This window comes from Streptomyces sp. NPDC048590, assembly GCF_043199535.1.
GTDB lineage: Bacteria > Actinomycetota > Actinomycetes > Streptomycetales > Streptomycetaceae > Streptomyces.
In genome coordinates, this window is the sequence record NZ_JBICWC010000001.1 from 226,666 (window position 1) to 284,336 (window position 57,671).

49 protein-coding genes and 3 tRNA genes (2 of these 52 only partly in view) are annotated in these 57,671 nt (G+C 71.6%); 30 read left to right on the forward strand and 22 right to left on the reverse strand.

Going from position 1 to position 57,671, the window contains the following annotated elements:
• Positions 1–227, reverse strand: the 5' portion of a protein-coding gene (locus ACGFNN_RS00990; protein ID WP_393552876.1) for a LacI family DNA-binding transcriptional regulator. Its footprint begins 790 nt before the window's first position; only the first 227 of its 1,017 coding nucleotides appear in the window; the start codon lies at positions 225–227; its stop codon lies off the left edge, out of view.
• 93 nt (positions 228–320) lie between these two features.
• Between ACGFNN_RS00990 and ACGFNN_RS00995 the strand changes: the two genes are divergently transcribed.
• Positions 321–2,192 carry a glycoside hydrolase family 35 protein gene (locus ACGFNN_RS00995; RefSeq protein ID WP_393551662.1) on the forward strand — a complete coding sequence of 624 codons (1,872 nt, stop codon included), beginning with the start codon at positions 321–323 and terminating at the stop codon, positions 2,190–2,192.
• Between the two features lie 155 nt (positions 2,193–2,347).
• Here ACGFNN_RS00995 and ACGFNN_RS01000 read toward each other — a convergent pair whose 3' ends face one another.
• On the reverse strand, positions 2,348–2,827 hold the full coding sequence (locus ACGFNN_RS01000) for a heme-degrading domain-containing protein (RefSeq protein WP_393551664.1): 480 nt from the start codon (positions 2,825–2,827) through the stop codon (positions 2,348–2,350).
• Positions 2,824–3,930 carry a Gfo/Idh/MocA family oxidoreductase gene (locus ACGFNN_RS01005; protein WP_393551666.1) on the reverse strand — a complete coding sequence of 369 codons (1,107 nt, stop codon included), beginning with the start codon at positions 3,928–3,930 and terminating at the stop codon, positions 2,824–2,826. Before ACGFNN_RS01005 ends, ACGFNN_RS01000 begins: the two co-directional genes overlap by 4 nt.
• Before the next feature lie 56 nt (positions 3,931–3,986).
• On the opposite strand from ACGFNN_RS01005, the gene ACGFNN_RS01010 reads away from it, so the two are divergent.
• The 5 genes from ACGFNN_RS01010 to ACGFNN_RS01030 all read left to right on the forward strand — a co-directional run bounded on the left by ACGFNN_RS01010 (position 3,987) and on the right by ACGFNN_RS01030 (position 8,526).
• Positions 3,987–5,117: an ROK family protein gene (locus ACGFNN_RS01010; RefSeq protein WP_393551668.1), complete on the forward strand. Its 1,131-nt coding sequence runs from the start codon at positions 3,987–3,989 to the stop codon at positions 5,115–5,117.
• Between the two features lie 267 nt (positions 5,118–5,384).
• Positions 5,385–6,287, forward strand: coding sequence for a hypothetical protein (locus ACGFNN_RS01015; RefSeq protein ID WP_393551670.1), 903 nt, complete (start codon positions 5,385–5,387; stop codon positions 6,285–6,287).
• Positions 6,288–6,428: 141 nt separating this feature from the next.
• Positions 6,429–7,223, forward strand: coding sequence for an HAD-IIA family hydrolase (locus tag ACGFNN_RS01020; RefSeq protein ID WP_393551672.1), 795 nt, complete (start codon positions 6,429–6,431; stop codon positions 7,221–7,223).
• A 66-nt stretch (positions 7,224–7,289) separates the two neighbouring features.
• On the forward strand, positions 7,290–7,850 hold the full coding sequence (locus ACGFNN_RS01025; protein ID WP_393551674.1) for a hypothetical protein: 561 nt from the start codon (positions 7,290–7,292) through the stop codon (positions 7,848–7,850).
• 1 nt (position 7,851) lies between these two features.
• On the forward strand, positions 7,852–8,526 hold the full coding sequence (locus ACGFNN_RS01030; RefSeq protein WP_393551676.1) for a class F sortase: 675 nt from the start codon (positions 7,852–7,854) through the stop codon (positions 8,524–8,526).
• A 292-nt stretch (positions 8,527–8,818) separates the two neighbouring features.
• Here ACGFNN_RS01030 and ACGFNN_RS01035 read toward each other — a convergent pair.
• Positions 8,819–8,892 (reverse strand) — tRNA-Lys (locus ACGFNN_RS01035).
• 170 nt (positions 8,893–9,062) lie between these two features.
• Between ACGFNN_RS01035 and ACGFNN_RS01040 the strand changes: the two genes are divergently transcribed.
• From ACGFNN_RS01040 to ACGFNN_RS01050, 3 genes are all read left to right on the forward strand, one after another.
• Positions 9,063–10,349: a peptidoglycan-binding protein gene (locus tag ACGFNN_RS01040; protein WP_393551678.1), complete on the forward strand. Its 1,287-nt coding sequence runs from the start codon at positions 9,063–9,065 to the stop codon at positions 10,347–10,349.
• 91 nt (positions 10,350–10,440) lie between these two features.
• The gene (locus ACGFNN_RS01045) at positions 10,441–12,546 is read left to right on the forward strand and encodes an SPFH domain-containing protein (RefSeq protein ID WP_393551680.1); all 2,106 of its coding nucleotides are present in this window, start codon (positions 10,441–10,443) and stop codon (positions 12,544–12,546) included.
• A 164-nt stretch (positions 12,547–12,710) separates the two neighbouring features.
• Complete coding sequence (locus ACGFNN_RS01050) at positions 12,711–13,301, forward strand: lytic polysaccharide monooxygenase (RefSeq protein ID WP_362547131.1); 591 nt, start codon at positions 12,711–12,713, stop codon at positions 13,299–13,301.
• Between the two features lie 72 nt (positions 13,302–13,373).
• On the opposite strand, the gene ACGFNN_RS01055 is transcribed toward ACGFNN_RS01050, so the two are convergent.
• Positions 13,374–13,447, reverse strand: a tRNA-Lys gene (locus ACGFNN_RS01055).
• 267 nt (positions 13,448–13,714) lie between these two features.
• Here ACGFNN_RS01055 and ACGFNN_RS01060 point away from each other — a divergent pair.
• The 6 genes from ACGFNN_RS01060 to ACGFNN_RS01085 all read left to right on the forward strand — a co-directional run bounded on the left by ACGFNN_RS01060 (position 13,715) and on the right by ACGFNN_RS01085 (position 22,811).
• Positions 13,715–14,737 (forward strand): LacI family DNA-binding transcriptional regulator, encoded by a 1,023-nt coding sequence (locus ACGFNN_RS01060; protein WP_393551682.1) that lies wholly within the window; start codon positions 13,715–13,717, stop codon positions 14,735–14,737.
• A gap of 157 nt (positions 14,738–14,894) precedes the next feature.
• Positions 14,895–16,271, forward strand: a complete 1,377-nt coding sequence (locus ACGFNN_RS01065; RefSeq protein ID WP_393551684.1) for an extracellular solute-binding protein — start codon at positions 14,895–14,897, stop codon at positions 16,269–16,271.
• Position 16,272: 1 nt separating this feature from the next.
• Positions 16,273–17,244 carry a carbohydrate ABC transporter permease gene (locus ACGFNN_RS01070; RefSeq protein ID WP_393551686.1) on the forward strand — a complete coding sequence of 324 codons (972 nt, stop codon included), beginning with the start codon at positions 16,273–16,275 and terminating at the stop codon, positions 17,242–17,244.
• Positions 17,245–17,255: 11 nt separating this feature from the next.
• Entirely contained in the window at positions 17,256–18,143 is an 888-nt protein-coding gene (locus tag ACGFNN_RS01075) for a carbohydrate ABC transporter permease (RefSeq protein ID WP_393551688.1), read from the forward strand.
• A gap of 29 nt (positions 18,144–18,172) precedes the next feature.
• Positions 18,173–21,118 (forward strand): CBM35 domain-containing protein, encoded by a 2,946-nt coding sequence (locus ACGFNN_RS01080; protein ID WP_393551690.1) that lies wholly within the window; start codon positions 18,173–18,175, stop codon positions 21,116–21,118.
• Between the two features lie 73 nt (positions 21,119–21,191).
• Entirely contained in the window at positions 21,192–22,811 is a 1,620-nt protein-coding gene (locus ACGFNN_RS01085; RefSeq protein WP_393551692.1) for a glycoside hydrolase family 13 protein, read from the forward strand.
• A 60-nt stretch (positions 22,812–22,871) separates the two neighbouring features.
• Here the strand turns inward: ACGFNN_RS01085 and ACGFNN_RS01090 are convergent, their stop codons facing one another.
• The 6 genes from ACGFNN_RS01090 to ACGFNN_RS01115 form a co-directional block, all read right to left on the reverse strand.
• Complete coding sequence (locus tag ACGFNN_RS01090; protein WP_362547134.1) at positions 22,872–23,630, reverse strand: IclR family transcriptional regulator C-terminal domain-containing protein; 759 nt, start codon at positions 23,628–23,630, stop codon at positions 22,872–22,874.
• 178 nt (positions 23,631–23,808) lie between these two features.
• A complete protein-coding gene (ehuA, locus tag ACGFNN_RS01095; RefSeq protein WP_393551694.1) occupies positions 23,809–24,657 on the reverse strand; it encodes an ectoine/hydroxyectoine ABC transporter ATP-binding protein EhuA in 849 nt (282 codons plus the stop codon).
• Positions 24,647–25,291: an ectoine/hydroxyectoine ABC transporter permease subunit EhuD gene (gene ehuD, locus ACGFNN_RS01100; RefSeq protein WP_393551696.1), complete on the reverse strand. Its 645-nt coding sequence runs from the start codon at positions 25,289–25,291 to the stop codon at positions 24,647–24,649. Before ehuD ends, ehuA begins: the two co-directional genes overlap by 11 nt.
• Entirely contained in the window at positions 25,288–26,022 is a 735-nt protein-coding gene (ehuC, locus tag ACGFNN_RS01105; protein WP_393551698.1) for an ectoine/hydroxyectoine ABC transporter permease subunit EhuC, read from the reverse strand. The genes ehuD and ehuC overlap by 4 nt, the downstream gene beginning before the upstream one ends.
• 19 nt (positions 26,023–26,041) lie before the next feature.
• Positions 26,042–26,944 (reverse strand): ectoine/hydroxyectoine ABC transporter substrate-binding protein EhuB, encoded by a 903-nt coding sequence (ehuB, locus tag ACGFNN_RS01110; RefSeq protein ID WP_393551700.1) that lies wholly within the window; start codon positions 26,942–26,944, stop codon positions 26,042–26,044.
• A gap of 216 nt (positions 26,945–27,160) precedes the next feature.
• Positions 27,161–28,120 (reverse strand): D-2-hydroxyacid dehydrogenase, encoded by a 960-nt coding sequence (locus tag ACGFNN_RS01115; RefSeq protein WP_393551702.1) that lies wholly within the window; start codon positions 28,118–28,120, stop codon positions 27,161–27,163.
• Positions 28,121–28,304: 184 nt separating this feature from the next.
• Here ACGFNN_RS01115 and ACGFNN_RS01120 point away from each other — a divergent pair, with 184 nt between their 5' ends.
• The gene (locus tag ACGFNN_RS01120; RefSeq protein WP_393551704.1) at positions 28,305–29,069 is read left to right on the forward strand and encodes a decarboxylase; all 765 of its coding nucleotides are present in this window, start codon (positions 28,305–28,307) and stop codon (positions 29,067–29,069) included.
• A 127-nt stretch (positions 29,070–29,196) separates the two neighbouring features.
• Positions 29,197–30,336, forward strand: a complete 1,140-nt coding sequence (locus ACGFNN_RS01125) for an LLM class flavin-dependent oxidoreductase (RefSeq protein ID WP_393551706.1) — start codon at positions 29,197–29,199, stop codon at positions 30,334–30,336.
• A 69-nt stretch (positions 30,337–30,405) separates the two neighbouring features.
• Here the strand turns inward: ACGFNN_RS01125 and ACGFNN_RS01130 are convergent, their stop codons facing one another.
• Positions 30,406–32,256, reverse strand: a complete 1,851-nt coding sequence (locus ACGFNN_RS01130) for a putative bifunctional diguanylate cyclase/phosphodiesterase (protein WP_393551708.1) — start codon at positions 32,254–32,256, stop codon at positions 30,406–30,408.
• A 423-nt stretch (positions 32,257–32,679) separates the two neighbouring features.
• On the opposite strand from ACGFNN_RS01130, the gene ACGFNN_RS01135 reads away from it, so the two are divergent.
• Entirely contained in the window at positions 32,680–33,921 is a 1,242-nt protein-coding gene (locus tag ACGFNN_RS01135; protein ID WP_393551710.1) for a M6 family metalloprotease domain-containing protein, read from the forward strand.
• Between the two features lie 58 nt (positions 33,922–33,979).
• On the opposite strand, the gene ACGFNN_RS01140 is transcribed toward ACGFNN_RS01135, so the two are convergent.
• The 7 genes from ACGFNN_RS01140 to ACGFNN_RS01170 form a co-directional block, all read right to left on the reverse strand.
• Positions 33,980–34,053: transfer RNA gene (locus ACGFNN_RS01140), tRNA-Lys, on the reverse strand.
• On the reverse strand, positions 34,044–34,742 hold the full coding sequence (locus tag ACGFNN_RS01145; protein WP_393551712.1) for a hypothetical protein: 699 nt from the start codon (positions 34,740–34,742) through the stop codon (positions 34,044–34,046). The genes ACGFNN_RS01140 and ACGFNN_RS01145 overlap by 10 nt, the downstream gene beginning before the upstream one ends.
• 227 nt (positions 34,743–34,969) lie before the next feature.
• Entirely contained in the window at positions 34,970–35,311 is a 342-nt protein-coding gene (locus tag ACGFNN_RS01150) for a hypothetical protein (RefSeq protein WP_362666030.1), read from the reverse strand.
• A 111-nt stretch (positions 35,312–35,422) separates the two neighbouring features.
• The gene (locus ACGFNN_RS01155; RefSeq protein ID WP_362666027.1) at positions 35,423–36,757 is read right to left on the reverse strand and encodes an AAA family ATPase; all 1,335 of its coding nucleotides are present in this window, start codon (positions 36,755–36,757) and stop codon (positions 35,423–35,425) included.
• Positions 36,754–38,418, reverse strand: coding sequence for a hypothetical protein (locus tag ACGFNN_RS01160; RefSeq protein ID WP_393551714.1), 1,665 nt, complete (start codon positions 38,416–38,418; stop codon positions 36,754–36,756). The genes ACGFNN_RS01155 and ACGFNN_RS01160 overlap by 4 nt, the downstream gene beginning before the upstream one ends.
• Entirely contained in the window at positions 38,409–39,590 is a 1,182-nt protein-coding gene (locus ACGFNN_RS01165; protein WP_393551716.1) for a hypothetical protein, read from the reverse strand. The genes ACGFNN_RS01160 and ACGFNN_RS01165 overlap by 10 nt, the downstream gene beginning before the upstream one ends.
• Entirely contained in the window at positions 39,490–40,434 is a 945-nt protein-coding gene (locus tag ACGFNN_RS01170) for a phosphatase PAP2 family protein (protein ID WP_393551718.1), read from the reverse strand. Before ACGFNN_RS01170 ends, ACGFNN_RS01165 begins: the two co-directional genes overlap by 101 nt.
• A 319-nt stretch (positions 40,435–40,753) precedes the next feature.
• Here ACGFNN_RS01170 and ACGFNN_RS01175 point away from each other — a divergent pair, with 319 nt between their 5' ends.
• The gene (locus ACGFNN_RS01175; RefSeq protein ID WP_393551720.1) at positions 40,754–41,350 is read left to right on the forward strand and encodes a histidine phosphatase family protein; all 597 of its coding nucleotides are present in this window, start codon (positions 40,754–40,756) and stop codon (positions 41,348–41,350) included.
• 119 nt (positions 41,351–41,469) lie between these two features.
• Here the strand turns inward: ACGFNN_RS01175 and ACGFNN_RS01180 are convergent, their stop codons facing one another.
• Positions 41,470–42,819: a tetratricopeptide repeat protein gene (locus ACGFNN_RS01180; protein WP_393551722.1), complete on the reverse strand. Its 1,350-nt coding sequence runs from the start codon at positions 42,817–42,819 to the stop codon at positions 41,470–41,472.
• 255 nt (positions 42,820–43,074) lie between these two features.
• On the opposite strand from ACGFNN_RS01180, the gene ACGFNN_RS01185 reads away from it, so the two are divergent.
• Together ACGFNN_RS01185 and ACGFNN_RS01190 are read left to right on the forward strand one after the other, a co-directional pair.
• Positions 43,075–43,437 (forward strand): hypothetical protein, encoded by a 363-nt coding sequence (locus ACGFNN_RS01185; RefSeq protein WP_362547185.1) that lies wholly within the window; start codon positions 43,075–43,077, stop codon positions 43,435–43,437.
• A gap of 83 nt (positions 43,438–43,520) precedes the next feature.
• Complete coding sequence (locus tag ACGFNN_RS01190; protein ID WP_393551724.1) at positions 43,521–44,408, forward strand: spermidine synthase; 888 nt, start codon at positions 43,521–43,523, stop codon at positions 44,406–44,408.
• 192 nt (positions 44,409–44,600) lie between these two features.
• Here the strand turns inward: ACGFNN_RS01190 and ACGFNN_RS01195 are convergent, their stop codons facing one another.
• Positions 44,601–45,149: a hypothetical protein gene (locus ACGFNN_RS01195; protein WP_393551726.1), complete on the reverse strand. Its 549-nt coding sequence runs from the start codon at positions 45,147–45,149 to the stop codon at positions 44,601–44,603.
• 78 nt (positions 45,150–45,227) lie between these two features.
• Between ACGFNN_RS01195 and ACGFNN_RS01200 the strand changes: the two genes are divergently transcribed.
• The 8 genes from ACGFNN_RS01200 to ACGFNN_RS01235 all read left to right on the forward strand — a co-directional run bounded on the left by ACGFNN_RS01200 (position 45,228) and on the right by ACGFNN_RS01235 (position 56,001).
• A complete protein-coding gene (locus tag ACGFNN_RS01200; RefSeq protein ID WP_362547194.1) occupies positions 45,228–45,938 on the forward strand; it encodes a response regulator transcription factor in 711 nt (236 codons plus the stop codon).
• A complete protein-coding gene (locus tag ACGFNN_RS01205) occupies positions 45,935–47,392 on the forward strand; it encodes a sensor histidine kinase (protein ID WP_393551728.1) in 1,458 nt (485 codons plus the stop codon). The genes ACGFNN_RS01200 and ACGFNN_RS01205 overlap by 4 nt, the downstream gene beginning before the upstream one ends.
• Positions 47,393–47,517: 125 nt before the next feature.
• The gene (locus tag ACGFNN_RS01210; protein WP_393551730.1) at positions 47,518–48,999 is read left to right on the forward strand and encodes a cellulose binding domain-containing protein; all 1,482 of its coding nucleotides are present in this window, start codon (positions 47,518–47,520) and stop codon (positions 48,997–48,999) included.
• Positions 49,000–49,663: 664 nt separating this feature from the next.
• On the forward strand, positions 49,664–50,986 hold the full coding sequence (locus tag ACGFNN_RS01215; protein ID WP_393551732.1) for an ABC transporter substrate-binding protein: 1,323 nt from the start codon (positions 49,664–49,666) through the stop codon (positions 50,984–50,986).
• Positions 50,987–51,152: 166 nt separating this feature from the next.
• Positions 51,153–52,151 (forward strand): sugar ABC transporter permease, encoded by a 999-nt coding sequence (locus ACGFNN_RS01220; RefSeq protein ID WP_362666001.1) that lies wholly within the window; start codon positions 51,153–51,155, stop codon positions 52,149–52,151.
• A gap of 15 nt (positions 52,152–52,166) precedes the next feature.
• Entirely contained in the window at positions 52,167–53,093 is a 927-nt protein-coding gene (locus tag ACGFNN_RS01225; protein ID WP_393551734.1) for a carbohydrate ABC transporter permease, read from the forward strand.
• 185 nt (positions 53,094–53,278) lie between these two features.
• Entirely contained in the window at positions 53,279–54,736 is a 1,458-nt protein-coding gene (locus tag ACGFNN_RS01230) for a GH1 family beta-glucosidase (RefSeq protein WP_393551736.1), read from the forward strand.
• 218 nt (positions 54,737–54,954) lie between these two features.
• Positions 54,955–56,001, forward strand: a complete 1,047-nt coding sequence (locus tag ACGFNN_RS01235; protein WP_362547215.1) for a LacI family DNA-binding transcriptional regulator — start codon at positions 54,955–54,957, stop codon at positions 55,999–56,001.
• 463 nt (positions 56,002–56,464) lie between these two features.
• Here the strand turns inward: ACGFNN_RS01235 and ACGFNN_RS01240 are convergent, their stop codons facing one another.
• Entirely contained in the window at positions 56,465–57,076 is a 612-nt protein-coding gene (locus ACGFNN_RS01240; protein ID WP_393551738.1) for a TetR/AcrR family transcriptional regulator, read from the reverse strand.
• A 162-nt stretch (positions 57,077–57,238) separates the two neighbouring features.
• Between ACGFNN_RS01240 and ACGFNN_RS01245 the strand changes: the two genes are divergently transcribed.
• Positions 57,239–57,671 carry the 5' portion of an SDR family oxidoreductase gene (locus ACGFNN_RS01245; protein ID WP_385028638.1) on the forward strand. 314 nt of this gene lie beyond the right edge of the window, so only the first 433 of its 747 coding nucleotides appear in the window; the start codon lies at positions 57,239–57,241; its stop codon lies off the right edge, out of view.

Sequence of the window (57,671 nt, forward strand, 5' to 3'; positions counted from 1 at the left end):
AGCAGGACGAGGCCGATGGTGTGACTGCGGCCCGAAGAGAGCGCCCTGGCCGCACTGTTGAAGCGGTAGCCGACCTGCTCCACCGCGGCGAGCACGCGCCGGCTGGTATCCGGGGTGACGTTCGGTGAACCACGCAGAGCGCGGGACACCGTCTGTGCCGACACTCCGGCGATCCGGGCCACGTCGGCCATGCTCGGCTGCTTCGGCTTCGCGATGTCCTCGTTCAAGTTGCCCTCGTTCAAGACGCTCCATCCGCCGGGATCGGCTGCTGGACTCTACCAAGCTTGTTATAAATGGCATCGATAACATACGCTCTCGCCGTGACAGAGTCGCCCACGACACACATCCCCTCGGCACGCACCACGGAAATTGCGACGGCGGGCCCCGCCACCGCAGCACTGTCCTGGCGCGATGGCCGCTTGTACCGCGACGGCGTTCCGCACCGCATTCTGTCGGGAGCGCTTCACTACTTCCGGGTTCATCCCGACCTCTGGCGGGACCGCATCCGCCGGATCGCCGATCTCGGGCTCAACACCGTCGACACGTACGTGGCGTGGAACTTCCACCAGCCCCGCGAGGACCGGGCGCCGTCGTTCGACGGCTGGCGCGACCTCGAACGGTTCATCCGTACGGTGGGAGAGGAGGGCCTCGACGCCATCGTCAGACCCGGTCCGTACATCTGCGCAGAATGGTCCAATGGCGGTCTGCCGGGCTGGATCACGGGACGCGACCTCGCCCTGCGCAGCTCGGACCCGGCGTTCACCTCTGCTCTCGGCACCTGGTTCGACGAGCTCATCCCCCGAATCGCTTCGCTCCAGGCGTCCCGGGGCGGTCCGGTCGTCGCGGTGCAGGTGGAGAACGAGTTCGGCAGCTACGGCGACGACCACGCCTACATGCGCTGGAGCCGTGACGCTCTGACCGGACGCGGCATCCAGGAGTTGCTGTTCACGGCGGACGGCCCCACCGAGCTGATGCTGGACGGCGGTTCGCTGCCGGGCACCCTGATGGCGGCCACTCTGGGTTCCAAGCCCGAGGCCGCACGCCGGCTCCTCGCCGCACGCCGTCCCGAAGAGCCTTTCCTGGTAGCCGAGTTCTGGAACGGCTGGTTCGACCACTGGGGCAAGAAACACCACGTACGCGGTGTGGAGAGCGCGGTGAACACCCTGCGCGGCATCGTCGCGGACAGTGGCAGCGTGAGCGTCTACATGGCGCACGGCGGCACCAACTTCGGTCTCTGGGCGGGTGCCAACGAGACGGACGGCCGGCTGGACCCTGTCGTGACCAGCTACGACTCCGACGCGCCGATCGCCGAGGACGGCACGCTCACCCCCAAGTTCTTCGCCATGCGCGAGGCGCTCGGCGCTGAGGGCCCCCTCCGGTCGCCCGAGAGAATGCCGGTCCTCCCGCCCGCCCGTGTCCCGCTCACCCGCCGCTCCGGACTTCTCGCCGGGCTGCGGGCCGTGGGGTCCACGACCACCCGCACCGCCCCGCGACCCGCCACCTTCGAGCAACTCGGTCTGGACGCGGGCATGGTCCTCTACACCGCGCGCCCGCGCATCCCGGCAGGTGACCATCGACTGACCCTCACCGACGTGCGCGACCGCGCCGTCGTCTTCATCGACGGCGCCTTCCTCGGCATCGCCGACGCCGACTCCCGCGCGTTCGAGGTGGAGGGTGCGGGTGAGGTCGTGACGGTGGAGATCCTGGTCGAGAACCTCGGCCGGATCAACTACGGACCGACCGTCGGCGGGCACAAGGGCCTGCTCGGTCCCGTCCTGGTCGACCGGCGCACGGTACAGGGCTGGGAGAGCGTGCCGGTGGCGCTCCAGGAGTGGTCCGAATCGGAGCTGTCCACAGCGCTCGCCGCGGACGCCGCCCCCTCGCCGGCACCCACCGGCGCCGCCGACGCGGCCAGCGGGTTCGCAGTCGCCCGGTTCCACGTCGGCACTCCGGCGGACACCTTCCTCGCGCTGCCCGGTTCGGTCCGCGGCTTCGTCTGGGTCAACGGGTTCCTGCTCGGCCGCCACTGGGAGATCGGGCCCCAGGTCACCCTGTACATCCCGGCACCGCTGCTGCGGTCCGGCGAGAACACCGTCACCGTGCTCGAACTGGAACGGCTCGGCGGAGACATCGAGTTGCGGGACCGCCCCGAACTCGGCCCGACGGAGGAGTACATCGAGGAGTTCGACTGACCGGACCCCTCGCGGACGACGCCGGGACCTGCGAGGGGCCGTGGACCGCCGTACTCCGCCGGCCCCTCGTACGGCCCCGGCGCCCGCGCGGTACGGCGCGCCGCCCCGTGGTGTCCGAGCCGTGGCTGCTGGGCCGACATGGGAGGCCGCGGCCGTCAGTCCTGGGGCCGCGCGGTGAACTGCTCCAGGGCCTCGACCACCAGTGCGTGGTCCTCCGCCTGCGGCAGGCCCGAGACGGTGACCGAGCCGATCACGCCCGCGCCCTCCACCGCGATCGGGAACGAACCCCCGTGCGCGGCGTACACATCCGGGTCCAGCCGGGAGGCCTCGTCGAAGGTCGTGCCCTTCGCCCGGAACCGCGTCCCCACCAGGTACGAACTCTCGCCGTACCGCTCCACGACCCGGCGCTTGCGGTCGATCCAGGCGTCGTTGTCCGCGCTGGAGCCGGGCAGGGCCGCGTGGAACAGCTGCTGGCCGCCGCGGCGGATGTCGACAGCGACCGGGGCGTGCCGCTCACGGGCCAGCGAGACCAGCAGGTTCCCCAGCGCGTACGCGTCGTCGTAGCCGAAGCGCGGCAGCGTCAGCCGGCGCTCCTGGGCGATCAGCTCGGAGATGGTCGGAGCACTCGGGTTCACGCGTGCCGCTCCTCGTCGTGGTGGGGGACGAGCGTCACGGACACGCCCTCGCGGGCCGAGCGCCGTGCCGCCTCCAGTACGTCCAGCGAGGCGGCGGCCTGGAGGGCCGTCACCGGGTTCTCGCCCTCGCCGCGCAGGGCCGCGACGACACCGGCGTAGTACGCGGGATAGTCGCCGGGCAGCGTGCGGACCGGGTCGCCGCCGCCGGTCAGCGGGGACTCGCCCGAACCGACCCGGCCCCACAGGGACACCGGCTCCTCGCCCCACGGCTCACCGGACCCCGGACGGGCACCCTCGCGCAGGGCCGCCTCCTGCGGGTCGAGGCCGTACTTCACATAGCCGGCCTTCGAGCCGAGCACCCGGAAGCGGGGGCCCAGCTGCGCCGTCGTGGCGCTCACGTACAGGTGCGAGCGGACGCCACCGGTGTGGGTGATCGCGATGAACGTGTCGTCGTCCGCCGCCGCGCCGGGACGGCGTACGTCGGACTCCGCGTACACCTGCACCGCCGGGCCGAAGAGGGTGAGCGCCTGGTCGACGACATGGCTGCCCAGGTCGTAGAGCAGCCCTCCGATCTCCTCCGGGTCACCCGACTCGCGCCAGCCGCCCTTCAGCTGCGGGCGCCACCGCTCGAAACGGGACTCGAAGCGCTGCACCTCGCCGAGCTCGCCGTCCTCGATCAGGCGGGCCAGCGTCAGGAAGTCGTTGTCCCAGCGGCGGTTCTGGAAGACCGACAGCAGCAGCCCGCGCTCCGCCGCCAGCGCGGCCAGCTCACGGGCCTCGGCCGCCGTGCCCGCGACGGGCTTGTCCACGACCACCGGAAGCCCCGCCTCCAGCGCCGCCCTGGCGAGCGGGACATGGGTCTTGTTCGGCGAGGCGATCACCAGCAGGTCGAGCTCGCCGGCGAGCGGCCACAGCTCCTCGGGCGTGGCCACGATCCGCACGCCGGGGAACTCGGCGAGGGCCTGTGAGCGCCGCTCCTCGTTCGAGGTGACGACCGTGTCGAGGACGAGGCCCTCGGTCGCGGAGACCAGCGGGGCGTGGAAGACGGAACCCGCCAGGCCGTAGCCGACGAGCCCGACGCGAAGTGGAGCGTTGGCTGTCATACCGACCACTTAAGCAACGCTGTTGCCAAAGTGCAAGCGATGGAGACAATGGTGGGGTGAACAGGAGCAACAGCAGGAGCGGCGGAGTCAACCTCCCGGCCCTTCGCCACCACAACGCCTCGCTCGTCCTCGACCTGCTGCGGGTGGCCGGCGAACAGGGCATCAGCCGGCTGGAGCTCGCCGAGCGGACCGGCCTCACCCCGCAGGCGGTCAGCAAGATCACCGCCAGGCTCCGCACGGAGGGCCTTGCCGCGGAGGCCGGCCGGCTCGCCTCCACCGGCGGGAAACCGCGCACCGTGCTCCGCCTCGTACCGGACGCCGGATACGCCGTCGGCCTCCACCTGGACCGCGACGAACTGACCGCCGTCCTGGCCGACCTGGCAGGTACCACGGTCGCGACCCGCACCTTCCCGCTCGATCTCGGCGCCCCGGCCGACGACGTCCTCGCCACGGCCGCCCACGCCGTGCAGACGGTACGGGCCGACGGACCCCGGACCCAGGACCGGCAGGTCTTCGGCGTGGGGGCGGCACTGCCCGGCCCGCTGGACCACCGCGGCGGGGTGCTGCACCGGGTCACCGGCTTCCCCCGGTGGGACGGCTACCCGCTGCGGGACGCCCTCGCCGAGAGCACCGGCCTCCCCGTCGTCCTCGACAAGGACACCAACGCCGCGGCCCTCGGCCTCGCCCTGCGTGAACGCGCCGACGCCGACTTCGCCTACCTCCACCTGGGCACCGGCCTCGGCGCGGGTCTCGTCCTGGGCGGCGCCCTGCACCGGGGGGTGCGCACCGGCGCCGGCGAGTTCGGGCACCAGACACTCCAGCTGGACGGCCCTCCCTGCTCCTGCGGCGGCCGGGGCTGCATCGAGGCGCTCTGCCTCGCCGCCGTCTCACGCGGCGACGTCGCCGAGGCGGCCAGGGTGCTCGGGGCGGGCGCCGCCAACCTCGTGGGCCTGCTCGACATCGACCGCGTCGTCCTCGGCGGCCGTACCGTCGCCGCCGACGAGGACGCCTACGTCGAAGGCGTCCGCGCCGTCGTCGAGGAACGGGCCCGGCGGGAGGGCGTCACCCCGGCCGTACCGGTCGCCGTGGCCGGCGGAGGCGACCGTCCCGTCGCCGAGGGAGCGGCCCAGCTGGTCCTCGCCCCGCTCTTCGGCCGCGCCGGCGAGGACGGCGGCACCCGCGCCTGAGACGCCGCTGTCCTACCCCGGCCGGGGGCCGAGGGGGGTAGGACAACAGCTTGTGAGCGCGCGGACCCGGCCGACCGGGTGGACTTCGGCGCCCGAACGGGCGGTGTACGCCACTGTCAGGTGGCAGCCTCACGCGCGCGCGTGGCAGCGTCGCACCCGGAAACGTACTGCCCAGGCCATATGTCCGGCCGTGCGTGGCCGCGTCGGCGCTCCAGCCCCCGATGGCCCACCGCCCCGGCCGTTCGCGAGCAGCGAAGGGTGACCCCCATGCCCAGCAGACCTCCCGCGCGCCTGCGCGACGGCAGCGCCCTGACCCGCCTCGGACTGGCCGCGGGGCTGGTCGTACCCGCCGGCCTCCTCGGTGTCCCGGCCGCCATCGCCATCCCCGTCACCGCACCCGCCGTGTCCGGTGCGCCGGTCTCCGCGCCAGGCCCGGAGGCCGTCGCCGAGCAGGCGGCGTGCGGCGACCGGCAGGCCGAGGACTTCCCGATCGAGACGCGGATCCACGGCGGTCCCGACACCTACGCCTCGGGCGGCGGCTACGGGACCTGGTACCTGGACCTGAGGAACACCACCTCCACCCCCTGCTACGCCATCCACCCCGTGCTCGTCCTCACCGACGAGGAGCGGACGCTCACCGCCGAGCAGATCCAGCTGGAGTTCACCGAGCGGGCCCACCCCGACGAGGAACACCGGGTGAGCTGGGAGTCCACGGACCGGGACGAGCAGATCGGTGTCTTCGGCAGCGGTGAGCAGGGCGACGACTTCCCCGGCTTCACGGTCCCCGCGAAGAGGACTGTCACCGTCGAGGTGCGGATGGCGTTCACCTCCGACACGCTCCCCGGCACGGTCACGGCCCGCGCCGCGATCGTGCAGCGGCACACCGCCCGGGACGCCGGAGCAAGTGACGACGAGGAGCGGAGCGGCAAGGCCGCCGACGGTGAGTGGGTGGGGGAGTCCCAGGCGTACGAGTTCACCATCGTCGACAGCGGCATCGAGGCCCCCGAGGTGCCGGGGCGCACCGCGGACACCGAGGGCGATCCCGTGCCCGAACTCGCCCGCACCGGCCGGGAGCGCACGCTCGTGGCAGGTCTCGCCTCCGGGGCGCTCGTCCTCGTGGGGGCCGCCGCCATGATCGTGGCGAGGCGGCTGGGGGCCCGCGGGCGCTGACCGTGGCCGGAGGATCCTCCTGATCAGCAGGTTCCGCCGGGAGGAGCCCGCGGCCTAAGATCGGGGCGTCGGCGCTGCACAGCGCGGTGCCGCCGGCGTCCAGCACCCCGGTGCACAGCGCGTACGGCAGGAGCCCGTCACATGGCAGACCGCAAGCCGATCGAATCCTGGCTGACCGACATGGACGGCGTCCTCATCCACGAGGGCACGCCCATCCCCGGCGCCGACGCCTTCATCAAGCGGCTGCGGGACTCCGGTCTGCCCTTCCTGGTCCTCACCAACAACTCCATCTACACCGCCCGCGACCTGCACGCGCGCCTCAAGCGCATGGGTCTGGACGTGCCCGTGGAGAACATCTGGACCTCGGCCCTGGCCACCGCCCAGTTCCTGGACGACCAGCGCCCGCGCGGCACCGCGTACGTCATCGGCGAGGCCGGACTCACCACCGCGCTGCACGACATCGGCTACGTCCTCACCGACCACGAGCCGGACTACGTCGTCCTCGGCGAGACCAGGACCTACAGTTTCGAGGCGCTGACCAAGGCGATCCGGCTGATCAACGGCGGTGCCCGCTTCATCTGCACCAACCCGGACGAGACCGGCCCCTCCGCCGAGGGCCCGCTGCCCGCGACCGGTTCGGTGGCGGCGCTGATCACCAAGGCCACGGGCAAGTCGCCGTACTTCGCGGGCAAGCCCAACCCGCTGATGATGCGCACCGGCCTCAACGCCATCGGCGCCCACTCGGAGACCTCCGCCATGATCGGCGACCGGATGGACACCGATGTGCTCGCCGGCCTCGAAGCGGGGATGCAGACCTTCCTCGTCCTCACCGGTCTCACCGCCGAGGCCGACATGGACCGCTACCCCTTCCGGCCGTCGACCGTCGTCGACTCCATCGCGGACCTCGTCGACCTGGTGGACCTGCCGGCGAAGTAACCCGACCGGGCTACAGCGGATGCGGGGTGCCGCCCGGCGCGTGAACCTTCCTTCAGGAGGTTTACGATGCGTTCACTGCCCCTCACGTTCTGTGCCGCCATAGCGGCCGGGACGATAGCCCTTCCCACGTCCGCCGCCCTGGCCGATTCGAAGGCCGATGACTCCAGGGACGAGAAGCGTTCGGGAACAGTCTCGGTCAGCCCGTCCCGCGTCTCCCCCGGCAAGGAGGTGGAGCTCCGGACCGATGCCTGCGGCAAGGGCAGGTCGGCCCGGGGCAACTCCGAGGCGTTCGACACGGAGGCTCGCTTCGAGTACGACGGCGGCAAGGAGCTCGTCGCCGTGGCCCGGATCAGCGACGACACCGCGCCCGACGAGTACGAAGTCTGGGTGACCTGCAAGGACGGCCACGGCAAGGCCACCGGCAGGTTCACCGTGGTCCACCACAGCCGCCCCTCGCCCGTCGCCCCAGTCCGGGCCGGCGGCGGAGGCACGGCGGTGCTCGCCGAGGGTGCCGCGGACGAAGGCCCCGGCACCCCGCACACCGTGATCGGCCTCGGGCTCGGCGCGGTCGCCGCCGTGGCCGTCGGCTTCCGTACCGCACGCCGCCGCCGTCCGGCGCGGCACTGAGATGAGCGCCGCGGACCGCCCCGCCGGTACGGGGCGCCTGCTGACCGGCGTCACCTGGGCCGTGCTCCTGCTGGGACTGTGGCTCTGGGGCCGCGCGGCCACCGCGGGGAACTCGGCCCCCACGACCGGTGACGTCGCCGCGGTCGGACGCCCCCTGGGCGTGCCGCTGCCACCGGCCCACGAACCGCTCGACGGGGCCGCCCCGCAGCGCGTCGAGATCCCCTCCATCGGGATCGAGGCAACCGTCGTCCGGCGCGGTCTGGACGCGGAAGGGGCCATCGAGCCCCCGCCGTTCGCGACACCGAAAGCCGTCGGCTGGTACGCCGACGGCACGGAGCCGGGCGCCGAGGGCGCCGCGCTCTTCGTCGGCCACGTCGACACCGAGAGCGAGCCCGCGGTCTTCTACGGGCTCAGCGCCGCCAGGCCCGGCGAGAAGGTCCGGGTGAGCCGCGCGGACGGGAAGATCGCCGAATTCACCATCGACGACGTCCAGGTCTTCACCCGGGAACGCTTCGACGCGCAGAAGGCCTACGGGCAGCGTCACGACGGGCGGGCCGAGCTCCGCCTGATCACCTGCGGTGGCACCTACGACCGTGCGTCCCACGCGTACACGGCCAACGTCGTGGTGTCCGCCTATCTGACCGCCGAGATCGACGGCGCGAAGAGCCGCGTCTGAGGACGCCTCCGTGGAGGCGCCGAAGACCGACCTGGCCCGGCCGGTGTCCGCTCCCCCTCGGAGCTGCCGGCCGGGCCGGTCCTCGACCGCGCCGTCCGGGCGCGGGAGGCTGCCCAGGTACGGCGCGGGAGACCGGGCCACTGTAGGACGGGCGCCGGGCACGGCCCAGTGGATTTCCGGCAGGCTGTCCTGATCCGACAGGTGCGGACGGCGCCCGGGATCCGTGTCCCGAGGCGAAAGCGGGCGAAAGCGAAGAGGCCCCCTCACTGAGTGAGGGGGCCTCTTCGTTGCGTGCGCCGTCAGGGACTCGAACCCCGGACCCGCTGATTAAGAGTCAGCTGCTCTAACCAACTGAGCTAACGGCGCCTGCTGACCTGGAGAACATTACCCGATGCGCGGGGGTGCTCCTGACCAATTCCTCTCCGCCCCGGCCTGTCGGATGGTCGTTTTTTCCCTTTAGTACCTCAACATGAGATATGCCGAAAAGGTGAGATGTAAGGGATCCCGACGACTGCCGAGAGGAAGAGGGGTCGCGCATGACTGTGCCGGTCTTCGAGGAGTACGAACCCGAAGCCGACTGCGGCTGCAGGGGCTGTGCCCAGCAGCGCCGCACGGCGGCCACCCTGCCCGCGCGCCACGGCGGGCACCCGGCCGCACACGGTGCGCGCCGCGCACTGGTGCTCGCCACCGCCACCGGCGTGGTCCTCTCCTGTGGGGCAGGTCAGGCCGCTCCGCACGAGGCCGACCGGGACGGCCCGCCCACCCGCACGATCGCCGACCCCCAGCCGGGCAGCCCGCAGGGTTCCGTGGGTCCGCTGAACAACGACGGGGCTCCGGGGGCGCCCGCTCCGGGCACGGCCCAGCGCACGACGACCCGCACCGCGATCATCGACCGGGCCAAGAAGTGGGTCACCGCGAAGGTCCCGTACGACATGACGGCGTACTGGTCGGACGGCTACCGGCAGGACTGCTCCGGCTATGTGTCGATGGCCTGGAACCTCGGTACGAACGAGTGGACCGGCAGCCTCGCCGGCTTCGGCACGAAGATCGCCAGAGCGGATCTTCAGCCCGGCGACATCCTCCTCTTCCACAATCCGGCCGACCCGGCCGTGGGGTCGCACGTCACGATCTTCGGCGGGTGGGCCGACGGCACGCACACCCACTACCTCGCCTACGAGCTGACCGACCCGAAGGCCCGCAAGGCGACGACGCCGATGGCGTACTGGAGCAACTCCTCCAAGTACGTGGCCTACCGCTACAAGGGCATCGTCAGCGGGTCGAGCGACAGCGGCTCGGCCACCGCCTTCCCGGGGGCCGCGAAGTTCGGTGCCGGCGCGAACAACGCGCATGTGACCAGGCTGGGGAAGATGCTCATCGCCCAGGGCGGCGGCCGTTTCTACGTCCAGGGCGCCGGTCCCCGCTGGGGAGACGCCGACAGACGGGCGACCCAGGCCTTCCAGCTCGCACAGGGCTGGACGGGCAAGCAGGCCGACGGCATCCCCGGCCCGCACACCTGGAAGCTCCTCGTCCAGGGCACCGGGCGCAAGATCCCCGCCACCGGGACGGGCACCTCCCCGGGCGGGAGCGTGGCCTACCCGGGACGGAGCCACTTCCAGCCGGGGAAGGCCGGCAGCCACGTCCAGCGGCTCGGGGAGCAGCTGGTGCGCAAGGGGTACGGCGCGCACTACACCTCCGGTCCCGGTCCCCGCTGGACGGAGGCCGACCGCCGCAACGTGGAGGCCTTCCAGCGGGCCCAGGGGTGGAGCGGTGCGGCGGCCGACGGATACCCGGGGCCGGAGACCTGGCGCCGGCTCTTCGCGTGACGGCCCCTGCCCGCGCGACGGCGCCACGGGCGACCGGTCTGACGGCTTGACGGCTTGACGGTGTGAAGCAACGCAACGCGACGGAACGGACATGACGGAGGCGGAAATGCGGTCCACCGAGAACGTACGGGGCGAGTGGGACGAGCTGGGCGAGCGGGAGCAGCGGGTGGTGGTTCCCGGACCGCCCGGCGTCCGGGACGAGTGGGAAGAGGCGCCGACGGCTCCCGAGTCCCAGGTCACGGGGGTGCCGGGGCCGGGAGCGGAGCCGGCGGGGCAGCCGGAGCGGAGGCGGTGGCCGGTGGTCGAGCGGCCCGCCTGGCCGGTGGTGAGCGCACCGGCGGCGAGCCCGGCGGTGGGTCCGACGGTCCCGGAGGTGCGTACGGCGCAGGCGCGGGTGGAGGCGGAAGCGGCCGGAGGGCGGGAGGTCCTCGTCGCGGTGGAGGCACCCTCGGAGGAGTCGCTGCCGGTGGACCCGCTTCCGGCTGACGATGCGGTGCCGGTTGCCCCGCTTTCCGTGGACGGCGCACGGGCGCTGGACCGGCTTCCCGTGGTGGGCCCGACACCGGCGACGGATCCGGGGCCGGCGGTGGATGACGCACCGGCGGTGGATGGGACGCCGACGGTGGGCAGCGGTCCGGCGGCAGATCCGGGGCCGGCGATCGGCCTGGGGGCGGCCGTCGACCTGGGACCGGCGGATCCGGGTCCTGCGGTTGAGTCGCGGCAGGTGGAGGCCGAGGCACGACCGGTGACGCCGAGTCAGGCGGAGATCGGGGCAGTGGACGTCGGCGCTGATACGGAAGCGGAGGAGGAGATCGCGGCGGATCTCGGCCGGGCTCTGGACGCGGTCGCCGAGGCCGGCCGAGCGGCCCCCGCCGACAGTGCCGTCCCCCTGGACCTGGATCTCGGCCCGGAACCGGGGCCGGAGACGGAGATCCTGCCCCTCGCCGTGCCGGCTGCCGGCACCCGCGAGGAGCCGGCGGACGCGGGCCGGGAGCGGGGAGCGGCACCTGACCTGAGGAAGACGGACCTCGCCGTGTCCGGCACCCGCGAGGAGTCCGGCCGGGCCGCCGTGACGATGACCGTCGGCGCCGCGGACCCCGCCTCCTGGCGGGCGGCGGGACGCAGGCAGCCCGTCATCTCCACCGAGACCACCGCGCCCATCCCCGTCCACCTCCTCTTCCGCGACGACGCGAAGCCGGGCACGGCGAGCGGCGCGCGGCAGCCCGGCAACCACCGGCCGCCCCTCGCGCGTACCCCGCAGACGGGCGGGTCCGTCCGGCCCGCCCCCCTCGCCGACCCCCGCCTGACCGAGCGGCCCGGCCCCGCGCTGCCGGGCTGGGCCGCGATGCTCGCCGCCACCGCCGGGACGGCCGCCGGGCTTGCCGCGCTGTGGTGGCAGGGCGCGCTCCCCACCGCGCTCACCGACAAGGTCGGTCTCGGTACGCGCACGTACGAGGGCCTCGGCATCGGGACCTGGGCGCTGCTCTCGCTGCTGGGGGCCGTGGTGCTCTTCGCGCTCTGCGGCCTGGGCCGCGGCCGGGCGGGCTACGCCTCGGTGCTGACCCTCTTCGGTGACTACCGGGGCAGCGTCCGGAGGACCGGACTCCTCTGGATCTCCCCCCTCCTGCTGCGCCGCCGCACCGACGTACGGCTGCGGCACTGGCGCAGCGAGCCGCTGCGCGCCGTCGACGCGAGCGGTACGGCCCTGCGCGCCGTCGTCCTCGTCGTGTGGCGGGTGAAGGACACCGCGCGGGCGGTGCTCGGAGTCGCCGATCACGAGAGCTACCTGCGCGACCAGGTGGAGGCCGCGCTCGCCCGGGTGCTCTCGCAGCTTCCCGCTGACGCCTTCCAGGAGGACACCCGCACCCTGCGCGACGCCGAAGCGGTGGGGGACTCGCTGACCCGGATGCTTCAGGCGGACTGCGCTCCGGTGGGCATCGAGGTGTACTCGGCCCAGCCCACCGGGATCGAGTACGCGCCCGAGGTCGCGGCGGCGATGCAGCGGTGCCGGGTGGCCGCCATCGACGCGAAGCACCGCGACGGCGTGCTGACCTCGGTGGTCGACGCCGTGGACGACACGGTCGGCCGGCTGACCGCGCGGGGCCTCGTGGAGCTCGACGCCTACGAACACAAGGCGCTGGTCAGGGATCTGACGGTCGCCTTCTACACGGGCCGCGGCGGGGGAGAGGGTGCCTGAGCGCTTCCGGTTGCAGGGGGAGTCGCGCTGAAACCGGACGCACATTGGTCTGGACATGTTCATGGCTTGTCAATAATCTGGACTTGGTCTAGACCGCAGGAACGCGCGCAGCGGAGCCACGTAATCCCCAGAACCTCCCCCACGTTCTCGAGGAGCGACGAAGCATGCGGAAAAGAGCAGGCGCGGCCGTCATAGGCCTGGCCATCGCGGGTGTCTCGATGTTCGCGACCAGCAGCGCCAGCAGTCACGGGTACACGGACACACCCATCAGCCGGCAGAAGCTGTGCGCCAACGGCACGGTGACCGGGTGCGGCAACATCCAGTGGGAGCCGCAGAGCGTCGAGGGCCCCAAGGGCTTCCCGGCGGCAGGACCGGCGGACGGCAAGATCTGTTCCGGCGGGAACGGCCAGTTCGCGCAGCTCGACGACCCGCGCGGCGGCAACTGGCCCGCCACCCAGGTCACCGCCGGGCAGGGCTACAGCTTCCGCTGGCAGTTCACGGCCCGGCACTCCACGAGCGACTTCCGCTACTACATCACCAAGAACGGCTGGGACCCCACCAAGCCGCTCACCAGGGCCGCACTGGAGTCGCAGCCCTTCATGACGGTGCCGTACGGGAACCAGCAGCCCCCGGCGACGCTGACGCACCAGGGCTCGATGCCCACCCAGAAGACCGGGAAGCACATCATCCTGGCCGTCTGGAACGTCGCGGACACGGCGAACGCCTTCTACGCCTGCTCCGACGTGAAGTTCTGACGCGAACGCCTGACATGGCGCAACGCACAGTGGGCGGTCTCCCTGGAAGGAGACCGCCCACTGTGGTGTCTGTGCGCCGTCAGGGACTCGAACCCCGGACCCGCTGATTAAGAGTCAGCTGCTCTAACCAACTGAGCTAACGGCGCCTGCTGACTCGAAAATAATACCTGGTGTTCAGGGGTGCCGATGACACGCGCCCGCCCTCTCGGGGCGTGGCCCTCGCCACAGCCGGTACGTGCCCGTGTCGCCGTGGCCCGCCGCCCCCGTGTTCTCGTGCCTGCCCGCGCCCCCAGCCCGGTCGGCACCCGCGTCGCCCCTTCCTCCCGCCCGCGCGGGCGTTCGGCTCCTCGCGCCTCCACAGAAGAAAGTCATTTTCTTTCGTAAGTGATCTCTATTTTTGCGTAGCTCTTTGTATGGTGAGCTCCGTGACGAAACGACGACTCTCCCAGGTGGCCGAGTACGCGGGTGTCAGCGAGGCGACGGTCAGCCGCGTCCTCAACGGCAGCCCCGATGTGGCGCGCGCGACCCGCGACGCGGTGCTGAGCGCCCTGGACGTGTGCGGGATCGAGCGGCCGAGCCGCTACCGGGCCGAGCGGGCCGCGCTGATCGGACTGGTCGTGCCCGACCTGCAGAACCCGATCTTCTCCGCCTTCGCCGAGGCCCTGTGCGGCCTCCTCAACAAGCGCGGTCTCATACCCGTCCTCTGCACCCGGACCGCCGACGGTGTCTCCGAGGCGCACTACATCGAGATGCTGCTGAAGCAGAACATCGGAGGCATCGTCTTCATCGGCGCCAGCTATGCCGACGCCGGGCCCGAACACGGCCGTGCGCTGCGAGAACGCCGGATCCCCATGGTGCTGCTCAACGCCGCCGACGAGAACGTCGGAGTCCCCCAGGTCAGGGTGGACGACTCCCTCTCCGCCGACCAGGCGCTCACCCATCTGGAGGCGCTGGGGCACGAGCGGATCGGGGTGGTCCTCGGCCCGGTCGGCCATGTGCCCTCCGCGCGGAAGCTCGCCGGGTTCGCCGCCTTCTGCGCGCGCCGGGGAATCGCCCCGGACGACTGGCGCCGGCTGGTGGCGCACGCGCTGTTCACCATGGAGGGCGGCGCCACCGCACTTCCGCGACTGCTGGCCGAAGGGGTCACCGGGATCGTTTGCGCCAGTGACGCGCTGGCTCTCGGGGTGGTCCGTGGCGCCCGTCGGCAAGGAGTGTCGGTGCCGAGGGACCTCTCGGTGGTCGGCTTCGACGATTCCCCGTTCATGGTGGCCACCGACCCGCCGCTGACCACTGCCCGGCAGCCGATCCAGGCGATGGCCTCGGCCGTCGTGGCCTCCCTGGTGGCGCAGATCGACGGCCATGCGACTGCGAACGAACTGATGATGTTCGATACCGAGCTGATCGTCAGGGGGTCCACCGCCGCGGCACCGGCCTGAGTGGCGCGAGGACGGTCCGTGTTTCTTGCACAAGCCGCCGAGATTACTTTCTTGCGTAGATGCATTGACTTCTTGCGTAACGAGCTTCTACCTTCGGCGCAGCTCAGTGCTCGGGGTCCGACAGCCCCGCAGCGGACCTCCAGGAAGGCACATCGCCATGGTTGGCATGCCCGGCATCAGCAGGCGTCAGGTTCTCGGCTCGGCGACCGCCGTCGCCCTCTCGCTCGCCCTCACGGCCTGCGGCGGCGGCTCCGGTTCCGAGTCCTCCGGAGTGGACAAGAACGGCGTGGTCACGATCAGCGTGAACGGCATGCCCGCCAAGACGCAGGCCGTCGACCGCAAGAACTTCCTGGAGGACGTGAAGGCCTTCGAGAAGAGCCACCCGAAGATCCGGATCGACGCCCGCGAGGGCCAGATGGACCCCAAGACCTTCTCGGCCAAGCTCGCCGGGGGCCAGCTGGAGGACGTCTACTACGTCTACTTCACCGACCCCGCCGGCCTCATCCAGCGCCGCCAGGCCGCCGACATCAGCGAGTACGTCGGTGACGTCCCCTACTTCGAGGACATCGACCCGGCACTGATGAAGGTCTTCAAGGACGCCGACGGCAAGACCTACGGACTGCCCACCGGGAACTACTCGCTCGGTCTGCTCTACAACCGCACCCTGTTCAGCAAGGCCGGACTCGACCCGGACCAGCCGCCCACCACCTGGGAGGAGGTCCGCACCGCCGCGAAGAAGATCAGCGCGCTCGGCGACGGCACCGTCGGCTACGCCGACTACAGCAAGAACAACCAGGGCGGCTGGCACCTCACCTCGTGGATCTACTCCATGGGCGGCGAGGTCGCCACCCGGCAGGACGGCAGGTGGAAGGCCGCCTTCGACAGCGAGGCGGGACACAAGGCACTCCAGGCCCTGCACGACATGCGGTGGACGGACAGGAGCATGGGCACCCGGCAGCTCCTGGAGATAGCCGACGTCCAGAAGATGATGGGCTCCGGCAAGCTCGGGATGTACATGGCCGGACCCGACAACATCCCCACCATCGTCAAGCAGTTCGAGCGGAAGTACGACGAGTACGGGCTGGCGGCGCTGCCCGGCACGGCGACCCTCGGCGGCGGCGACGGCTTCATGTTCAACCCGAAGGCGTCCCCGGAGAAGATCAAGGCCGGGCTGGCCTGGGTCCAGTGGAAGTACCTGCGCAGCCCCGAGCGCGAGGCGGTCGACAGCAAGCGCTCCAAGGAGACGGGCGTACCGATCGGGCTGCCGCAGCCCAGGCTGTTCGCGGGTGAGGCGCAGGCGAGGATCGACAAGATCCACGAGCAGTACGCCAACACCCCGGTCGGGAACTACCAGCCGTTCATCGAGCGCAACGCCCAGGTGGAGACCAAGGTCGAGCCGCCCAACGCCCAGCAGCTCTACACGATCCTCGACGGCGTCATGCAGGCCGTGCTGACCAAGGAGGACGCCGACATCGACGCCCTCCTCGCCGAGGCGTCCAAGAAGGCCGACACCGTCCTCGCCTCGGTGAAGTGACGTGACGACGACCGCACGGCCGCTCTCCGCGGCCGCGGAGAAGACCCCCGGGGAGAACGGCTCCGCGCCGGAACCACGGAAGGGGGCCGGAGCCGGTAACCCCCGGCTCCGGCGGGCGGTCCGGGAGAACCTGGTCGCCTACCTCTTCCTCGCGGCCGGAGTGCTCTGCTTCGCCCTGTTCTCCTGGTATCCGATCGTCCGCGGAGTGCTGCTCGGCTTCCAGCAGGTCACCTTCGCCGAACCCGCCCGATGGGTGGGCCTGGACAACTTCCGGCGCCTGTTCGACGACCCGCTGTTCCTCACCGCCTGGCAGAACACCGGCTACTTCACGCTGCTCGCCCTCGTGTTCGGCTTCGCGGCGCCGTTCGCCACCGCCGTCGTGCTGAACGAACTGCGCCACGGGCGCGCCTACCTGCGGATGACCGTCTACCTGCCGGTCATGCTCCCGCCGATCGTCACCATGCTGCTCTGGCGGCAGTTCTACGACCCCGGCCCCGGCCTCTTCAACCACGTGCTGGAGGTGTTCCGGCTGCCGGCCCAGCAGTGGCTCGAGTCGGAGAACCTCGCCATGGTCTCCCTGGTCCTCGTCTCCACCTGGGCCAACATGGGCACCACCACCCTGATCTACCTGGCGGCGCTCGGCGGCATCCCCGGCGAGCTCTACGAGGCGGCCGAGCTCGACGGCGCCTCGATCCGGCAGCGGCTGTGGCACGTCACCATCCCGCAGATGCGGTTCATCCTGATGATCACGCTGCTGCTCCAGGTCATCGGCACCATGCAGGTCTTCGTCGAGCCGTTCGTCCTCACCGGGGGCGGGCCCGACGACGCGACCGTCACCGTGCTCCTGCTCCTCTACCGCTACGCCTTCGTCTACAACGACTTCGGCCTGGCCAGCGCCCTGAGCACGCTGCTCTTCGTGGTCCTCGGCCTCTTCTCCGTCGTCTATCTGCGCCTGACCCGGAGCAAGGGCTGAGAGGAACCACCATGGCCGCCGAAACCCCCGTACGCACCCTGATCGCACCCGCCGAGATGAACCGGCGCACCGGCCGGTTCCTGCACCGCTTCGTGCTCGTCGCCACCCTGACCGGCTTCACCATAGCCTTCGTCCTCCCGCTCTACTGGATGGCGACCGGAGCACTGAAGTCGTCGTCGGAGCTCGCGGGCCAGGAACTCGACCTGATCCCCGACAGCTGGCACCCCGAGAGCTACGCCGACGCGTGGACGAACGTCGGCCTCGGCCAGTTCTTCCTCAACACCCTCGTGCTGGCGCTCGGTGCCTGGCTGACCCAGCTGATCATCGACGTCTCCGCCGCCTACGCCCTGTCCAAGCTCCGGCCGTTGCTCGGCAACGTCGTCCTCGGCATGATGCTGGCGACCCTGATGCTGCCGGTGTCGGCGCTGCTGGTGCCGACCTATCTGACCGTGGTCGACGTGCCGCTCCTCCACGTCAACCTGATCAACACTCCGTTCGCCGTCTGGCTGCCCGCCGCTGCCAACGCCTTCAACATCTTCATCCTCAAGCGGTTCTTCGACCAGATCCCCGCCGAACTCCTGGACTCCGCACGGATCGACGGGGCCGGCACGCTGCGGGTCCTGGTCTCCGTGGTCCTGCCGCTGTCGCGCCCCGTGCTGGCCGTCGTCTCGATCTTCGCGGTCGTCGGGGTCTGGAAGGACTTCCTGTGGCCCATGCTCGTGCTCCCCGACGAGGCGAAGCAGCCCATCACCGTGGCGCTCAACCGGCTCTCGGAGTTCATGCCGGCCAACCAGCTGCTCGCCGGGATGGTCATGGCGAGCATCCCCCTGCTCGTCCTCTTCCTGATCTTCCAGCGCCACATCATCGCGGGTCTCACCGCAGGCAGCCTCAAGGGCTGACCTCCACCCCAAGGGAAGGGCACACCGCTGTGTCTCCTGCACCAGGAAAGAGCTTCCGGGCCGCCGTACGGCTCACCTACCCCGTTCTCCTCTCCCTGCTCGGCACGGTCCTGTACGGAACGGCGACCGCGCGTGCGGCCACCGTCACCCTGGAGGCCGAGTCCGCCCGACTGACGGGCGGTGCCGCGGTCTCCACCGACCACACGGGCTTCACCGGCACCGGCTTCGTCGGCGGCTTCACCGACGCCAACAAGGGGTCCGCCTCGGTCTCCTTCCCGGTCGACTCGGCCGACGCCGGGACCGGTTCGGTGTCGCTGAGGTACGCGAACGGCACCGGCGCCACGATGACGCTGAGCCTGTACGTCAACGGTTCCAAGGTCCGCCAGGTCAGCCTGCCGCCCACCGCGAACTGGGACACCTGGGCCACCCGGCGGGAGACGGTGCCCTACGCCAAGGGCGCCAACACCGTCGCCTGGACCTTCACCACGGCCGACAGCGGCAACGTCAACATCGACAGCAGCACCGCCGACACCTCCACCGGGTCCGTCACCCCGACCCCCTCCGGGGCGCTGGAGGCCGAGTCGGCGCAGCTGTCGGGCGGTGCCGCGGTCTCCACCGAGCACACGGGCTTCACCGGGAGCGGCTTCGCCGGGGGCCTCACCGACGCCAACAAGGGTTCGGCGTCCGTCTCCTTCGGTGTCAGCTCCGCGGAAGCGGGGGCCGGTTCGGTGTCGCTGAGGTACGCGAACGGCACCGGGGCGACGATGACGCTGAGCCTGTACGTCAACGGTTCCAAGGTCCGCCAGGTCAGCCTGCCGGCCACCGCGAACTGGGACACCTGGGCGACGCACGAGGAGCCCGTGACGTACACCAAGGGCGCCAACACCGTCGCCTGGACGTTCACCACTGCCGACAGCGGCAACGTCAACATCGACAGCATCACCCCGGCCACCCCCACCACCCCCACCGACCCGGGCGGGCCCACCACCCTGACCCACCAGGCCGAGGACGCCTTCGTCTCCGGGGGTCCGGCCAAGGCCACCGCCGTCACCGGCTACGAGGGCGGCGGCTACCTCTCCGGCTTCACCGCCACCGGGGCCCGCGCGGTCTTCCAGGTGAACGCCCCCTCGGCGGGCACCTACCCGCTGACCGTCCGCTACCGCACCCCGGACGCCAACGCCTCGACCGTGACCCTCGTCGCCGACGGGAACACCGTGCGCCGGCTGACCCTGCCCGGCACCGGGGGAGCCTGGAAGAGCGCCGCCACCGACGTCCCGCTGCGGGCCGCCCTCAACCACGTCACCCTGCGGACCGCCCCGGGAGACAACGGCACGCTCCAGCTCGACGGCATCGGCGTCACCGGATCGGCGGCCAACAGCACCAGGGGAGCCACGCTCCCGTACACCACGTACGAGGCGGAGAGCGGAAGCACCAACGCCACCACCACGGGCCCCGACCGCACCTACCTGACCGTCCCCTCCGAGGCGTCCGGCCGCAAGGCCGTCGTCCTCGACTCCACCGGCGAATACGTGCAGTTCACCCTGACCAAGCCCGCCAACGCACTGACCCTGCGCTACTCCGTCCCGGACAACGCCGCCGGCACCGGCATCGACACCACCCTCAGCGTCTACGCCGACGGCACCCAGTTCCGCGACCTGCCGCTGACCTCGAAGTACAGCTGGGTCTACGGCGGATACCCGTACGGCAACGACCCCTCCCAGGGCTCCGGGCACCACTTCTTCGACGAGACCCGCACCCTGCTCACCGGGACGCTCCCGGCCGGCACGGTGCTGAAGTTCCAGAAGGACTCAGGGGACACCGCCGCGTCCTACACCCTGGACCTCGTCGAGACCGAGACCGCGCCCTCCGCGCCGGCCATGCCGTCCACCGGTTTCGTCTCCGCGACCACGCTCGGGGTCACCCCGAACGACTCCGGCGACGACACGAACGCGCTCAATTCCGCCCTCACCACCGCCACCTCGCAGGGCAAGGGGCTCTGGCTGCCCGCCGGTACCTACGACATCTCCGGTCACGTCAACCTCACCGGAGCCGATCTGCGCGGTGCCGGACAGTGGCACACCGTGCTGCGCGGCAAGAACGGCAAGGGCGGGCTCTTCGGACGCGGCGGGACCATCAACGTCCAGGACCTGATGATCGCGGGGGACGTCTCCTACCGCGACGACGCGAACTTCGACGCGGCGATCGAGGGGGACTTCGGGAACAACTCCACCCTCACCGGCATCTGGATGCAGCACACCAAGGTCGGCCTCTGGATCGACGCCCCGACGAACGGCCTGTACGCCTCCGGGCTCCGGATCCGGGACACCTTCGCCGACGGCGTCAACCTCCACAAGGGCACGAAGGCAAGCGAGGTCTCCCAGAGCAGCGTCCGCAACACAGGTGACGACGGACTCGCGATGTTCTCCGAGGCCCAGGCCGTCACCGACAGCGCGTTCCGTTTCAACACGGTCCAGCTGCCCATGCTCGCCAACACCGTCGGGATCTACGGCGGCCACGGCAACCGGGTCGAGGACAACCTGCTCTCCGACACCGTCACCGGTTCCTCCGGCATCGCGATCAGCAGCCGCTTCGCCCCCGTCCCCTTCAGCGGGACGACCACCGTGCGGCGCAACACCCTCACCCGGACCGGAGGCTACGAACCGAACTGGGGCAGCGAACTCGGCGCCCTGTGGATCTACGCCGACTCCTCCGACATCACCGCACCCGTCCTCGTCGAGGACAACCAGATCCTCGACAGCACCTACAGCGCACTGCTGCTGTCCTGGCAGAAGAACATCAGCGCCCTCACCGTGAACGGCCTCAAGATCGACAAGGCCGGTTCGTACGGCATCGAGATCAACTCCGCGGGCTCCGGAACCTTCTCCGGTGTCACCGTCACCGGAGCAGCCAAGGGCGGTCTCTCCAGCGCGGGCGGCTTCACGGTCACCCGGGGGACCGGCAACACCGGCTGGTAGCCCGAAACCGGTGCGGGCCCGCCCCTGACCTGCGGGCCCGCACCACCCCATATATACCGAGCAAGGAGTCTCAGTGACCACCCAGTGGTGGCGGCACGCCGCGATCTACCAGATCTACGTCCGCAGCTTCGCCGACGGCGACGGGAACGGCACCGGCGACCTCGCCGGGGTCCGCAGCCGCCTTCCCTACCTGCGGGACCTCGGCGTCGACGCCCTGTGGTTCAACCCCTGGTACACCTCGCCGATGGCCGACGGCGGATACGACGTGGCTGACTACCGCGACATCGACCCGCTCTTCGGCACCCTCGCCGAAGCCGAACGGCTGATCGCCGAGGCCCACGAACACGGGCTGCGGGTCCTCGTCGATCTCGTGCCCAACCACTGCTCCGACCAGCACCTCTGGTTCCGTGACGCGCTCGCCGCGGGGCCGGGATCGCCGGAACGCGAACGCTTCTGGTTCGTCCCCGGCAAGGGCGCCGACGGAGAGCTGCCGCCCAACGACTGGACCTCGTACTTCGGCGGCAGCGCATGGACCCGGATCACCGAGGCGGACGGCTCGGCCGGCCCCTGGTACCTGCACATGTTCGCGCCCGAACAGCCCGACCTCAACTGGGAGCACCCCGAGGTACGGGCCGAGTTCGAGGACATCCTGCGCTTCTGGCTCGACCGGGGCGTGGACGGCTTCCGCGTCGACGTCGCCCACGGCCTGGCGAAGAAGCCGGGCCTGCCGGACGTCGGACCGGACCCCGACATCACCGACCTCCCCTACCAGGACTGCGACGCGGTGCACGACGTCTACCGCTCCTGGCGCAAGATCCTCGACGGCTACGACGGCGAACGCACCTTCGTCGGGGAGGTCTGGCTGCCGACCCCCGAGCAGTCCGCACGCTATCTGCGCCCCGACGAACTCCACTCCGCCTTCAACTTCGACTTCCTGTGCTGTCCCTGGGACGCCGACGCGCTGCGCGGGGTCGTCGAGGACACCTTCGCCGGGCACGCGCCCGTCGGGGCGCCGCCCACCTGGGTGCTCTCCAACCACGACACGATCCGCCACGTCACCCGGTACGGACGCGAGGACACCTCGTTCGACATGGGCGACAAGCGGCTCCTCGACCCGAGCGACCCCGTCCTCGGCCGCCGGCGCGCCAGGGCGGCGGCACTGCTCACGCTGGCGCTGCCGGGCGGCGTCTACATCTACCAGGGCGACGAACTCGGCCTGCCCGAGGTCCAGGACCTCCCGGACGAACTGCTCCAGGACCCCACCTTCGTACGGTCGGGCGGAACCGACCGGGGCAGGGACGGCTGCCGGGTGCCCCTGCCCTGGAGCCGTACGGGGACCTCGCTCGGCTTCTCGCCCGAGGGATCCACCGCCGCCCCCTGGCTCCCGCAGCCGGAGGCCTGGACCGGGCTGAGCGTGCAGGCGCAGGAGGACGACCCGGACTCCTTCCTCACCCTTTACCGCGCGGCGCTCGCTCTGCGAAGGGAACGGCTCGTCCCCCTCGCGGAGTCGCTGACCTGGGTCGACGCAGGACCGGGGACGGTGTGCTTCGACCGCGACGGAGGCTTCCGCTTCCTGCTGAACGCCTCGGGATCCGCCGTGCCGCTGCCCGAGGGCGCCGCCGTCCTGCTCGCCGGCGGGCCGCTCACGGACGGGGCGCTGCCGACGGACACCGCCGTCTGGCTCTCCCTCTAGGACGGAGCGCGGTGTCCCTGGCAGTGGCCGCCGGGGACACCGCGCTCCGTGGAGCGGGACTCAGAGGGACAGGGACAGCAGCACCGGCGCCGCGCGCCGGTTCAGCGTCGCCGCCGCGGCGCGGAGCCGGTGGGCGTGCTCGATGGGCAGGGAGAGCGCCAGGCATCCCGCCGACGAGCCCGCGGTCAGCGGAACGGCCGCGCACACCGTGCCCACGGCGTACTCCTGCAGGTCCAGAACGGGCACCGTCGCGGGCTGGCTGTCCAGCTTCGAGAAGAGGACCTTCTCGTTGGTGATCGTGCGGGACGTCAGACGGGCGATCCGGTGCCGTGACAGGTGGTCGCGCCGGGCGTTCTGGTCGAGCTGCGTCAGCAGGCACTTGCCGATCGCGCTGGCGTGCGCCGCCGAGCGGAAGTCCACCCACTCGTTCACGGCCGGGGTACGCGGCCCGTCCGCCACCTGCGTGACGCGGATCTCCCCGTCGACGTAGCGGCTGACGTACACGGCCGCGCCGACCGAGTCCCGCAGCTGCGCCAGCGTCTGCTGGAGCCTGCCCTCCAGTGCCTTTCTGCGGGCGGCTCCGGAGCCGAGCTCCAGGAGGGAGGAGCCGATGATGTAGGCGCCGTCGGTGACCTGCTCGACGTATCCCTCGCGGCGCAGCGTCAGCAGAAGAGGGGCGAGGTGGCCGGGCGGCAGTCCGGTCTCCCTGGAGATCCGGGCCTCGGTCACGCCGTTTCCGTGCGTGGACACGGACTCGAGCACGCGCAGGGCGTACTGCACCGAATGGAACGGCGCCTTCGGCTCGGGCTTCAACGCCACGGTTCCCCCCTCCAGGGCCTCTACGAGGTTGTGACCACAAGCTCGGAACCCACGATAGTCGCCGGATGGCTCATATGGAGGGGTGTGTCCGGGAGTTGAGGGTGCGCCCCCGTCCTGTCAACTGGGGCGCACCCTCCTGGCATATGCCAAGGTCACGGGCTTCATGCCAAAGGCAAGGTCACAGCACCGCGTTGAGGAACTCGCGCGTACGTTCGTGTTCGGGCGCGGAGAATATTTTTTCCGGGGATCCCGACTCCACGACCCGTCCCGCGTCGAACATGAGGACCTTCTCCGACACGTCGCGGGCGAAGTTCATCTCATGGGTCACGCACAGCATGGTGATGTCGGTGGTCCTGGCGATGTCGGTCAGCAGATCCAGCACCCCGGCCACGAGTTCGGGGTCCAGGGCCGACGTGACCTCGTCGAGCAGCAGGATCTCCGGACGCATCGCCAGGGCGCGGGCGATGGCCACCCGCTGCTGCTGGCCGCCGGACAGCTGGGACGGGTGGGCGTCGACCTTCCCCGAGAGTCCTACGAGGTCGAGGAGTTCCCTCGCCCTGGCCTCCGCCTCGTCCTTGTCCATGCCGAGGACGTTGACGGGTGCCTCCGTGATGTTCTGGAGGACCTTCATGTTGGGGAAGAGGTTGAACTGCTGGAAGACCATCCCGATCTTCTTCCGGGACTCCCGCAGTTCCTTCTCTCCCGCCGGCTTCAGCGCTCCGGACGCCGTCCGCACGTGCGAGAGCGGGGAGCCGTCCACCCAGATCACCCCGTCGCTGACCCTCTCCAGGGTCATCAGCAGACGCAGGATCGTCGTCTTCCCCGAGCCGCTCGGCCCGATGAGCGTCACGTGCTCACCGCGCCGCACGGTGAAGTCCAGTTCGTCCAGGACCACATGGTCGCCGTAACGCTTGACGACCTTGTCGAAGCGGACCAGCGGTTCGACGCCGGCGGCCGGGAGGTCCACCGCCGCGTCCGTGACTTTCCCGAGGGGGGCGGGTCCCTTGGGGGCGGGTTCAGTGGCCAAGGCGCTTCTCCAGCTTTCTCATCAGCAGCGAGGTCGGGTAGCTCGCGACCAGGAAGACCAGGCCCGCGAGCGTCCACGCCTCCGTGTACGCGAAGTGGTCGGCCCCGTACTTCCGGGCCTCGAAGACCATTTCCTGCACCGTGATCACGGCGAGGAACGGAGTCTCCTTGAACATCGATACGGCGTAGTTGCCCAGCGCCGGCAGCACGTTGCGCACCGCCTGGGGCAGGATCACCGCCTGCCAGGTCCGGCGTGGCGACATCGACAGCGCCCGGCAGGCCTCCCACTGCCCCTTGGGCACACCGTCGATGCCCGCCCGGTACACCTCGGAGGTGTACGCGGCATAGTGGATCCCCAGCACCACGGTGCCGACGGTCAGCGGCTCCACCGAGGTGAAGACGGCCGCCGCACCGACCAGTTGAACCAGCAGCGGGGTGGAGCGGACGAACTCCGTCACGGCCTTCACCGGTACCGTGACGAGGCGGGAGGGGGCGCGTCCGGCCACGGCGACCGCCAGGCCGAGCACCGCCGCCAGGAGCGTGCCGAGCAGCGTCGCCAGCAGGGTGACCCGGAAACCTTCGAGCAGCAGGGGGAGCGCCTCACCGGCGGCGTCCCAGTCGAACGTCTGGTTCACCGGGCACCTCCGGCCGTCGGGACGGGTTCGGCGCTCCGGGTCCTGAACAGGCCCCGGGCTCCGGTGTGCAGGCCGAGGCGCCGCTTGGCGCTCCGCTCCAGCAGGTTCATCAGCAGCGTCAGCGCGTAGGCGAGCATGAAGTAGACCACCAGCAGCAGCAGATAGGCCGTGAGACTCTCACCGGTGAGACTGCGGACGTGCTCGATCGCGGTCATCAGATCCGCCGCGGAGAGCAGCCACAGCAGCGGGGTCGCCTTCAGCAGCTGGATCAGCAGGTTGGTGAAGGAGGGGATCATCTGCACCCATGCCTGCGGCAGGATCACCCGTCGCATCCGGTGGAACGGGGACATGTTCAGCGCGACCGCCGCCTCGTACTGGGCGCGCGGCACGGAGTTGACCGCGCCCCGCACGACCTCGGAGCCGTAGGCGCCGAAGTTGAGCCCCAGGGCCACCACCCCGCAGAGCAGCGGGGTCAGTTCGTACCCCGTCAGCTGCGGCATCGCGTAGTAGAACCAGAACAGCTGGACGTAGAGCGAGGTACCACGGAAGAACTCCACGACGGTCCGTGAGACCCCGCGTACCAGCAGCAGGCGGCTGCCCGCCATGAGCCCGAGTACGAACGACAGGGCGAGTGCGAGCAGGGAGCCCAGGACGGTCGCTTCGAGCGTCACCCACAGGCCGGACGAGATCTGCGGCAGTTCGTCGGCGAAGGTGGAGAAGAAGTCACTCATACCGTGCGGCCCGTCCCCGTCAGCCCTTGCACAGGTCGGCGGTCTTCAGCGTGGCGGGCGGGACCTCGGTCTCGCCGAAGCCGTACTCCCGGAGCAGCTGCACATAGCGCGACTTGTCCGAGACGATCTTCTTGAGCTCCCGGTTGAACGCGTCGCGCAGATCCTCGTTGCCCTGGCGGAACACCGCGCCGCCGGGGGAGAACTGCTGCTTGCCGTCCAGCTCCGGGACGAAGGCCTCGGTCACCTCGGTGTCCGGGTTGGTCTTCGCGAGCCAGCGCAGCGAGATGCCGGTCAGCAGGAACGCGTCGACCCGTCCGCCCTTCACGGCGTCCGCACCGTCCTGCGGCTTCTGGAGCGTCTTGATCCTGCTCTCGGGGATCCCGGCGCCCTCGGCGTACGAGGCCTCGACCGCACCCGACATCACACCGACGGTGATGCCGGCCTCCTTCGCCGACGCCAGGTCGGTGAGCTTCTTCGGGTTGCCCTTCTTCACCATCAGGGCCGTCGGGGAGATGAACTCGGGTTCGGAGAAGATGGCGTTGGCGCAACGCTCGGGGGTGATGGCCATGCCCGCGCTGACGACGTCGTACTTGCCGGCCTGGAGGCCGGGGATCAGGCCGTCCCACTCGGAGAGGGTCGGCTTCAGCTCCTCGACGCCGAGCGCCTTGAATATCTCGCGGTGCAGGGTGGGGGCCTCGCCCTTGAGCTCCTTGCCCTCCATGTAGCCGTACGGGGCCTCGTTGGCGTAGGCGACCCGGACGAATCCCTGCTTGCGGAGCTTGTCGAGCGCACCCTCACCGTCCGCGGCGCCGGCGTCGGTCTTGCTGCAGGCCGAGAGGAGGCCGGGGAGGACGATCAGACCTCCCACGGCCGCCGATCGATTGAGGAAGCCCCGACGGGACAGGTGAGGGAAGTCAGCCATGGTTCGCGGTCTCCTGAAGAATTCGGGGTTGTCGAACAGTCCGGACAGGTTGAGCACCTGCCCGATCCCGGACTCTTATGCAGCAAGCGCTGCCATGTAACCGAACGGTGGCCGGAGGGTGACCCTTCCGTGTCTCGACGCGGGCGCAGGGCGACGACCGGTGTGCGGGGCGTATTCCCTGGCTCGCGACTTGGTGACTATCCGTCATGTCGTGTATCAGGCGCCGATGTCCGTGGAAGGTACGTAACCGAGCCCGATGTCCACCTTGTTCGGCAAGGGCCCACCGCTGTCCCAGAGTTCGTACATCGAGACGAACTGCTCACCCAGCCTGTCCCGCCAGCCGGCCGTGTCCCCGCTCATGTGCGGGGAGACCAGCAGGCCCGGCACGTCCCACAGCGGGCTGTCCGGCCCCAGCGGCTCCTCCTGGAAGACGTCGAGCGCGGCGCCCGCCAGCCACCGCCTGCGCAGCGCCTCCGCCAGGTCCTCCTCGACCGTCAGCGCGCCACGCCCCACGTTGACGAAGTGGGCGGAGGGCTGGAGCAGCCCGAAGAAGCGCGCGTCGAACATCCCACGCGTCTCCGGCGTCAGCGGCGCCGCGGAGATCACCCAGTCCGCGCCGGACGCCAGGCGTTCGAGGTCCTCGACGCCGTGGATGGTGCGCCGGGCCGTCCGGCCGACCAGTGCCACCCGGACGCCCAGGCCGTGCAGGAGCCGCATGATCTCCCGGCCGACCGGCCCGGCGCCGACGACCACCGCGCGGCTGCCGGCGAGCGTCCTGGTCTCGCGGTGGCGCCAGGAGCGCCGCCGCTGGAGTTCGAGCGTCCCGGGCAGATCCTTCGCGAAGGCGAGCACCAGCCCGGCGACGTACTCGGCGATCGGCAGCTCGAAGACCCCGCGCGCGTTGGTGACCACCGTGCCGGAGGCCGCCAGCGCCGGGCAGAGCAGCCGGTCCACGCCGGCGCTCGCCGTGTGCACCCAGCGGGGGCGGGGTCCTTCGCCCGGCCAGGCCTCGCGGACGGCGTCGGAGGTGAAGTCCCAGACGAGCAGGACATCCGCCCCGGGCAGCTCGTCGGCCAGGGTCCGCTCATCGGCGTACCGGACGACGGCCCGGCCGGTCAGCCGGCCGAGGCGGGGCGGAGGGTCGGCCTCCAGGACGAGGATCACGGGAGCGTTCATCGGAGATCACCACGCTCGCACCGGGGGCCCCGGGCGTCAACAGGAAGGCCCGGCCCGCAGGAGGAACCGCTGGTCAGGCGCTCTGCGGGCGACGATCCGGGGGCACAAGGGGAATACTTGTCCCAGGCAGGGGCACCGGTCACACGAGCGACGCAGGACATCCGGACACACGGGAAGGATGGACATGACGACCGTAGGACTTCTCTACCCGGGCCACGCCGCGGAGGACGACTTCCCGCGGATGGAGGTCATGCTCGACAGCGACATCAGAGTCCCGCTCTTCCACACCGACATCGACGAGGACGCCCGCAGGGCGGGAAACCTCCGCGAGGCGGGCACCCCGGAACGCCTGGCCGCCGGGGTCGAGGAACTGCGGATGGCCGGCGCCGAGTCGCTGGTCTGGGCCTGCTCGGGTGCCAGCTTCGCCTACGGATGGGACGGAGCCCACGAACAGGCCGCCGAGCTGGCCAGGACCGCGGGACTCCCCGCATCCAGCACATCGGTCGCCTTCGTCCACGCCCTGCGCGAGCTGGGCGCCTCGAGGGTCGCGGTCGCCGCGTCCTACTCCGAGGACGTGGCCGCGCTCTTCGCGGGCTTCCTGGAGGCGGGAGGCGTCGAGGTGGCCGCCACCCGCGGGGGCGGAATCATCTCCGCGTCGGAGGCCGCCGCGGCGGACGTGGAGCTCGTGAAGGAACTCGCCGTGGCCGGTGACCACCCCGACGCCGAGGTGGTCCTGATCCCCGACAACGCCCTGCACACCGCCGCGCACGTCCCCGAGCTCGAGGAACTCGTGGGCAAGCCGGTGCTCACCGCCAACCAGGTGGCCGTCTGGGAAGGGCTGCGGCTCACCGACCGCCGCGTCTGGGCCCCCACCCTGGGCACCCTCTTCGCCACGCGCGAGCCCCCGCCGGGAGCCGCCGAACGCAAGGGCATCGAGGTACGGGAGTAGGGGCCGCCCCGGCTCCCCGGTCGCGGAGGATCCCTCTGCCGGGGAAGGGGAACAGGGGAATAAGCGGAGCCCCCCTCCTGTTTGCACCCTCCGGTACAGAGACGCAGCACCGGAGAGGTCGGAACACGTGGACGAGAACCGAGGCGACGAGATTCGCGGCACCGCGGGCGGTACGGCCCCCGTACCCCTCTCCGTGCTCGACCTGGTGACCGTGGGACAGGGCAGGACCGCCACCCAGGCGCTGCGCACCAGCGTGGACATCGCGAAACTGGCCGAGGACCGGGGCTTCCACCGTTTCTGGGTCGCCGAGCACCACTCCATGCCCGGTGTGGCCTCCTCGTCCCCGGCGGTGATCCTCGCGCACCTCGCCGCCCACACCGAGCGCATCCGCCTCGGCTCCGGTGGCGTGATGCTGCCCAACCACGCGCCCCTGGTCATCGCCGAGCAGTTCGGCACCCTGGAGGCGATGGCCCCGGGCCGTGTCGACCTCGGCCTCGGCCGGGCTCCCGGTACGGACGGCGCCACCGCGGCCGCCCTGCGCCGCACCGACCGGCTGAACGAGGGGGCATTGGGGTCTCCCCTGGTCGAGCGAAGCCGAGACCTTGGGGAAGACTTTCCGCAGCAGTTGGCGGAACTCATCCGCTTCCTGGACGACGACTTCCCGGACGGCCACCCCTACGCCCGCATCCACGCGGTGCCTGGCCCCGTGCAGGCCACGTCTCCCGGCGGGGTGCAGTCGCCCGGCAGGCCACCCGTCTGGCTGCTCGGCTCCTCCGGCTTCAGCGCGCGCCTCGCCGGTGTCCTCGGCCTGCCCTTCGCCTTCGCCCACCACTTCTCGGCGCGCAACACCGTCCCGGCCCTCGACCTCTACCGGGAGTCCTTCAAGCCCTCCGCGGTGCTCGACGCCCCCTACGCCCTCATCGGCGTGGCCGCGCTGGCCGCCGAGGACGAGCGGGAGGCCAGGCGCCAGGTGCTGACCGGCGCCCTGTCCATGGTCCGGCTGCGCACCGGCCGCCCGGGACTCGTGCCCACCCCCGAGGAGGCGGAGGCGTACGACTTCAGCCCCATGGAGCGGGAGTTCGTCGACGGCTGGCTGAAGGACATCGTCCACGGAACGCCGGACCAGGTCCGCACCGGACTCGACGACCTGGCCAAGCGCACCGGCGCGGACGAGCTGATGATCACGGCCAACGCGCACGGCGGCGAGGCCCGCCTCCGCTCGTACGAACTCATCGCGGACGCCTACGGGCTGCCCGGCGCGGTCTGACCCTCCGGGGGTCTCCGGGGCCCGCTCCCGCCGGGGCGGGCCCCTGGTGTTCCCGGCGGCCGCCCCGGATCAGTCCCCGGGAGACCTCGCGCCGATCAGCTCGGCGATCCGCTCGGGGGCCACCGCCCGCGAGTACAGCCAGCCCTGTCCGGTGTCGCACCCGATGCGCCGCAGCCGCTCCGCCTGGCCCGAGGTCTCCACGCACTCCGCGGTGACGGTGAGGCCCAGGCGATGCGCCAGCTGCACCATGGCCTCCACGATCGTCTCGTCGGCCGGGCTGGGGTGCGCCCCGCCGTCGTAGCGGAAACCGCGGACGAATGACCCGTCCAGCTTCAGCACCGACACGGGCAGCCTGCTCAGATAGGCCAGGTTGGAGTAGCCCGTACCGAAGTCGTCGATCGCGATCCGCACCCCCATCCCGCTGAGCGCCTCCAGCACCCGCAGCGGCCGGCCCGACGACCCCATGACCGCGGACTCGGTCAGCTCCAGCTGCAGCAGGCAGGGGTCCAGGCCGGTCTCGGCGAGGATCTCCGCCACGTCGGCGACCAGGTCGGAATCCCTGACCTGCCGCACCGCGACGTTGACGCTGATGAACAGGGCGGGCTCGTCCGGGTGTTCCAGCTGCCAGCGGCGCGCCTGCCGGCAGGCCGTGCGCAGCACCCAGCGGCCGAGCTCGACGATGGTTCCGTCCTCCTCGGCGATCGGCACGAACCGGCTCGGCGCCAGCAGCCCGAAGCGCGGGTGGTTCCACCGCACCAGGGCCTCCACGCCCCGTACGACCTCGTCGGCCATACCGACCAGCGGCTGGTACTCCAGAGTGAACTCCCCGCGCTCGACGGCCGCGCGGAGCGTGGAGGAGAGCGCCTGACGGGTCATCCGGTTCGCGTTGCGCTCCGGGTCGAACAGGGTCCAGCGCGCCCGGCCGTCGTCCTTCGCCCAGAAGAGCGTGGTGTCCGCGGCCTGCATCAGGGCGGTTGCCGAGGTGCCGGCCACCGATCGCTCCACCACCCCGATCGACGCCGAGACGGCGAGCCGGTGCCCGGCCACGTCGAAGGGCTGCTGGAGGGCGGCGAGCACCGAGCGGGCCAGCTCCGTGAGCTGGTGCGTGCCCGAGGAGTCGTCCACCAGGATCGCGAACTCGTCACCGCCCAGCCGCGCAACCAGATGCGCGCCGGTGCGGTGGTCGTCGGCCTCGGCGCAGTCGGTGAGCCGGCCGGCGACGGCGGCCAGCAGCCGGTCGCCCGTGTGGTGCCCCAGGGTGTCGTTGACCGCCTTGAAGCCGTCGATGTCCAGGTAGCAGAGCCCGATCCGACCGCCCGCCGGCTCCGAGGGCGGCGGACCGTCCTGGAGCGGCGCGGAGCCCAGCGCGGCCGTGAGCCGCTCGAAGAAGAGAGTGCGGTTGGGGAGCCGCGTCACCGGATCGTGCATCCGCAGATGGCGCAGCCGCTCCCGCAACTCCCGCCGGTCACTGACGTCGGCGACGGACAGCAGCACCGTGTCGGGACCCGTCTCCCCGCCGCCGCCCATCGGAACGACCGTCACCTCGGCCCACAGCGGCCGCCCGTCGGCGTGCTTCAGCCGCAGGGTGCAGCTCATACGGGGGCGGGTGCCACGCAGCACCTCGGTGTACGCACGCCGGGCGGAACCGTCCCGGGTGAGACCGACCAGGTCGGCCGCGCACTGCCCGGTGAGGGCGGTGGGGTCGGTGCCGAGGAGACCGCCCAGGGCGTCGTTCGGGCTGACGATCCGTCCCCGGTGGTCGACGACGGCCATGGGCAGCGCGGCGGCCTCGAACGCCGCGCGGTAGTCGTGGGGCCCGGCCGGATCCGACCCCGGGCGATCACGCTCTGTGAGATCAGGTGGCCCGGTGCCGGGGGACGCCCCGGTGCGGGGCGCCGGCTCTTCGGATGTTCCGCTCACCGCTCGCTCCCGCTGTGCAGATCGGTTGAACAGGTGTGGACGGTCGGAGGGCGTGGAGAGGAGAGCCGCGCCGGAGGCGGGAACCACGCAGGAAAGCGAGGTGAAGCATAGAGGGTGCGACCCCGGCCGTTCCAGCGCGTCCGGCGTTTCGGACCCCTGGTACGCGCTCGGCCCGCGCCCGTTCGGAGTCGGACGCGCGCGCGACTGCCGTAGGCGTTTTGGTGGTGGTTGATTTCATTTGCGCTGATCTGATGGATTCAAGATTCCGAGTGAGCGAATGTGACTGTACGTGTTGGTGTTCGTCGAATGCTGATGATCACGACCGTCCAGGGCTGACCCGTGCGGGTCAGCACAACAGGGCGTGCGCGACGGAATCGGCACAGGGTGAAGGGGAGGTCCCGCATTCGCCACCCGGAGGTAGATGTGCCGCGTCAGCACGGATCCGGGGGAGTCGAGAGGCCGAGCCTCCGTGGCGTGGCCGCGGCCCTCACCTCGCTTCTGGCGCTCGCCGCCACCGGACTCGTCGCCGGCCCCGCGGTGGCCGTCACACGTGACGCGGGACCGTGCGCCCTGCCCCGCACCGGGGCGCACCACTCCCTCGGCCTCGACACCTGGAACGACGCCTATCCGCGCCCCGACCGCGGCCTCGACGCCGTCATGGTCTTCCTCTCGTTCCCCGACTCCGAACCCGTCGTGTCGCCGGAGGTCCTCGCGGCCGACTACTTCCCCTCGACCACCCGCTTCTTCCAGCGGGCCTCGTACGGCAAGTTCACCCTGCACGCCGAGCCCCAGCGGCAGTGGACCCGTATGCCCCGCCCCTCCACCTGGTACGGCATACAGCGGGACTGGGGATCGGAGCGCCGCAGCGCATATCTGCGTGACGCGATCAAGGCCGCGGACGAGGAGACCGACTTCTCCGCGTACGACATCGTCTACCTCGTCGCCGACCCGGACGCGCCTGGCGTGGACTCCGACGCCACCAAGGTCGTCAACTTCGACCGCCCGGTGCGCGCCGACGGCACCGACATCAGGCGGGTGGTCACCGTCTTCGAGGAGCACCCGCCTGACCGGAACGTCCTCGCGCACGAGACCGGTCACGTCTTCGACCTCGCCGACCTCTACCACCGGCCGAAGGACGGCAAAGGGGACTGGGACACCTACGTCGGGGACTGGGACGTGATGGGCAGCCAGTTCGGCCTCTCCCCGGATCTGTTCGGCTGGCACAAGTGGAAGCTCGGCTGGCTCTCCGGCGAGCAGGTCGTCTGCGTGCAGGGCGACACGGACCTCACCCTGGAGCCCATGTCCGAGGTGCCCGTCCCGGGTGCTTCCATCGGGCCCCGTCTCGCGGTCATCAGGACCGGCATCGACACCGCGCTCGCCGTCGAGGCCCGCAGCGCCACGGGCAACGACCGGACGACCTGCAGCGAAGGCGTCCTCGTCTACCGCATCCGCAACGCCACCCCGTCCGGAGGCGGCCCGGTCGAGGTCCTGGACGCCCACCCCGACTCCGACGCCTGCTGGGACCGGTCGGTCTACCCGCCCCTCGCCGACGCCCCGCTCAGGGAGGGCGAGCGCTACACCGTCCCCGGTGAACGCGTCCGTATCGACGTCGCCGACCGGACCCGGTCCGGGGCCTGGACCGTCCGCATCACCATCGGCTCCTGAACGGCGTCGGAACACGAAAGAGGCCCCCTCGCTTCCGCGAGGGGGCCTCTTCTGTCGGTGCGCCGTCAGGGACTCGAACCCCGGACCCGCTGATTAAGAGTCAGCTGCTCTAACCAACTGAGCTAACGGCGCCTGCTGACGTCGTAGACATTAGCACCCGGATCGGCGGGAGGAAAAATCGAATACCCGGTGGCCGAGGGGGCCGCCGACCTGCCCACTCGTACACAGGCCCACAGGAGCGCGTCCGGGCCGGGCAGCCAGGGGGTCCGGGTGTCCGGCGCGACGACCCAGCGGGGTCCGTCGCAGCCGGTACCGCCGGTCAGCGGCGGGACGGTGACGGCGTCGCCGAGGCCGTGACAGAGAACCGGCGGCAGAGCGCTCCGGTGCCCGCGGACACCGTCGGCGCAGCCCGTGCCCCACTCCTCCCAGGCCACCAGCGACGGCAGCCGCTGGGCGGTGCCGGGGGAGGCGAAGAGCAGCATCCGGCCCCGGTGCACGGCGACCGGACCGGACCCGGGTCCCTCCGCCCAGAGCTGCTCCAGCATCCGCCGTCCGAACAGCGCGGGCACGCTGACGATGTCGAACGCGGTGCCGCAGGGCAGTACGCCGGGCGAGGCGGGCCGGGCCTCCCACTGCGCCAGGGTGCTGCGGGGGTGCGAGGTGGCGCCCGCCAGCCAGGCCGCTCCGGAGGGAGTGACATGAGCGGCCCTGTCGTCGGCCCTCCCGTCGGGCCGGTCCCGCAGCAGAGCGAAGAGGCCGCTGCCGTGGCGCGCGCCCGTACCGGCCTGCAGGGTCGTTTCGTCGTTCAGCCATGCGCTCATGACGTCATGTCTACAGGCGGTGACGGTACTGTTCCCCGGAGTTGCCGAAACGCCTGACGGGACGGACCTCGTAGGGGTATCTTGCCCGGCGGCATATGCCACGGGTGTACCCGTGGCGACCGGCGTGTGGCGACCGGGCGCCCGGCGTGTGGCGCCCGGCCCCCGCATCACCGGCGCTCGGGACATGCCCGACGACCCGGCCGGAGCGCCGGTCCCGGGAGCGGATGTCAGGGCGCGGGGTCGTTCAGCAGGGACCGGCCGAACTCGATCATCTTCTTGGCGTAGTCCTCGGTCCACTCCGCCCGCGCGGCTATGTCGGCGGGCGTGAGCCGGTCGAACCGGCGGGGATCGGCGAGCTGGGCGGCCGCCACGGCCTGGAACTCCACGGCCCGGTCCGTCGCCGCCCTGAAGGCGAGCGTCAGCTCCGTCGCGCGGGCCAGCAGCTCCTTCGGATCCTCCATCGACTCCAGGTCGAAGAAGTGCTCCGGATCGGCCACCGCCTCCGACGGCTCGAAGAGCAGCGGCGCCGGACGCAGCCTCTGCCGCTCGTTCCGCTCGGGTTGTGCCATGTGCTGTTCCCTCCTCGTACGGCCGGACGGCCACCTTCCATTGTCCAGCCCGGCAGGACGGTCCCCTCCGCGTATCGGCGGCAGGAGGGACCAGAAGAGCGCTGCCCAGGATCAGGGCCTCCAATGCACGCGGTGCTCGGCGAGATGGGACAGCACCGCGTGGTTGGCCTCCCAACCGTCCGGGAACTTGACCGTCACCCCCAGCTGGACCGGCTCCGTCGAGGGGTGCTCGTCCAGCAGGTCCGCCACCCCGGCGCGGCAGACCACCACGCACGCGTGGCGGTGCCGCGAGGCCAGGACGCAGAGCCGCCCCGTCTCCAGATGGAACGCCGTGGCGTCGGGGCGGCCGGACAGCGGGTGCAGGACCACCGTCACGTCGAACTCGCGGCCCTGGAGCCGGTTCGCCGTGTCCACCGCCACGCCCGTCACCCCCAGCTCGGCGAGAGCGGCGCGGACCGCGGCGGCCTGGTCACGGTGGGCGGTGCCGACCGCGACCCGCTCCGCCGTCACGGGGACCGGGCCGGCCTCCCGCTCGCTCGTCGCGGCGCCGCCCCTGTCGAGCAGCCTGCGGACCACCAGGGCCACCGCCCGGACCGCCTCGGGGTCGGTGCGCGGGGTGTGGCGGGCGGGCAGCTCCAGCAGACCCCATCCCGACTCCGCCGCCTCGTCCAGCACCCGGTCGGGACCCGAGCCGTCCGACGGCACGCCGAACGACAGCCGCCGGTCGCCGTGGTCCGTACCGCTGCGGAACGGGGTGTACGGGTAGAAGGCGTCGGAGACCAGCGGCGCCGCCGACGCGGGCAGCCGCCAGGACACCGGCAGCCGGTGCTGCGGCAGCTCCGGATTGTGCGCGAGGAGGGTCGAGACGGCGCTCGCCGACGGGTCGTACGTCAGGCCCGCCCACTGGTCGGCGCCCACGATCGAGAACGGGTCCAGCTGGCCCGGATCCCCCACGAACAAGGCCCGCTCGAACAGCCCCGCCACGGCCAGCAGCGCGTCCGACCGCATCTGGTAGGCCTCGTCGACGATCGCGTGCTCCCACGGTTCGACGTTCTTCACGTGGGCCCACTTCGCGGCCGTGGAGATCACGATGTCCAGGCCCGCCAGATCGGCCGCCTTCGCCGACTTGCGCACGTTGTCCAGACCGTCGAGGACCTTGTCGTACGGATCGGAGTCGCTGCTGTGCAGCCGGCCCACCGGCAGCTCGGGGGCCTTCTCGGCCAGCCGTACCACCAGGTCGTCCACCTGGGCGTTGGTCTGAGCGACCACCATCAGCGGGCGGCCGGCCGCGGCGAGCTCCAGCGCGGCCCGCACCACCAGCGTCGACTTCCCCGCGCCGGGCGGGGAGTCCACCACGACACCCCGAGCGGGTGAGCGCAGGGTGTCCTCCAGGATCGCGCCGGTCGCGCGTGCCGCCGCGGCGCCCGGGTCGGTCACGGCTGTCACAGCAGGTCCTCCGAGGTCACGGGGTCGGGCAGTTCGGTGGGTCCAGCGGCGGCTCCCGGCGGGCCGCCGTGGGTCCAGGGGGTGTCCTCGGGGTCGGGCAGCTTGGGACCGCTCCGCTGGTCGTGCTCGAAGAGGGTCCAGGCGATCAGGTCGCCCGGCTCGGGCACCGATCCGGGCGCGGGCTCCTTGCTCCGTCCCATGCGGTCGGTGATCCGCAGGACGAGACGGACCGGGCCCTCGGAACCGGTGGGGCCGGCCTCGTCCTCGTCATCGCCGGGCGCGTACCGGACGAACTCCGCCGTCTGCGGCTTGCCGTCCAGCGAGCGGTAGACCTTCGTCCGCTCGCCCAGGTGCGGGCGTTCACCGGTGCGGACGGTGACCAGGGGGCGGGGGGATGGGCGCTTCGACTCGCTGTACGCCATCTCGATCCCGGTCACCTCACCGACGAAGGCCTCACCCGCCAGCCTGCGCCCCGCGAGCACCAGCGGATCGTCGAGCGCCTCCTGGGCGTCCAGCTGCGCCTGGGCGGTCTCGCGCGAGGCCAGCTTCTGGGCCGCCGTCACCGCGTCGTCCCTGCGGGGCTGCGGGGGTTCGCCCGCCCGCACCCGGTCCCGGTGCGCGGTGAAGGACCACCGGTCGCGTGTCCAGCGGTCCTCGGTCCTGGCGCCCTCCGGCAGCTCCCGCAGCAGGTCAAGACCGCGCCACACCGCGTCCCAGGTGGGCCTCATCACCTCCTCCAGCAGCGACCTGATCGCCCTCTCGGCTTCCCGGAGCTCGCCGAGGCGGGTGTCGGCGTCGAGCCCGTCCTCGGCCGCCGCCAGCGCGGTGCGGGCACGGTCGAAGCGCTCGATCGCCGGAGCCAGCAGCCGGTTGTCGAACGCGGGGTCCGTCGCCGGTCCGGCCGGCGGGCAGAGGAGCTGACCGGCCCCGTCCCGCTCGAGCTCCGCCCGGAGGGCCGCCTCCGCCCCCGGCAGCCCGTCCCGGGGGTCGAGCCAGGCGAGCAGCGCCCCGAGGTGCTGGTCCTCCAGACTGCTCTGCCCCGTCGCCCAGTGGCGGTTCAGCAGATCAGTCGCGGCCAGCAGCAGCGAGGAGCCGGGCACCCTCGCCCGCTCCCCGTAGTGCGTCAGCCAGCGGCCGAGCAGCGGCACACGGGCCGGAGCCGGGTAGGGGGTGTCCGGGTCGTCCTCGGCGGTGCGCCGGAACCGCATGGACCGGCCGAGCAGGCGTACGAACTCGACGCCGGCCCTGCTGGGCACGATCAGCTGTGCGGCGTCCGCGCACAGCTCGACCTCGACCTTGACCTTCTTCCCGGTCTCGGGGTCGGTTTCTCCCCCAGACTTCGTCCGGGAGGGGCCCCCATGCGCAACGAGTTCGACGACGTCGGCGTACGACTCGATGTGCGGCAGCACGGCCTCCGCCAGCTCGGCCAGGAAGGCGGACCGCAGGTCGCGGTCGCGCGGCTGGGCCACGGCCAGCAGCCGGGGAGCGGAACGGTCCGTGCCGACGAGGGCGCCGAGCGGGGCGCCCGCCTCACCGGCGGTCGTCAGCGGCACCAGGACCAGGGGCTCGCCCGTCAGGTGGCGGTGGCGCACGGTGGCCAGCGGCTGGGCCCGCCCGCTCTCCACAGCTTCCAGCCGGGCCAGGGTGGTGATCAGTGACACGGGACGCCGCCCGTCACACCGGCGAGGGCCTCGGCGCGCAGTGCGGCCGCCCTGCGCAGGGCGGCCACCGTCGGGTCCGAGGGGTCGCCCTCCTTGCCTGCCGCGGCGGCCAGCACCCCGGCGACCGTGGTCAGGCCACCGAGCTCACCACGCACACTGCGGCCCAGGGACTCCACCGCGCCCTCGGCGCGTGCCTTGGCCCGGCAGTGGAAGGCGAGCTCGCACGCGGCCAGGCACTCGGGGGCGTACGCGGCGGGAACCGCCTCGACCGCGCTGCCGAGCTCCTCGGGGGAGCGGCAGGGGTCGAAGGTGGTGCCCTCGGGCAGCGCCGCCGCGATGTCCTCGACGCGGGTGAGCCGGGTGAGCTGACGGCCGGTGACGGCGCGCTGCTTGCGGACGTCGACGACCGAGGCGGTCGGCAGGTTGGAGAAGTCCTTCGGGCAGACCAGCAGGATCCGGTGGGAGACCCGGGCCCCCTCGGTCACCGCCGCGGTCCGCTCCAGGGCCAGGACGTACACCGCGGACTGGCGGGCGGCGGCGCCGACCTTCGCGGCGTCCGCGGAACTGTCGATCATGGGGAAGGACTTGATCTCGACGACCGTCCAGGTGCCGTCGGGGTGCACCACCACGGCGTCCGGCTCCAGGTAGGCGGGCGAGCCCGCCACCTCCAGGGCCAGCATCGGATGGTCGAGCAGGGTCCATCCTCCCGACGCGGTGGCCTCGCGCAGCGCCAGTGCCGTACGCGCGGCGCGGCCCTCGGGGCCGGCGGCCGCCAGGTCCGGTACCTCGGCCGTGGAGGGGGAGTCGGCGCCGCCGCCCAGGTGCTCCAGGAGAAGGCGCAGCAGCTCGGTGCCGCCGTCGGCCTTGACCCGCGCCTCGAAGGCGTTGCCCCGGACGAAGGCGAACTGGGACTGCCCGAACGCCGCGGGGGAGCCGAGCGCCGTGGCCAGCCCGGCCTTGTCGACGCCCGCGCCGTCGAGCAGGGCGCGACGTCTGCACCCCGGATTGGCGGCGAGGGCCGCCAGTGCGCGCGCGTCGAGCGGGTGCGGCGCGACGGTCGGCCCGCGCAGCTCAGCGAGCCGCTGCCGGAGTGTCGTCGGCTGCGGCCGCGGAGCGGGCGCTCGCGTCGCCGGAATCTGCGGAGGCGGTCCGCCGGCCGGGTATTCGCTCACCCGCGGAAGTCTTGCATCCGTCACTGACAATCGTGGATCTCGTGGGGGTGGCGGATCCGGGCATACGCGCGAACACCGTGCTCATCCGGTACTTGACGCGGTCGGCGATCCGCATGAACGGCCTGGTCAGCAGGGCGCCGACGGCCATCACCGCGACCCCGGCGAGCGCGTCGAGGAAATAGTGGTTCGCCGTGCCCATCACGACGAGCACGATCGTCAGGGGGTAGGCGATCCCCGCCGCCCGGACGAGCGGGTGGCGGCCGTGGCGCCAGAGCAGGACACCGCACCACACCGCCCAGCCGACGTGCAGGCTGGGCATCGCCGCGTACTGGTTGGTCATCCCGCTGAGCCCGCGCGGGGCACTCGCGCCCGCACCCCACCAGCCGTATCCGCTGTACTGCGCCATCGTGTCGACGAACCCGTGCCGGGCGTCGAGGAGGCGGGGCGGGCAGGTGGGGACCAGGGTGAAGCCGATCAGCCCGAGGAGCGTGGACGACATCAGCCAGGTGCGCGCCGCGCGGTAGGCGGCGCTACGGCGCCGGAAGATCCAGATCAGGACCGCAGGGGTGACCACGTAGTGCAGGGAGGCGTAGGCGAAGTCGGCGGGTATGCCGAGTGAGGGGTGGGCGGTGAGAAGCCGGTTGAGCGGGTGCTCCGCGTTGATGTGGAGGGTCTTCTCCAGGCGGAGTATCGCCAGTCCGTTCCGCACCGCCCCGGGTATGTCCTCCCGGACCAGCAGCCGCCCGACGGCGTACAGCCCGTAGACCACGGCGATCAGCGGGAGCTCCGTCCACCAGCGCGGCCGGTGACCGGAGAGCGGTGTCCGGGCGGTGGCGTACGGCATCCGGTGGCTCTCCCCTTGTTCATGCGGTGGACGGCGGGCGTTCAACCGTACGGCGGTCGTATGCCCGCTTTTCCTCCGGGGGCACGTCCCCGCGTGCCTGCCCTGGTCCCTGGCCCTGAGAGGGACGCGGCCGCTGCCCCGCAGGTTGCCCGGGGCACAGGTGCGGGATGATGGGACGGGCTCCGCGCCCGTACCGGCCGCCGGCCGGCCGGCCGCGTCCGCCACCGATCAGCCGTCCCGGACACCGCTGTCCCGGACCCATCAGATCCTAGGGTCACCGGATCATCGGATCTCAGAATTTTCTTCAGGGAGAGCCGTCATGGCACCGCGAATCCTGCTCGCCCGTCACGGCCAGACACAGTGGTCCGTGCAGGGCAATCACACCGGCAGGACCGACATTCCCCTGCTCGACACCGGCCGTGAGGGCGCCAAGCTGCTCGGCGAACGGCTGCACCGGGAGCCGTGGGGCGGTCTGCCGGGGGTGGAGGTCCGTACCAGCCCGCTCGTCCGGGCGTCCGAGACCTGCTCGCTCGCCGGCTTCGGTGACCGCGCCGAGCCGTGGGACGCGCTGATGGAATGGGACTACGGGGACTACGAAGGCCTGACCCCGGCACAGATCAAGGCGGACCGGCCGGACTGGTTCATCTGGCGTGACGGCGTCCCCGGCGGCGAGACGCTCGCGGAGCTCACGGAACGGGTCGACGAGGTCGTGGCGTGGGCCCGGTCCGCCGAGCGTGACGTCCTGGTCTTCGCCCACGGCCACGTCCTGCGGGCGATCGGGGCCCGCTGGCTGGGCGAGGACGTGTCCTTCGCCGCGCGCATCAGGCTGGAGCCGACGTCCCTGTCGGTACTGGGATGGGCGTACGGCCTCCCGGCCCTGGAGCGGTGGAACGACACGGGCCACCTCGACCGGTAGGCGCCCTTCCGGCAGCCCTGCCCCGTCGGTCCGGGCCCCGGGCCGACGGGGAATCTCGGCCCAGGCTGCCGGGCCACCGGACCGACGGGCCACCTCGACGCCGGCGGGGCGCGTGCCCCTCAGGTGACGGGCGGCAGCTCCTCGTAACGGTCCAGCAGCGCGGCCACCTCCGGGCCGCCCTGCGGCCGCAGCACCCGGACTGCGCTCGCCAGCATCCCCCGGATGCGGGAGGACTGGACCCGGTCCAGCAGGTCCAGTACCGCGTGCCCGGCGGCGGCGGCCTCGTCGGCCGTGCCGGCCTGCGCCAGGTCGTTGGCGAGCTGCGCTCTGTACAGGGCCAGGTTGCGGGTGAAGTGCGGATCCTGGAGCCGGGTCGCCCGGCGGGCGTGCAGAGCGGCCCGCGGCCAGTCGCCCAGCGCCGACCAGCACTGTGCCTCCAGCAGTTCGAGCTCCGCCTCGCGGAAGAAGCTCATCCACTCCGGGTCCGCGTCGCGGGGCCCCCGGTCGAACGCCGACTGCGCCCGTCCGATCGCGAGCTCGCACCCCGCGCGGTCCCCGAGCCACGCCCGCGCCCCGGCCTCCCGCAGCGCCAGCAGGGCGAGCAGCCGCGGTGAGCCGAGCGGCCGGGCGGCCCGCTGCCCGGCCTCCGCGGCGCGGACCGCCTCGCGGGCCCGCCCGGTGTCGCGGGCCAGGAACGAGGCGTTGCAGAACGCGTGCGCCTCCAGCGCGGCGTCCCCCGCCAGCCGTGCCGTGGCCAAGGCTTCCGCGTAGTGGGAGCGGGCGTCCTCGAAGCGCCCCGAGTCGTGGGCCAGCCAGCCCACCGAGATCGCCAGCTCGCCCGCGCCGGCGTGCAGCCGGTCGGCGGTGCTGCGCCGGGACGTGGTGCCGGCGTCGAGCAGGGCGTACGCCGCTCTGAGCGGCTGGAATGCCCGTCGGTAGAGGCCGTCGGCCCCGTGCCGGTCGTCCAGCAGCCGGATCTGGCGTACCGCCTTCTCGACGGCCTCCACCTCGGCCTCGCCGACACGGCGCTGTGGGGGGACGCCCGGCGGACCCGCGGCGGCGGGACGGCCGGCCAGGCCCAGGGACGCGGCTGCCACCGTGGTGGTGCCGCTGGTCATGAACACGCGACGCAGCACGTCGCACTCCTCGTGGATGTCACTGTCGAGCGTGGGGGGTGTGGTGGGAGGGGGCACCGTGCGGGCACCCCGCCCGCGCACGCTCTCGCGGGCAAGGAAGCCCAGATCCTCGAGGCTCGCCCCGGGGAACATGTGCAGGAACACCCGTTCGTACGCGTAGTTGGGGCAACGGATCTCCCCGGACTCCACGCGTCCGACGTACCGGGCGTCGCACGCGACCTGCTCACCGATCTCGCGAGCGGCACGGCGGACCGCGGCCGCGAACTCCCCGGCGGAGCGCTGTCCGCGCAGCCGCCGGAAGGCGAGGTTGGGAACTGCCCGTGTCGACACCATGGCTGGGCCCTCTCTGGTGCAAGCCGGGCTCCTGCTTCCGGTGTCCCGGCGGAGCAAGAACGTACCTGCTGTGACGGGCCGCACACGCTGCGTTTGCCAATAAATCAGACATCTCACCCGTGATCCGCCATGAACTGCCACCCTTTGCGGCGGCGTGCCGCCGTAGCCCTTGACGCCGTCCGGCCGTTGGTCCATGAGGAGACGGGGCGTGGTCCTGTCTCGTCGAGACGAAGAGGAGGGGTTCCCTTGCCTCACATGGGCCCGGAAACCGCACCGTGCGACCTGGTGACCGTCCCGGCACGACAGGGGCTGGAGGCCGTGGACATCCTGCGCAGGGGGGCGGACCAGGACTCCGTCGGCCCGGTCCTGCACGACGGTGCCTGCGCGGTCCTCGGCTTCCTCGTCCCCTCAGGTACGGCGGAGGGCTGGGACGTACCGGGCAGTGCGTGTACGAGGACCGACGGGCGCGGGCTGCGCATCCCGTCCGAGCCGCCCGCCGTCGGCGGAGGCTGGCTCCTCCCGCCCGTCGCGGAGACCCCGGTCACCGACCCCGCCGTGCTCCGCGCCGCCCTCGACCAGGCGGCCCGGCTCATCGAGGCGGCCGACGACCGCCGCTGACGCGATAATGGGCAGGTGGGCGGAGCCTCCGCCACCGCCGGCCGGTCAGGCCGACGACCCGCACGGTGAGCGAGGACGAGCACGTGGCACGTCGAGGTGCGGCCAGGGGAGCCGGCTGCCGCGAGCGGTCCGAACGCCGGCCGGAAGTCCTGTCCACGACGGTGGACGGCGGCGTCGCCGCACTCGTGCCCGACCGTGAGCGCCCGCGCGCCTGGACCCTCCTGCTGGACGGTGCCCCGCAGTCCCACGTCGACCTGGACGACCCGGCGTACCTCTCCTTCGAGTACCAGCGCAGGCTCGGCCATGTCATCGATCTCGCCGCACCGCCCGGACGCCCCCTGCAGGCGGTCCACCTCGGCGGCGGCGCCTTCACGCTCGCCCGGTACATCGCCGCGAGCCGCCCCCGCTCCACCCAGCAGATCGTGGAGATCGACGGGCCCCTCGTCCAGTTCGTCCGCCGGGAGCTGCCGCTGGACCCGCAGGCCCGGATACGGGTCAGATCGGTGGATGCCCGCGCCGGCCTGGGCAAGGTCCCCGACGGCTGGGCCGACCTCGTCGTCGCCGACGTCTTCGCCGGCGCCCGTACCCCCGCGCACCTGACCTCCGCCGAATTCCTCGGCGAGGTACGGCGGGTGCTCAGGTCCGGTGGCCAGTACGCCGCAAACCTCGCCGACGGTCCGCCGCTCGCCCACCTGCGCGGCCAGATCGCCACCGCCGCCTCGCTCTTCCCCGAACTCGCCCTCGCCGCCGATCCGACGGTCTGGCGCGGACGGCGCTTCGGCAACGCCGTCCTGGTCGCCTCCGACCTGCCGATAGCGGTCGCGGAACTCACCCGCCGGGTCGCGAGCGACCCGCACCCCGGCCGGGTCGAACACGGCCGCGCCCTGGCCGACTTCACCGGCGGCGCCGCCGTCGTCACCGACGCCTCAGCCAAGGCGTCCCCGGCCCCGCCGCCGGACGCCTTCGACTGAGGGCCCGGGGCCTAGGGCCTCTCGTTTGGATCATGCCGGGCTCGCGGGGCCTGGTGCCGCACCTCGCGGCGTTGTCGTCGGTCTCCGACGCTCCGCGTCGACTCCCTCCTCCGCCTTGCGATGCACGGCACCAGGCCCCGCTCCCTGATCCGGCCTGATCCAAACGAAAGACCCTAGTCCGGCGGACAGGCCTTACTGCTCCACCGTCTCCACCATCGGCGGATGACCGTTCCAGGTGCAGAAGACGGAGACCGTGCCCCCGGAGCCGTCGCCGAAGTCCACCCGGATCCACTCCGGTTCGGTCCACACCTGCATCGACCAGCCGGGCTCGGGTGTCGCCGAGACGAGCTTCGCCGAGTCCTTCGCGAGCTCCAGGACGACTCTCCCGCCACGCGTCGGGTAGCTCTTCACGTCCCCCGCGGCAGCCTGCGGCGCCGACGTCTCCGCCCGGCTCGGCGCCGTCGCCGGAGGCCGGGACGAGGGCTGTCGGGAGGGCGTGGGCGAGGGGGTGGCGGCGGGAGCCGAGGAGCTGGGGGACGGCGTCGGCCGCGCCCGGTGCGTCGACGAGGACACCGGCACGCTCGTCTCCTGCCCGCCACGCGTCCCCACCGAGATGGGCACGGCACGCGGGGGGTCGTACGCCGTCCCCGACATGACGGTGTGCACGCCCCACCAGGAGAGGGTGACCGCCGCCCCCGTGGCGAGCGACCACGCGATCGCGTGTACGAGTCCTCGTTGCATCGGGCACATCCTGCACCACGGGGCAGGGGTTCGTCCCGGAGGGGACCGGGTTCCTCCGGATGGGCTACGGTGCCGCCCATGCCTAGTGTGCTCGTGGTCGAGGACGACCAGTTCGTACGTTCCGCCCTCATCCGGCACCTGACCGAGGCCTCGCACACCGTACGGAGTGTCGGCACCGCCCTCGAAGCGCTGCGCGAGGTCGCCCACTTCCGCTTCGACGTCGTCGTCCTCGACCTCGGGCTCCCCGACCTCGACGGCGCCGAGGCGCTGAAGATGCTGCGGTCCATCACCGACGTCCCCGTGATCATCGCGACCGCGCGGGACGACGAGGCGGAGATCGTCAGGCTGCTCAACGACGGCGCGGACGACTACCTGACCAAACCCTTCTCCGTGGAACACCTCTCGGCCCGGATGGCGGCCGTCCTGCGGCGTACCCGGGGGCCGGGCGCCCAGGCGCCGCCGCCGCGCGTCCTCCAGGTCGGCGGGCTCTCCATCGACCCGCTGCGCCGTCAGGCCGAACTCGACGGCACGGCACTGGACCTGACCCGTCGCGAATTCGACCTGCTCGCCTTCCTCGCAGGCCGTCCCGGTGTCGTCGTCCCGCGCCGTGAACTGCTGGCCGAGGTCTGGCAGCAGTCCTACGGCGACGACCAGACCATCGACGTCCACCTCTCCTGGCTCCGCCGCAAGCTGGGCGAGACGGCGGCCCGGCCGCGCTATCTGCACACCCTGCGCGGGGTCGGCGTCAAGCTCGAACCGCCGGCCGGAGCACCTGGGCACCCCGCATGAGATGGGCCCTGGTCAAGGTCTGTCTGGCCGTCACCGCCATGGTCGTGATCGCGTTCGCCGTGCCGCTCGGACTCGTCGTCAAGGAGATGGCCCGCGACCGGGCCTTCACCGACGCCGAACGGCAGGCCGCCACCATCGGCCCCACCCTCACCATCACCACCGACCGTGAGCAACTGACCAAAGCCGCCCTGTCCACCGATCCGGGTGGCCGAGGACGGCTCGCGGTGCACGTACCCGCGCTCGAACCGGGCGGCACCCGCCTGGAGATCGGCGTCCGGCGCGCGACCTCGGAGGACGTGGAGACCGTACGGACCTCCGGGCGCGCCTCGATCGCGGAGGTGAAGGGAGGCTCCGTACTGCTGCAGCCCACCGCGTTCGGCCCCGGGGGCATCGCCGTCGTCGAGGTGTTCGTGCCCGAGGACGAGGTGTCCAACGGCGTGGGGACGGCCTGGCTGGTCCTCGCCGGCGTCGGGATCGCCCTGATCGTGGGCTCGGTGGCCGTCGCCGACCGGCTCGGCGTCCGCATGGTGGAGCCCGCCCAGCGGCTCGCCGGTGCCGCCCACGACCTGGGCGAGGGCAGGCTGGGGACCAGGGTCCCGGAAGCGGGGCCGACCGAACTGCGCTCCGCGGCCGCCGCGTTCAACTCGATGGCGGACCAGGTGGTCCAACTGCTGGCCAACGAGCGGGAGCTCGCCGCCGACCTCTCCCACCGGCTCCGCACCCCGCTGACCGTGCTCCGCCTCAACGCCGCCTCACTGGGGGAGGGGCCGGCCGCGGAACAGACCAGGGCGGCCGTGCAGCAGCTGGAGCACGAGGTCGACACGATCATCCGCACCGCTCGCGAGCAGCGCCCGCAGACGCAGGGCGGACAGCCGGGCCCGGGGGCCGGGTGCGACGCCTCCGAGGTCATCCGGGAGCGGATGGCGTTCTGGTCGGCGCTCGCCGAGGACGAAGGGCGCACGGTGCGCCTGGCCGGCGTGGACCGCACCGTCCGCATCCCCGTCGCACGGCCCGAACTCGCCGCGGCGCTGGACGCGTTGCTCGGCAACGTCTTCCGGCACACCCCGGAGGGCACCTCCTTCGCCGTCGACGTCCACCACGGTGGCGAGGCCGTGCTCGTCCTGGTCTCGGACGCCGGGCCGGGCATACCCGATCCGGAATCCGCCCTGGCCAGGGGTGCCAGCGGACGCGGGGGAGGGGGCGGCGAGGTGGGATCGACCGGACTGGGGCTCGACATCGTCCGCAGGGTCGCCGAGTCCACCGGCGGTGACCTGCGGATAGGCCGCTCGGTGCTCGGGGGCACCGAGGTGCGCATCCGGATAGGCCTCCACGGCGGGCCGGCCGAACGCCCGGGCCGGGGGCACCGGCTCGGCCGGCGGACCGGAAGGCGTGGAGCGCGGGGCGGACAGATGCGGAGCCAGGAATTCCGGGAGGTTCCGGGGGCTGATCTTTAACCGGCGCCGATGCCCTCCTTAAGCCAACCCTAAGAACCCCCGCGCAGGTCCGATGCGTCTCTTTCGCCCGGTCGGCGGCGGCTAGCGTGCAGTCGCCACCCCCCGCCAGGACAGAGGAAGACGCGATGGGCACCAGCACGCACCGCCGCACGACGAGCACCCGCACGAAGGCGATCGGGGCCCTCGTCGCCGCCGCCGTCGTCGGCGGCACGGTATTCGCCCTCACCGGCACGGCCCAGGCCGCCGCCGTCGGAGCCACGTACACCAGGGCCAGCGGCTGGGACGGCGGGTACACCGGGCAGTACGTCGTCTCCAACGACACCGCGTCGGTCCAGTCCGGATGGACGCTCGAATTCGACCTGCCCGCCGGGACGAAGATCGACTCGCTCTGGAACGGTGAGCACACCGTCAGCGGCGGCCACGTCACCGTGAAGCCCCTCGACTGGAACAAGGACATCGCCCCCGGCGCCTCCGTGACGATCGGTTTCGTCACCGCCTCCACCGGCAAGGCCGGCGACCCCGAGCACTGCGTCATCAACGACGCCGCGTGCTCCGCGGACGGCGGCGCGACCCCCGAACCGAGCGGACGGCCCACCGGGACGCCGACGCCCACGCCCACCTCCACCCCGGAGCCCCAGCAGAGCGAAACGGCCACCCCGACACCCACGGCCGAGCCGACCGGGACGCCTGGAGGAGGCGGTTCCGGCACCGCGGGCGGAGCCGGGTTCGCCCCGTACGTCGACACCTCGCTGTATCCGGCGTACGACCTTCTGGACACCGCGTCCAGGACGGGCGTCAAGGAGTTCACTCTCGCCTTCATCACCTCCGGCGGCGGTTGCGCCCCGCTCTGGGGCGGGGTCACCGGGCTCGCCGACGACAAGGTGGCCGCCCAGATCTCCGCGCTGCGCGCCGAAGGCGGCGACGTCCGGGTCTCCTTCGGAGGTGCCGCCGGTGCCGAACTCGCGCTCAACTGCGCCTCGGCCGCCGAGCTGGCCGAGGCGTACGGCAAGGTCGTCGACACCTACGGGCTGACCAAGGTCGACTTCGACATCGAGGGCGGGGCGCTGCCCGACACCGCGGCCAACTCCCGCCGCTCGCAGGCCATCGCGAAGCTCCAGGAGGAGCACCCCGGGCTCGACGTCTCCTTCACGCTGCCCGTCATGCCGGAGGGGCTGACCCAGCCGGGCGTGGACCTGGTCGCCGACGCGGCGAAGAACGGTGTGGAGATCGAGGCCGTCAACATCATGGCCATGGACTACGGGCCCGCCTACAGCGGGGACATGGGCGCGTACGCCGTCCAGGCCGCCACCGCCACGCAGGCCCAGATCAAGGGTGTGCTCGGGCTCTCCGACGCCGCCGCCTGGAAGTCCGTCGCGGTCACCCCGATGATCGGCGTGAACGACGTGGCCTCCGAGATCTTCACCGTCGAGGACGCCACCCAACTGGTCGAGTTCGCCCGGGAGAAGGGCCTCGGACGGCTGGCGATGTGGTCGGGCACCCGGGACGCGCAGTGTCCGGGAGGCGCGAAGCCGGCCGCCGACCCGACGTGCAGCTCGATCGTCCAGGAACCCCTGGCCTTCACCAAGGCGTTCGGCGCCTTCGGGTAGCCGTGCCGGCCCGCACTCCGGGCCGTCGGACCATCACCCCGAACCGCGCGCCCCGGCCGGCCCCACATCCCCCCACATCCGGCCGGGGCGCGCGCCCCGTTTCCCCTCCGCCACCGGGCGCGGCTTCGTAACGCCGCTGTTCCCGGGACCAGTTCGGGGAAAGAACGCGGAATCGCCTCACGGACCCTCTGTGCGGCCTCCCAGGCCTTCGGCACGTTCATCTTCCGGTGTGCGTCATCAGCCCCGGCTCCCCCGGACGCACCGTCCGGAACTCGGCGCATGTCGGAGCGCGCCGGACAGGCCGGCCAAGGCCTTCACGAGCGCGGATTCTCCCCCAATACCCTCTGACCTGCGGTTATTCCAGGCGTGCTCCATGACGGATGCAGGGCGAGCCGGTTAACGCAAGTCCTGCGTCGGACACGGTCGCGTGACTTGCAGGACACACTCGGGCAACGGAAGCGTCTTCAACTCTTGACACCCACCCCCTTGAGGCAGCAATCTTCCGGCATCAGCGCATGGGAGCGCTCCCATATCGAACGAGGTTTTTCGCTCGTACGGGGACGGCACCGCCCATGTCCTCTCCGTACCACCGGGACCCGCACCCACCAGTGCGAATACCGAGCAGATCGAACGCCAGTCCCACCCTGGAACAAGGAGTAGTGGAATGCGCATCACCCGCACCGTCGCAGGTCGAAGCCGCAGAACCGCCGTCATAGCCACCACGGGCCTCACGGCCGCCGCCCTGCTGCTGACCGGCTGCAGCGACTCGGGTTCCGAGTCCGACGGGGCCGACGCGGACGGCAACATCACCCTGACCGTCGCCGACTTCGGCCAGTTCGGTTACAAGGAGGCGGGGCTCTTCGCGAAGTACCACGAGCTCCACCCGAACATCACGGTCAAGGAAAACGTCACGGCCGACGAGAAGGTCTACTACCCCAAGTTCCTCCAGCAGCTCAACACGGGCAGCGGTCTGGCCGACGTGCAGGGCATCGAGGTCGGCCGTGCCAAGGAGCTCGTCGACACCAAGGCGGACGCCTTCGTCGACCTCGCCAAGGTGATCGACCCCGACCAGTGGGTGAACTGGAAGGCGCTGCAGGCGACCACCGACCAGGGCAAGGTCATCGGCGCCGGCACCGACATCGGCCCCATGTCGATCTGCTACCGCCGCGACCTGTTCGAGCAGGCCGGTCTGCCCACCGACCGCGAGGAAGTCGCCGCGAAGTACGCCGGCGGCTGGGAGGACTACCTCAAGCTCGGCGAGGAGTACAAGGCGAAGGCGCCCAAGGGCACCTTCTTCATGGACTCCGCCAGCGCCATGTACAACGGCGTCGTCAGCTCCGACTCGGAGCAGTACTACGCCAAGGACGGCAAGCCGATCTACAAGGAGAGCGCCGGCGTCAAGGCGGGCTGGAAGCTCGCCACCGAGGCGGTCGACAAGAAGCTGACCCAGGGCCTCGCCCAGTTCAGCCCGCCGTGGCAGGCGGCCCTGCGCAAGGGCAGCGTCGCCACCGTGGCGTGCCCTGCGTGGATGGCGGCCCAGATCTCCACCTACGCCGGTGACGAGTTCAAGGGCAAGTGGGACATCGCCAAGACCCCGGGTGAGACCGCTGCCAACTGGGGCGGTTCCTTCCTCTCCGTGCCCGCCAAGGGCAAGCACGTCAAGGAGGCCGGTGAGCTGGTCAAGTGGCTGACCGCCCCCGAGCAGCAGGCCGCCGTCTTCAAGGCCGTCGGTGTCTTCCCGTCGAACAAGGGCGCCTACGAGCTCCCCGACGTGAAGAGCGCCAAGCTCCCGTACTTCAACAACGCCCCGATCGGTGAGATCTACGCCGACGAGGCCCAGATCATCCCCGCGGCCGTGCTCGGCCCGAAGGACGGCATCATCAAGGACACCATCTCCACGCAGATCAACAACATGGAGCAGCGTGGCACCGCCCCGGACAAGGCGTGGAACGACGCCACCGAGGCCATCGACAAGGTGATCGGCTGATCCTCGCCGGTGCGGGCCGCCGGGGCGTCTTCCACACGCCCCGGCCGGCCCGCACCGGTGCCGGTTCCCCCGAGGCACCGCGCACCTTTTCCGACACCCGCCGGCCCTGACCGAGGCCCGGCCTGACCCTGCGGTGTCGGCACACCCCAGGGAAGGACTCCCACCTGTGGCAACCACCACCCCCACCCGGGGCGCCCATGGCTCCCGGCCCAGCCGCCGGGCCCCGAAGCCCATGTCCCCCGGCCGTCAGGCCTGGCGCAGCCGGCTCTGGCGTTTCGACGACAAAGCATCGCCGTACGCCTACATCGCACCGTTCTTCCTCGTCTTCGGTGCCTTCGGGCTCTATCCGCTGATCTACACCGGCTGGATCGCCCTGCACCGCGTCGAGATGACCAGCCTCGATCAGATGGAATGGGTCGGCTGGGAGAACTTCAGCAACATCCTCCAGGACGACGAGTTCTGGACCGCGGTCTCCAACACCTTCGTCATCGGTGTCATATCGACCGTGCCGCAGCTGATGATGGCGCTCGGCCTGGCACACCTGCTGAACTACAAGCTGCGGGCCAGCACCTTCTGGCGCACCGTGATCCTCACGCCGTACGCCACCTCGGTGGCCTCGGCGGCCCTGGTCTTCGCCCTGGTGTTCCGTGCCGACGGCGGCCTGCTGAACTGGGTCCTCGGTTTCTTCGGCGCCGGTGAGACGAACTGGGCGAACGGACACTGGACGTCCAACATCGCCATCGCCGTCATCGTGATCTGGCGCTGGACCGGCTACAACACCCTGATCTACCTGGCCGCCATGCAGGCCGTCCCGTCCGACCTCTACGAGGCGGCCTCGCTCGACGGCGCCTCCCGCTGGCAGCAGTTCCGCAACGTGACGATCCCCGCGCTCCGGCCGACGATCCTCTTCACGATCGTCATCTCGACCATCGGGTCCATGCAGCTCTTCGGTGAGCCGCTGCTCCTCGAAGGCGGCCAGATCGGGGCGCAGGGCGGTACGGAGAACCAGTACGAGACGCTCAGCATCTACCTCTACAACTACGGCTGGAACCTCGGACACCTCGGTCCGGCCGCCGCGGTGGCGTGGGCCATGCTCGTGCTGCTGCTGCTCATTGCCGCGATCAACTGGCTCGTCGGGCGCCTCGCGCGCAAGACCGCGGCCTGACGGGGAGCGATATCCATGACCACCACCAGCCCCATCACCGCCCCGGACCACCGTCGCGTCACGAAGTCGGCCGTCCAGGGCCAGCCGCCGGCGCGCCGCCGTCGCTTCCAGCCGGGCGCCGGCCGCCAGCACCACGCGGGCCCGTTCGCCTACTTCGCCCTCGTGGTCGTCGGCCTCGGCTCGCTCTTCCCGCTGTACTGGACGCTCGTGGCCGCTTCCCGCACGCAGGACGAGGTGCTGGACACCACGCCGCCGCTGATCCCCGGCGGCAACCTCTTCAACAACCTCCAGGCGGCGTGGGAGCAGGCCAGCCTCGGCAAGGCCATCGTCAACACGCTCATCGTCTCCTCGTGCATCACGCTGGCGACGCTGTTCTTCTGCACCCTGGCCGGCTACGCCTTCGCCAAGATGCGCTTCAAGGGCCGCAACCTGCTGATGACGATGGTCATCGCGACCCTGACGATCCCTCCGCAGCTCAGCGTCGTACCGCTGTTCATGATGATGTCCGACATCGGATGGGGCGGTCAGCTGGAGTCGGTGATCTTCCCGACCCTGGTCAGCGCGTTCGGTGTGTTCTTCATGCGCCAGTACCTCATCGAGGCGCTGCCGTACGAACTCATCGAGGCGGGCCGCATGGACGGCGCGAACAACCTGCGCATCGTCTGGAGCATCGTGCTCCCCGTCGCCCGCCCGGCGATGATGGTGCTCGGCATGCTGACCTTCGTCCAGGCCTGGAACGACTTCTTCTGGCCCTACCTCGCGCTGAACCAGCAGAACCCCACGCTCCAGGTGGCCCTCGGGCAGCTGAGCGCGTCCTACGTGCCCGACCAGAGCATCGTCATGGCCGGCGCGCTGATCAGCACCCTCCCCCTGCTCGTCGTCTTCGTGATCTTCGGCAAGCAGATCGTCGGGGGAATCATGTCCGGCGCCGTCAAGGGCTGACCCCGGACCGCCGCGACCCCCGGTCCGAACCCGGCTGCGCGGTACCCGGCCCCACTCCGGCCCGCTGTCCTTCCCCGGACCGGCCTCCGGCCGTTCCGTACGGCCTGTACCTGACCACAGGCCGTACGGGGCCGGGGCCCCCGCACTTCCCGTCCTTGTCCCTCCACCCATGGGAGCGCTCCCGCATGACTGCCGTACGACCCGACACCACCCCCCAGCAGGCGCCCGGGACGCAGTTCCCCACGGGCTTCATCTGGGGAGCGGCGACCGCCTCCTACCAGGTCGAGGGCGCCGCCGCCGAGGACGGCCGCACCCCGTCCATCTGGGACACCTTCAGCCGCACCCCCGGCAAGGTCCGCAACGGCGACACCGGCGACATCGCCGCCGACCACTACCACCGCTACCGCGACGACGTCGCGCTCATGAAGCAGCTCGGGCTGAAGGCCTACCGCTTCTCCGTCTCCTGGTCCCGGGTGCAGCCCACGGGCCGCGGTCCGGCCGTCGAGCGCGGCCTGGACTTCTACCGCAAGCTCGTCGACGAGCTGCTGGACGCCGGGATCATGCCCGTGGCGACCCTCTACCACTGGGACCTGCCCCAGGAGCTCGAGGACGCCGGCGGCTGGCCCGAGCGTGTCACCGCCGACCGCTTCGCCGACTACGCCGCCATCGTCTCCGGCGCCCTCGGTGACCGCGTCGGCATGTGGACCACCCTCAACGAGCCGTGGTGCTCGGCCTACCTCGGCTACGGCTCGGGGGTGCACGCCCCCGGGCGCACCGAGCCCGCCGCGGCCCTGCAGGCGGCCCACCACCTCAACCTCGCCCATGGCCGGGCGATCGAGGTTCTGCGCGCCCAACTCCCCGCTGCTGCGCAGACCTCGGTCACCCTCAATCTCCACCAGGTCCGCCCGCTCACCGGCAGCGAGGCCGACGCGGACGCCGCCCGCCGCATCGACGCCGTCGGCAACCGGGTCTTCACCGGTCCGATGCTGCGCGGGGAGTACCCCGAGGACCTGATCACCGACACCTCGCACCTGGTGGACTGGTCGAAGCTGGTCAAGGACGGCGACCTCGCCACCATCTCCCGTCCCGTCGACGCCCTCGGCATCAACTACTACACGCCGACCCTCGTCTCCACCCCCGTCGACGGCGCCGACTACGCGCGCAGCGACGCGCACGGTGCCAGTGACCACTCGCCGTGGCCCGGCTCCGAGCACGTCGCCTTCCACCTCGCCGAGGGGAAGGAGCGCACCGCCATGGACTGGTCGATCGACCCGAACGGGCTCTACAACCTGCTCATGGACGTCACCCGGGACCACCCCGGCCTCCCGCTGATGGTCACCGAGAACGGCGCCGCCTTCGACGACTACGTCTCGCCCGAGGGCAAGGTCCAGGACCCCGAGCGGGTCTCCTACCTGCACGGCCACCTCGACGCCGTACAGCGGGCCGTCGCGGACGGTGCCGACGTCCGCGGCTACTTCCTCTGGTCGCTGATGGATAACTTCGAGTGGGCGTACGGCTACGGCAAGCGCTTCGGCGCGGTGTACGTCGACTACGCCACCCAGCGCCGCATCCCCAAGTCGAGTGCCCACTGGTACTCCGACGTGATCCGCCGCAACGCGCTGCCCCCGGCGGGCACCGTCTGACCTGTACGCACGAGGAGCGGGACCCGGCACACCGCCGGGTCCCGCTTTTTCGCTGCCCGCCTCCCGGCACGGGGGCCCTTGCCCGTACGCTTGGGAGCGCTCCCAAAAATATATGGCGCGCAGGGGACCGGTTGGCCGGACGAGCGCCGGGGGATCGGACGGCGGGACTTGGTTTGGCCAGGGCGCTGTGAGAAATTGACCGCGAACGGGAGGCAGCCATGGCGGCAGCACGAGTACGGAGTGGCGGGCGGCCCACGCTCGAAGAGGTGGCGGCCCGGGCGGGTGTGGGGCGCGGCACGGCCTCGCGCGTCATCAACGGTTCGCCCAGGGTCAGCGCGCAGACCCGGGAAGCCGTCGAGGCGGCCGTGGCCGAACTGGGCTACGTGCCCAACCGTGCCGCCAGGGCGCTGGCTGGCAACCGGACGGACGCCATCGCGCTCGTCGTTCCCGAGTCCGAGACCCGGTTCTTCGCCGAGCCCTACTTCTCCGACATCGTGCGGGGTGTCGGTGCCGCCCTCGCCGACACCGAGATGCAGCTCCTGCTGACCCTCGCCGGCAACGACCGCGAACGGCGCAGGCTGGCCCAGTACCTGACCGCCCACCGTGTCGACGGCGTGATCCTGGTGTCCGTCCACGCCGACGATCCCCTGCCGGACCTCCTGGAACAGCTCGGGATGCCGTCCGTGATCAGCGGTCGCAGGCACGCGGCGGAGACCCTCCCCTCCGTCGACTCCGACAACTTCGAGGGCGCCCGGTCGGCCGTCGACCACTTCATAGCGCGCGGCCGCCGGTCCATCGCCACGATCACCGGCCGCCTCGACGTCTACGGCGCCCAGCGCCGTCTCGACGGCTACCGCAAGGCGATCGCCGCGGCCGGCCTCGACCCCGACGAGCGGCTGATCGCGCCCGCCGACTTCAGCGAGGAGGGCGGAGCACGAGCCATGCGCGAACTGCTGGAGCGCCGCCCCGACGTGGACGCGGTGTTCGCCGCCTCGGACGTCATGGCCGCCGGCGCCCGCCAGGTCCTGCGCGAGTCGGGCCGGCGCATCCCGGACGACGTCGCCCTGATCGGCTTCGACGACTCCGCCGTGGCCCGTCACATGGACCCGCCCCTCACGAGCGTGCGCCAGCCGATCGAGGAGATGGGCCGCATGATGACCCGGGTCCTGCTCGAGGAGATCGCCCACCGCTCCTCGGGCGACACCGCCCGCGAGCGCCCGAGGATCGTCCTGCCGACGGAACTGGTGGTGCGGGAGTCGTCCTGAGGCCGGTGCGCGGTTCCCTGCGGACACCGGACGGCCCCGCCGCGTCGGGGGAATGCGCGGCGGGGCCGTCCTGTCGGGTGCCCGGCGCCGGTCGGTCCATGCGGTCCGACCGGAACTGTGTCGGGCGTCACGGCTGCGGGGCGCGTCACGGGCCGGTGGGTGAAGTCCTGCGTGCCCTTCCTCTCCTGCGACGTCGAGGTACGTGAGGCCGTCTGCTCGACGAACGCGATCGAGAGCCTCGACGCGCGGACAAGCCAGGCCGTTCGCGGCCTGGGCGCCTCCCTTCGGAGGCCGAGGCCTTGTCGACAGGGCCTCAACAACCAGGATCAGCCGTTGAATGCCACGCCTCCGTCCGGCGTGGTCGGGGCGTGGGCGGTGTCGCCGTTCGAGGCTCCGTAACCGTGGATGCCGGGTCGCGCGGGGCCTCGGGCGCCGGCGTACGTGCCAACCCGTGAGCCTGACGTCACCGCAGCAGCGAGTCCGCGAGGGCCGTGGCGGTGGCGTCGTCGAGGGGGGCGTGGCCGAGCAGGAAGCGGTACCAGAAGACCCCGTAGATCTGGTCGACCATCAGGTCGAGGTCCCTGCCGGGCTCCAGTTCGCCGAGTTCCTGGCCCCGCTCCAGTACCTCCCGCAGGGCCGTGCGGCGGGACTCGGTGAACTCCCGCATGAGTGCGGCCAGCTGGGGGTCGCGCGCCGCCTCCAGGGCCAGTGTCCGGAGCGCCGGGCCCACAGGGGGCCGCTGAGCCCCGGCGAAGGTGGCGGCGATCACCGTCCGGAGGTCACCCCGCAGGTTTCCGCGGTCCGGTGCGGGGACGGTCTGCTGGGCGCGTTCCGCCAGGGCCTCCAGGAGTACGGCACCCTTCGAGGGCCACCATCGGTAGAGCGTCTGCTTGCCGACCCCGGCCGCCCGCGCGATGGTCTCGACGGTCACGGGGTCCCCGTCGCTTTCGCCGAGCAGCCGCAGCGCGGCGTCGAGGATGGCCCGTCGCGCCGCTTCATTGCGCCGGCGCCCGGTGTGCGGTCGCGCACCACCCGTGCCCGCGTCCGCGTCCTTGTCCGCTTCCGGCTGACCCATGGGACACATCCTTTCCGAGTTCCTGGACTCGAACCACTTGACGAGACCGGCAGTCTCGATAAGACTCATCTTACCGAGACCGGCGGTCTCGTCAAAGCTCGCGGAAGACCGAAGGCAAGGCATGAACGACAACCGCGCACAACGCTTACGGAGGACGCCATCATGACCACGGACCACACACCCGCCCCCCGCGTCGTCGTCATGGGCGGCAGCTCCGGGATCGGCGAGGCCACAGCGGCGCTCTTCGCCGCGACAGGGGCGGAGGTGACGATCACCGGGCGTTCGCAGGCCCGCTTGGACGAGGCGGCGACCCGTATCGGCGGCAAGACGCTCACCCATCGGATGGACGCCACGTCACAGGAGGACATCGCGGAGTTCTTCGCCGTGTCCGGCCCCATCGACCATCTGGTCATCGCGGTCAGCGGCGCCGCGGGCAGCGGTCCCTTCGCGGAACTGGACCTCGCGGACCTCGCCACGGGCTTCGACGCGAAGTTCTGGCCCCAGGTCCGCATCCTCCAGGCCGCGCTCCCGCGCCTCGACCGCCGGCACGGCTCCGTCACTCTGATCACGGCCGCCTCGGCTCGCGCCGCCTTCC

Coding starts and splice junctions, on each gene's coding strand:
- ACGFNN_RS01005 (WP_393551666.1), bottom strand. CDS start 3,930: ATGACAGCCAACGCTCCACTTCGCGTCGGGCTCGTCGGCTACGGCCTG.
- ACGFNN_RS01015 (WP_393551670.1), top strand. CDS start 5,385: ATGCCCAGCAGACCTCCCGCGCGCCTGCGCGACGGCAGCGCCCTGACC.
- ACGFNN_RS01020 (WP_393551672.1), top strand. CDS start 6,429: ATGGCAGACCGCAAGCCGATCGAATCCTGGCTGACCGACATGGACGGC.
- ACGFNN_RS01025 (WP_393551674.1), top strand. CDS start 7,290: ATGCGTTCACTGCCCCTCACGTTCTGTGCCGCCATAGCGGCCGGGACG.
- ACGFNN_RS01030 (WP_393551676.1), top strand. CDS start 7,852: ATGAGCGCCGCGGACCGCCCCGCCGGTACGGGGCGCCTGCTGACCGGC.
- ACGFNN_RS01040 (WP_393551678.1), top strand. CDS start 9,063: ATGACTGTGCCGGTCTTCGAGGAGTACGAACCCGAAGCCGACTGCGGC.
- ACGFNN_RS01045 (WP_393551680.1), top strand. CDS start 10,441: ATGACGGAGGCGGAAATGCGGTCCACCGAGAACGTACGGGGCGAGTGG.
- ACGFNN_RS01050 (WP_362547131.1), top strand. CDS start 12,711: ATGCGGAAAAGAGCAGGCGCGGCCGTCATAGGCCTGGCCATCGCGGGT.
- ACGFNN_RS01060 (WP_393551682.1), top strand. CDS start 13,715: ATGGTGAGCTCCGTGACGAAACGACGACTCTCCCAGGTGGCCGAGTAC.
- ACGFNN_RS01065 (WP_393551684.1), top strand. CDS start 14,895: ATGGTTGGCATGCCCGGCATCAGCAGGCGTCAGGTTCTCGGCTCGGCG.
- ACGFNN_RS01075 (WP_393551688.1), top strand. CDS start 17,256: ATGGCCGCCGAAACCCCCGTACGCACCCTGATCGCACCCGCCGAGATG.
- ehuC (WP_393551698.1), bottom strand. CDS start 26,022: ATGAGTGACTTCTTCTCCACCTTCGCCGACGAACTGCCGCAGATCTCG.
- ehuB (WP_393551700.1), bottom strand. CDS start 26,944: ATGGCTGACTTCCCTCACCTGTCCCGTCGGGGCTTCCTCAATCGATCG.
- ACGFNN_RS01115 (WP_393551702.1), bottom strand. CDS start 28,120: ATGAACGCTCCCGTGATCCTCGTCCTGGAGGCCGACCCTCCGCCCCGC.
- ACGFNN_RS01120 (WP_393551704.1), top strand. CDS start 28,305: ATGACGACCGTAGGACTTCTCTACCCGGGCCACGCCGCGGAGGACGAC.
- ACGFNN_RS01145 (WP_393551712.1), bottom strand. CDS start 34,742: ATGAGCGCATGGCTGAACGACGAAACGACCCTGCAGGCCGGTACGGGC.
- ACGFNN_RS01150 (WP_362666030.1), bottom strand. CDS start 35,311: ATGGCACAACCCGAGCGGAACGAGCGGCAGAGGCTGCGTCCGGCGCCG.
- ACGFNN_RS01170 (WP_393551718.1), bottom strand. CDS start 40,434: ATGCCGTACGCCACCGCCCGGACACCGCTCTCCGGTCACCGGCCGCGC.
- ACGFNN_RS01175 (WP_393551720.1), top strand. CDS start 40,754: ATGGCACCGCGAATCCTGCTCGCCCGTCACGGCCAGACACAGTGGTCC.
- ACGFNN_RS01180 (WP_393551722.1), bottom strand. CDS start 42,819: ATGGTGTCGACACGGGCAGTTCCCAACCTCGCCTTCCGGCGGCTGCGC.
- ACGFNN_RS01185 (WP_362547185.1), top strand. CDS start 43,075: ATGGGCCCGGAAACCGCACCGTGCGACCTGGTGACCGTCCCGGCACGA.
- ACGFNN_RS01195 (WP_393551726.1), bottom strand. CDS start 45,149: ATGCAACGAGGACTCGTACACGCGATCGCGTGGTCGCTCGCCACGGGG.
- ACGFNN_RS01200 (WP_362547194.1), top strand. CDS start 45,228: ATGCCTAGTGTGCTCGTGGTCGAGGACGACCAGTTCGTACGTTCCGCC.
- ACGFNN_RS01205 (WP_393551728.1), top strand. CDS start 45,935: ATGAGATGGGCCCTGGTCAAGGTCTGTCTGGCCGTCACCGCCATGGTC.
- ACGFNN_RS01210 (WP_393551730.1), top strand. CDS start 47,518: ATGGGCACCAGCACGCACCGCCGCACGACGAGCACCCGCACGAAGGCG.
- ACGFNN_RS01215 (WP_393551732.1), top strand. CDS start 49,664: ATGCGCATCACCCGCACCGTCGCAGGTCGAAGCCGCAGAACCGCCGTC.
- ACGFNN_RS01225 (WP_393551734.1), top strand. CDS start 52,167: ATGACCACCACCAGCCCCATCACCGCCCCGGACCACCGTCGCGTCACG.
- ACGFNN_RS01230 (WP_393551736.1), top strand. CDS start 53,279: ATGACTGCCGTACGACCCGACACCACCCCCCAGCAGGCGCCCGGGACG.
- ACGFNN_RS01235 (WP_362547215.1), top strand. CDS start 54,955: ATGGCGGCAGCACGAGTACGGAGTGGCGGGCGGCCCACGCTCGAAGAG.
- ACGFNN_RS01240 (WP_393551738.1), bottom strand. CDS start 57,076: ATGGGTCAGCCGGAAGCGGACAAGGACGCGGACGCGGGCACGGGTGGT.